At 54.5% G+C, this 50,410-nt stretch carries 46 protein-coding genes and 4 pseudogenes; 20 read left to right on the top strand and 30 right to left on the bottom strand.

Annotated elements, in window-relative coordinates; all coding sequences use genetic code 11:
- The first annotated feature begins 761 nt into the window (after window positions 1–761).
- The 9 genes from ACR3EJ_RS19315 (at window position 762) to ACR3EJ_RS19355 (ending at window position 13,399) form a co-directional block, all read left to right on the top strand.
- The gene (locus ACR3EJ_RS19315; protein WP_480423274.1) at window positions 762–3,962 is read left to right on the top strand and encodes an endonuclease/exonuclease/phosphatase family protein; all 3,201 of its coding nucleotides are present in this window, start codon (window positions 762–764) and stop codon (window positions 3,960–3,962) included.
- A 967-nt stretch (window positions 3,963–4,929) separates the two neighbouring features.
- Entirely contained in the window at window positions 4,930–6,012 is a 1,083-nt protein-coding gene (locus ACR3EJ_RS19320) for an MHYT domain-containing protein (RefSeq protein ID WP_170542725.1), read from the top strand.
- Window positions 6,013–6,151: 139 nt separating this feature from the next.
- Window positions 6,152–6,985 (top strand): FAD binding domain-containing protein, encoded by an 834-nt coding sequence (locus tag ACR3EJ_RS19325; protein ID WP_170542723.1) that lies wholly within the window; start codon window positions 6,152–6,154, stop codon window positions 6,983–6,985.
- Window positions 6,986–6,999: 14 nt separating this feature from the next.
- Window positions 7,000–7,494 carry a (2Fe-2S)-binding protein gene (locus ACR3EJ_RS19330; RefSeq protein WP_093963851.1) on the top strand — a complete coding sequence of 165 codons (495 nt, stop codon included), beginning with the start codon at window positions 7,000–7,002 and terminating at the stop codon, window positions 7,492–7,494.
- A complete protein-coding gene (locus tag ACR3EJ_RS19335) occupies window positions 7,491–9,908 on the top strand; it encodes an aerobic carbon-monoxide dehydrogenase large subunit (RefSeq protein ID WP_170542722.1) in 2,418 nt (805 codons plus the stop codon). Before ACR3EJ_RS19330 ends, ACR3EJ_RS19335 begins: the two co-directional genes overlap by 4 nt.
- A 53-nt stretch (window positions 9,909–9,961) precedes the next feature.
- Window positions 9,962–10,828 carry an AAA family ATPase gene (locus ACR3EJ_RS19340; protein WP_170542721.1) on the top strand — a complete coding sequence of 289 codons (867 nt, stop codon included), beginning with the start codon at window positions 9,962–9,964 and terminating at the stop codon, window positions 10,826–10,828.
- Window positions 10,828–12,015: a VWA domain-containing protein gene (locus ACR3EJ_RS19345; RefSeq protein WP_170542720.1), complete on the top strand. Its 1,188-nt coding sequence runs from the start codon at window positions 10,828–10,830 to the stop codon at window positions 12,013–12,015. The genes ACR3EJ_RS19340 and ACR3EJ_RS19345 overlap by 1 nt, the downstream gene beginning before the upstream one ends.
- A gap of 12 nt (window positions 12,016–12,027) precedes the next feature.
- Window positions 12,028–12,960: an XdhC family protein gene (locus tag ACR3EJ_RS19350; protein ID WP_480423277.1), complete on the top strand. Its 933-nt coding sequence runs from the start codon at window positions 12,028–12,030 to the stop codon at window positions 12,958–12,960.
- Complete coding sequence (locus ACR3EJ_RS19355) at window positions 12,947–13,399, top strand: SRPBCC family protein (RefSeq protein WP_170542719.1); 453 nt, start codon at window positions 12,947–12,949, stop codon at window positions 13,397–13,399. Before ACR3EJ_RS19350 ends, ACR3EJ_RS19355 begins: the two co-directional genes overlap by 14 nt.
- A 473-nt stretch (window positions 13,400–13,872) precedes the next feature.
- Here ACR3EJ_RS19355 and ACR3EJ_RS19360 read toward each other — a convergent pair whose 3' ends face one another.
- The 3 genes from ACR3EJ_RS19360 to ACR3EJ_RS19370 form a co-directional block, all read right to left on the bottom strand.
- Window positions 13,873–15,108, bottom strand: coding sequence for a metallophosphoesterase (locus ACR3EJ_RS19360; protein WP_170542718.1), 1,236 nt, complete (start codon window positions 15,106–15,108; stop codon window positions 13,873–13,875).
- A gap of 439 nt (window positions 15,109–15,547) precedes the next feature.
- Window positions 15,548–15,991, bottom strand: a complete 444-nt coding sequence (locus ACR3EJ_RS19365) for a hypothetical protein (RefSeq protein ID WP_170542717.1) — start codon at window positions 15,989–15,991, stop codon at window positions 15,548–15,550.
- A 72-nt stretch (window positions 15,992–16,063) separates the two neighbouring features.
- A complete protein-coding gene (locus tag ACR3EJ_RS19370; protein WP_170542716.1) occupies window positions 16,064–17,641 on the bottom strand; it encodes an AsmA family protein in 1,578 nt (525 codons plus the stop codon).
- A 1,138-nt stretch (window positions 17,642–18,779) separates the two neighbouring features.
- Between ACR3EJ_RS19370 and ACR3EJ_RS19375 the strand changes: the two genes are divergently transcribed.
- Window positions 18,780–19,529, top strand: a complete 750-nt coding sequence (locus tag ACR3EJ_RS19375; RefSeq protein WP_480423279.1) for a hypothetical protein — start codon at window positions 18,780–18,782, stop codon at window positions 19,527–19,529.
- Between the two features lie 236 nt (window positions 19,530–19,765).
- Here the strand turns inward: ACR3EJ_RS19375 and ACR3EJ_RS19380 are convergent, their stop codons facing one another.
- Complete coding sequence (locus ACR3EJ_RS19380) at window positions 19,766–19,891, bottom strand: hypothetical protein (protein WP_480422369.1); 126 nt, start codon at window positions 19,889–19,891, stop codon at window positions 19,766–19,768.
- A gap of 688 nt (window positions 19,892–20,579) precedes the next feature.
- On the opposite strand from ACR3EJ_RS19380, the pseudogene ACR3EJ_RS19385 reads away from it, so the two are divergent.
- Window positions 20,580–20,813: pseudogene (locus tag ACR3EJ_RS19385) on the top strand (GNAT family N-acetyltransferase); the annotation flags it as partial.
- 48 nt (window positions 20,814–20,861) lie between these two features.
- Here the strand turns inward: ACR3EJ_RS19385 and ACR3EJ_RS19390 are convergent.
- The 12 genes from ACR3EJ_RS19390 to ACR3EJ_RS19445 form a co-directional block, all read right to left on the bottom strand.
- Window positions 20,862–22,403: an ankyrin repeat domain-containing protein gene (locus ACR3EJ_RS19390; RefSeq protein WP_170542715.1), complete on the bottom strand. Its 1,542-nt coding sequence runs from the start codon at window positions 22,401–22,403 to the stop codon at window positions 20,862–20,864.
- 390 nt (window positions 22,404–22,793) lie between these two features.
- Window positions 22,794–23,714 (bottom strand): haloalkane dehalogenase, encoded by a 921-nt coding sequence (locus ACR3EJ_RS19395; protein ID WP_480423281.1) that lies wholly within the window; start codon window positions 23,712–23,714, stop codon window positions 22,794–22,796.
- Between the two features lie 597 nt (window positions 23,715–24,311).
- Window positions 24,312–25,427 (bottom strand): cytochrome c peroxidase, encoded by a 1,116-nt coding sequence (locus tag ACR3EJ_RS19400; protein WP_170542712.1) that lies wholly within the window; start codon window positions 25,425–25,427, stop codon window positions 24,312–24,314.
- 8 nt (window positions 25,428–25,435) lie between these two features.
- Entirely contained in the window at window positions 25,436–25,741 is a 306-nt protein-coding gene (locus ACR3EJ_RS19405) for a hypothetical protein (RefSeq protein WP_170542710.1), read from the bottom strand.
- Between the two features lie 68 nt (window positions 25,742–25,809).
- Window positions 25,810–26,409, bottom strand: a complete 600-nt coding sequence (locus tag ACR3EJ_RS19410; protein ID WP_480423283.1) for an amidohydrolase family protein — start codon at window positions 26,407–26,409, stop codon at window positions 25,810–25,812.
- Between the two features lie 227 nt (window positions 26,410–26,636).
- The gene (locus tag ACR3EJ_RS19415; protein ID WP_170475505.1) at window positions 26,637–27,503 is read right to left on the bottom strand and encodes a dioxygenase family protein; all 867 of its coding nucleotides are present in this window, start codon (window positions 27,501–27,503) and stop codon (window positions 26,637–26,639) included.
- 10 nt (window positions 27,504–27,513) lie between these two features.
- Complete coding sequence (locus ACR3EJ_RS19420; RefSeq protein WP_010437378.1) at window positions 27,514–28,818, bottom strand: TRAP transporter large permease; 1,305 nt, start codon at window positions 28,816–28,818, stop codon at window positions 27,514–27,516.
- Window positions 28,815–29,366, bottom strand: a complete 552-nt coding sequence (locus ACR3EJ_RS19425; protein WP_170542706.1) for a TRAP transporter small permease subunit — start codon at window positions 29,364–29,366, stop codon at window positions 28,815–28,817. The genes ACR3EJ_RS19420 and ACR3EJ_RS19425 overlap by 4 nt, the downstream gene beginning before the upstream one ends.
- Before the next feature lie 30 nt (window positions 29,367–29,396).
- Window positions 29,397–30,470 carry a C4-dicarboxylate TRAP transporter substrate-binding protein gene (locus ACR3EJ_RS19430; RefSeq protein WP_170542704.1) on the bottom strand — a complete coding sequence of 358 codons (1,074 nt, stop codon included), beginning with the start codon at window positions 30,468–30,470 and terminating at the stop codon, window positions 29,397–29,399.
- A 33-nt stretch (window positions 30,471–30,503) separates the two neighbouring features.
- Complete coding sequence (locus tag ACR3EJ_RS19435; protein ID WP_170542702.1) at window positions 30,504–30,959, bottom strand: OsmC family protein; 456 nt, start codon at window positions 30,957–30,959, stop codon at window positions 30,504–30,506.
- 18 nt (window positions 30,960–30,977) lie between these two features.
- Complete coding sequence (locus ACR3EJ_RS19440; RefSeq protein ID WP_170542700.1) at window positions 30,978–31,643, bottom strand: malonic semialdehyde reductase; 666 nt, start codon at window positions 31,641–31,643, stop codon at window positions 30,978–30,980.
- Window positions 31,640–32,536 carry a fumarylacetoacetate hydrolase family protein gene (locus tag ACR3EJ_RS19445; RefSeq protein WP_480423285.1) on the bottom strand — a complete coding sequence of 299 codons (897 nt, stop codon included), beginning with the start codon at window positions 32,534–32,536 and terminating at the stop codon, window positions 31,640–31,642. Before ACR3EJ_RS19445 ends, ACR3EJ_RS19440 begins: the two co-directional genes overlap by 4 nt.
- Window positions 32,537–32,607: 71 nt before the next feature.
- On the opposite strand from ACR3EJ_RS19445, the gene ACR3EJ_RS19450 reads away from it, so the two are divergent.
- The 5 genes and pseudogenes from ACR3EJ_RS19450 (at window position 32,608) to yghX (ending at window position 37,487) form a co-directional block, all read left to right on the top strand.
- Window positions 32,608–32,994, top strand: coding sequence for a YciI family protein (locus ACR3EJ_RS19450; RefSeq protein ID WP_170475494.1), 387 nt, complete (start codon window positions 32,608–32,610; stop codon window positions 32,992–32,994).
- A 229-nt stretch (window positions 32,995–33,223) separates the two neighbouring features.
- On the top strand, window positions 33,224–33,700 hold the full coding sequence (locus ACR3EJ_RS19455) for a GntR family transcriptional regulator (protein ID WP_480423364.1): 477 nt from the start codon (window positions 33,224–33,226) through the stop codon (window positions 33,698–33,700).
- A gap of 231 nt (window positions 33,701–33,931) precedes the next feature.
- A complete protein-coding gene (locus tag ACR3EJ_RS19460; RefSeq protein WP_480423366.1) occupies window positions 33,932–34,981 on the top strand; it encodes a malonyl-CoA decarboxylase domain-containing protein in 1,050 nt (349 codons plus the stop codon).
- 11 nt (window positions 34,982–34,992) lie between these two features.
- Window positions 34,993–36,510 (top strand): annotated as a pseudogene (locus ACR3EJ_RS19465) (malonate--CoA ligase).
- 89 nt (window positions 36,511–36,599) lie between these two features.
- A complete protein-coding gene (gene yghX / locus ACR3EJ_RS19470) occupies window positions 36,600–37,487 on the top strand; it encodes a YghX family hydrolase (RefSeq protein ID WP_170542692.1) in 888 nt (295 codons plus the stop codon).
- 742 nt (window positions 37,488–38,229) lie between these two features.
- Here the strand turns inward: yghX and ACR3EJ_RS19475 are convergent.
- Both ACR3EJ_RS19475 and ACR3EJ_RS19480 read right to left on the bottom strand, forming a co-directional pair.
- Window positions 38,230–38,649 (bottom strand): TniQ family protein, encoded by a 420-nt coding sequence (locus ACR3EJ_RS19475; protein WP_480423287.1) that lies wholly within the window; start codon window positions 38,647–38,649, stop codon window positions 38,230–38,232.
- Window positions 38,650–39,018: 369 nt separating this feature from the next.
- On the bottom strand, window positions 39,019–39,585 hold the full coding sequence (locus ACR3EJ_RS19480; protein ID WP_480423368.1) for a glutathione S-transferase: 567 nt from the start codon (window positions 39,583–39,585) through the stop codon (window positions 39,019–39,021).
- A 67-nt stretch (window positions 39,586–39,652) separates the two neighbouring features.
- On the opposite strand from ACR3EJ_RS19480, the gene ACR3EJ_RS19485 reads away from it, so the two are divergent.
- The 4 genes and pseudogenes from ACR3EJ_RS19485 (at window position 39,653) to ACR3EJ_RS19500 (ending at window position 43,017) form a co-directional block, all read left to right on the top strand.
- On the top strand, window positions 39,653–39,859 hold the full coding sequence (locus ACR3EJ_RS19485) for a transposase (protein WP_480423288.1): 207 nt from the start codon (window positions 39,653–39,655) through the stop codon (window positions 39,857–39,859).
- Window positions 39,768–40,775 carry an IS3 family transposase gene (locus ACR3EJ_RS19490; protein WP_480423289.1) on the top strand — a complete coding sequence of 336 codons (1,008 nt, stop codon included), beginning with the start codon at window positions 39,768–39,770 and terminating at the stop codon, window positions 40,773–40,775. The genes ACR3EJ_RS19485 and ACR3EJ_RS19490 overlap by 92 nt, the downstream gene beginning before the upstream one ends.
- A 3-nt stretch (window positions 40,776–40,778) precedes the next feature.
- A pseudogene (locus ACR3EJ_RS19495) lies at window positions 40,779–41,865 on the top strand (IS91 family transposase); the annotation flags it as partial.
- Window positions 41,866–42,300: 435 nt separating this feature from the next.
- A complete protein-coding gene (locus tag ACR3EJ_RS19500; protein ID WP_480423291.1) occupies window positions 42,301–43,017 on the top strand; it encodes a LysR family transcriptional regulator in 717 nt (238 codons plus the stop codon).
- A 202-nt stretch (window positions 43,018–43,219) separates the two neighbouring features.
- Here ACR3EJ_RS19500 and ACR3EJ_RS19505 read toward each other — a convergent pair whose 3' ends face one another.
- The 12 genes and pseudogenes from ACR3EJ_RS19505 to ACR3EJ_RS19560 form a co-directional block, all read right to left on the bottom strand.
- Window positions 43,220–43,456, bottom strand: a complete 237-nt coding sequence (locus ACR3EJ_RS19505) for a DUF2798 domain-containing protein (RefSeq protein WP_480423292.1) — start codon at window positions 43,454–43,456, stop codon at window positions 43,220–43,222.
- Between the two features lie 93 nt (window positions 43,457–43,549).
- The gene (locus tag ACR3EJ_RS19510; RefSeq protein WP_170547612.1) at window positions 43,550–44,158 is read right to left on the bottom strand and encodes a short chain dehydrogenase; all 609 of its coding nucleotides are present in this window, start codon (window positions 44,156–44,158) and stop codon (window positions 43,550–43,552) included.
- 500 nt (window positions 44,159–44,658) lie between these two features.
- Entirely contained in the window at window positions 44,659–45,294 is a 636-nt protein-coding gene (locus ACR3EJ_RS19515) for a hypothetical protein (RefSeq protein WP_170547598.1), read from the bottom strand.
- 31 nt (window positions 45,295–45,325) lie between these two features.
- Entirely contained in the window at window positions 45,326–45,853 is a 528-nt protein-coding gene (locus ACR3EJ_RS19520) for a helix-turn-helix domain-containing protein (RefSeq protein WP_170547596.1), read from the bottom strand.
- A gap of 517 nt (window positions 45,854–46,370) precedes the next feature.
- On the bottom strand, window positions 46,371–46,580 hold the full coding sequence (locus ACR3EJ_RS19525; RefSeq protein ID WP_170544215.1) for a MerR family transcriptional regulator: 210 nt from the start codon (window positions 46,578–46,580) through the stop codon (window positions 46,371–46,373).
- A gap of 68 nt (window positions 46,581–46,648) precedes the next feature.
- Window positions 46,649–47,656 (bottom strand): hypothetical protein, encoded by a 1,008-nt coding sequence (locus tag ACR3EJ_RS19530; protein ID WP_170544217.1) that lies wholly within the window; start codon window positions 47,654–47,656, stop codon window positions 46,649–46,651.
- Window positions 47,656–47,916, bottom strand: a complete 261-nt coding sequence (locus ACR3EJ_RS19535) for a hypothetical protein (RefSeq protein WP_480423294.1) — start codon at window positions 47,914–47,916, stop codon at window positions 47,656–47,658. The genes ACR3EJ_RS19530 and ACR3EJ_RS19535 overlap by 1 nt, the downstream gene beginning before the upstream one ends.
- On the bottom strand, window positions 47,904–48,605 hold the full coding sequence (locus tag ACR3EJ_RS19540) for a tyrosine-type recombinase/integrase (RefSeq protein ID WP_480423295.1): 702 nt from the start codon (window positions 48,603–48,605) through the stop codon (window positions 47,904–47,906). Before ACR3EJ_RS19540 ends, ACR3EJ_RS19535 begins: the two co-directional genes overlap by 13 nt.
- A 48-nt stretch (window positions 48,606–48,653) precedes the next feature.
- Window positions 48,654–48,845: an Arm DNA-binding domain-containing protein gene (locus ACR3EJ_RS19545; RefSeq protein WP_480423297.1), complete on the bottom strand. Its 192-nt coding sequence runs from the start codon at window positions 48,843–48,845 to the stop codon at window positions 48,654–48,656.
- Between the two features lie 349 nt (window positions 48,846–49,194).
- Window positions 49,195–49,649: pseudogene (locus ACR3EJ_RS19550) on the bottom strand (TRAP transporter large permease subunit).
- 29 nt (window positions 49,650–49,678) lie between these two features.
- A complete protein-coding gene (locus ACR3EJ_RS19555; RefSeq protein ID WP_480423299.1) occupies window positions 49,679–49,930 on the bottom strand; it encodes a TRAP transporter large permease subunit in 252 nt (83 codons plus the stop codon).
- Complete coding sequence (locus ACR3EJ_RS19560; protein WP_480423301.1) at window positions 49,927–50,250, bottom strand: TRAP transporter large permease subunit; 324 nt, start codon at window positions 50,248–50,250, stop codon at window positions 49,927–49,929. The genes ACR3EJ_RS19555 and ACR3EJ_RS19560 overlap by 4 nt, the downstream gene beginning before the upstream one ends.
- Window positions 50,251–50,410 lie beyond the last annotated feature (160 nt).

The raw sequence follows: 50,410 nt of genomic DNA on the forward strand, positions 1-50,410 counted from the left end.
GCAGCTCCCGCACCAACTAATGAAACACACACAACACCGGAGTTTACTGGGCATAAGATATAAGTCACAGAGTTTCTTTGCAGACAGTATTCAATGCGCTTCGGGCGATGCCGGTATGGTGTGGCCTTGGGAAGATCCTCAGAATCATAAAGACAGCCGCCCTATTTGCGAAAAAGGTATCCTAAATAGGAGCTGTGTTAAACTTCCCAGAATACTCAAACATCGCTGTTGTATATCATCTTTGGGCTGCGGGCGGCCCACCAGGCCAAAAATGCGGATGGCCGCAAGGTCCGCATGTCGAATGTTCAGGCAGCCTTTGATTTTGCGCTCGCAGCGAACGGTAGGTTCGACGGGCCGCGCCGCAGCATGGAGTCAACGGGCTGCGGGTCCGGTTGGGGCCGTTTGGCACATTTGAGTGTCTGGTTTGGGCTACTATTTTCATTTTTAAAGCAATCAATGCGCGAAACTTGGTTAAAAGCCGGCACTTAGGTTGCAGCCATGTTGATGGTCTATTCTTGGCGGATAAAAAATGAACTCCAACAAAATACTGACTGCACTTAGAACTGCTCAAACATTGCGATTTTCACCAGTTGCTTATGTGAGCAACGGCCTGACGAATATCTAGCGGCAAAGCTCCGCCGTATTGCTCGATTGTACACAACTTTTTAACTAATTTCTCTAGCTTACGCTACCTTGGGTTGTGTTGCGGTGAGTCTCTCGTAGGCCGCTGCCTTTTTTCTTATCTATAAAGAGGTACTGACATGACGACCGTTTTAGCTGCTGGCGATATTGCGTTTACCGGTTTCAATTCTGACAACCCTGATGAGTTCACTTTCGTTGCCCTGACTGACATCGAAGCCGGGACTGAGATCAGATTTGCTGACAATGGCTGGCTCGCAGCGGGCGGTTTTCGCAGTACTGAGGGTGTTTTTATCTGGACGGCACCTGCAAATATCGCGGCGGGAACCGTAATAAATCCAGCTTTCTCGGGGCCATCCTTCTCTGCAAGCGGGGATCAGATACATGCCTACCAGGGGAACGAGACCGCGCCGTCTTTTGTTGCGTCTGTTCATTTCAACGGCACTGGTTATGAAGCTGACGCAACTTCTTCAAACACTTCGGCTCTGCCCGCGGGTCTGACTGTGGGTACCAGCGCTGTGGCTATTCCCGAGACCGACAACGGAGTCTATAATGGTCCGCTTACAGGCAATAAGGCAGAGCTTCAGGCAGCCATCAACAACGCGGCAAACTGGGTGACTGATAATTCACGGATCGACGATATCGAACCGGCGAGTTTCACTGTCACTGATGCCACACCGTCGCCCTCAGTTATAATCAACGATTTGGACCTTGCCACCGATGAAGGTGGCATGGCGGATACATACGAAGTCACATTGTCTGTCGCACCTACGCAACCGGTCACAATCACCATCGCGGTGGGCACTGATCTGGATGTCGTACCGGCCGAGCTTGTATTTGATGTGACAAATTTTGATCAGCCGCAGCAAGTTGCAGTGACAGCGGTTGATGACGATTTGCCCGAGGCGGCCGAGATCGCGGAAATACAGCATTCTGTCACATCCGATGACCCGGCATATGACGGCATCCTCGCCCCTATCGTGGAAGTGTCTGTCTCGGCCAGCGACATCGAAATCGTTGCAATCTACGAGATCCAGGGCGCGGGTCATGTGTCTGATTTTGTTCTGGCCGAAGGGCAGACCGTTGCCGAGTTTTATGAGACCCTCCCCGCCGGCACATCGAACGTTTTTGGCGACTTGGTTTCGACCAGCGGTATTGTTACAGCGGTGGATTCCAACGGGTTTTACTTGCAGGACCCGGATGGTGACGGTGATGATACCACCTCAGACGCGATATTCGTGTTCACTGGTTCCAGCCCGACTGTTTCTGTCGGTGATGCAGTTTCAGTGGGTGGAACAGTTGCTGAGTTTTTCGCTGGCGGTACAGGCAGCGGAAACCTGTCGAGTACGCAGCTGACGAATGTGTTCGATCTTGAAGTCCAGTCTTCAGGCAATACCCTGCCAGATGCAGTTATGATCGGCAATGATCCGGGTGAACGGGCAGTTCCGAACCAGAGCATCGACGATGATGCTTTTGCCTCATTCGAACCCATTCAGGACGGCATCGACTTCTTCGAAAGCCTCGAAGGCATGCGCGTGACGGCGACCGATCTGCAAGCCGTCAGCGGAACCAGCCGGTTTGGCGAGATTTTTGCCGTTACCGATCAGGGCAGCGGTGCCACGGGTCTTTCCGAGCGCGGCACGCTGAATATCTCGCCAGATGACTTTAACCCCGAAAAAATCCAGATCGACGAAGACAGCGGGATTTTCGACTTTGACTTCCCGACGGTAAACGTTGGTGATCTTCTCGGCGACGTCACAGGCGTGGTTGGATACAGTTTCGGAAACTTCGAAATCCTGCCGACCAAGGATTTTACCCCGAACATTCAATCCGCCGGATTGGAACCGGAATCGACCGACATTGCCGGGTCGGCCAATGAACTGACAATTGCGACGTACAATGTGCTTAACCTTGATCCAAATGATGACGACGGTGATCAGGATGTGGCCGATGGGCGGTTCGACGCCATTGCCGCGCAGATCACCAACAACCTGGGCAGCCCCGACATCATTGGCCTGCAAGAGGTGCAGGACAATTCCGGCTCGGTCGATGACGGAACCGTTTCGGCAGCGGAGACCCTTGCGGAGCTGGCCGCGGCCATCGTTGCCGCAGGTGGTCCGGCCTATGAGGTGATCGACAATACCTTCATCGGCGACGGAACATCGGGCGGTCAGCCCGGCGGCAATATCCGCACGGCTTTCCTGTACAATCCCGAGCGTGTCACGCTGGTTGAAGGATCGGTACAAACCATTGGTGGGCAAGGTCCCGGCGAAGCGTTCGAAGGCGCGCGCCTGCCGCTGGTCGCTGATTTCGTCTTCAACGGCGAGACGGTGACGGTGGTCAACAACCACTTCTCCTCTAAAGGCGGATCCGCGCCCATTCTGGGGACCGAACAAGATTTTTCCGCACGTCAAGAGGATGTTACAGTGAATGGCAGTCTGGATGAACGTCAGGCTCAGAGTCAGGCGGTGCAGGACTTCGTCAATGGTCTTGGTGCTGAGGCCAATGCGGTTGTATTGGGTGACTTCAACGAATTCGAATTTGTCTCACCTGTGGCCGATCTTGAAAACAACACCAGCCTTGTAAACCTGACAAACGATATCCCGGAAGACGAGCGCTATACCTTCGAGTTTCAGGGAAACAGCCAATCGTTAGACCATATTCTGGTCTCCGAGGGATTGTATGCCGGCGCATTGGTGGACATTATTCATGTCAATTCGGAATTTGCTGCAACCAGCGCGCGAGCGTCGGATCATGACCCGATGCTGACCAGCTTGTTTCTGCCCGACACACAGACACTGGCGATCGAGTTCGAGGCAGATGGGTGGTTCAGAACCACAGCATTCGAGAGCATCGATGGCGAAGTTGTAGATGTCGACCGGCTTGGTCCCCTGCGCAAAAGTCTCAAATTTTCGGATGTTGGTGTTAAGGTGGATGCGATTGACCCGACCAATTTCGAGTTTGTCGCCACCAAGCATGGCGCGATAGGTGTCTATTCCTTCGACGATCCGATCTTCGGACGCGAAGCCAGGTCAGTCGACGGTGATGAAAGCTTGATGATCGCGTTGGAGGACGCGGATCTTGAGGCGGTGGAGTTCATGTTTAGCTTCGACGAAAGTCATGGAAACGGCGAAGTGGAGGTTGCGTTCTACGATGACGGAGAGCTTGTGGGCACGCTGATCGCGGATGCCGCCGAAGGTGATTTCCAAGGTTCGTTGGGCCGCACGAGTTTTGACGCGGTGGAGTTGGCCGCAAGCGGTGATACTATGTTTACGGTTGATGAATTTTCCTTTGATGTGATTGATCACAACCTGATCGCGTAGTTCTGAAGTCGCACAAGCTTCTTGTGCACTATGAGAACAGCGGCTTCGACGGCTGCATTGCTGTATCGCGATGCGGCTTAAACGGTGTGTTAATGGCTCCTGGAGAGCTAGAGAATTATGTCACTGCGATGGGCTGTGGGCGAAATCATGTGTTCGACCTGTTAGCGTCCGAGTTTCGAAGCGCAGGAAGGTACGCATTTTGTGAGTTTGCCTGTCTTGCGATTTCTCTCCCGCGGTGAATGGCAGGTTTAACGGGCCGCGCCGCAGCATTACCGGTAGCGGTTGAATGTCTCCTTTGGGCCGCGAGCTACCTCTTCCAGCCCGAAGCGGACTTCGCGAACTATCTTCTGCTTGAAAAGGAAAATTGGAAGCCGACGCGCAGCCGATTTGTCAGCACTATGCTTCAACAAGGAAAATCCCCTATCTGTTGGCAGGCTGAGGCACGGCCTGAGATCTGGACAACAAGGCAAGTGGCCGGTCGCAAGGCGATATAGTGATCCGAAGATGGACAGTTTATTCGCGAAGTGTTCAAACGCGTTAGCGCCTATTTGGTCACGTAGCCTTTAGGCCTATTGGATCTTTGCTCCGGTCTGGCCCGTACTCTACATCGTGATCGTCTGGATAGGTCGGTAGCCGTAGGAGGCAGGCAAAATGTCTTTAGCGGTGAAGCTTGCTTGGACGCAACTTGAATTGAATGTCCAGTAATCGCCACCTTTCATGCCTAGATCCGCAATCACTTTAACTAAGAGCGATCCCTCTCTAGCCAGGACATTTTCGTGCAGACACGTTCCGGCGCTGCTGCCGAATGGCGCGAACTCGGTGCCGGACACAAGACAGCTTTGCTAGCCTCGCTGAGACCGGTTCGAATTCCTCTGCGCGTGCTGCTGCAGTCCGGCCAGAGTAGATTGTGCCGGGAATTTCAGTTTGCTAACGTCAGACACGCGCTGGGGAGGGCGGGTACACCTATATGCTGGACTATTCGCACAACGCCTGGCTTGTGGCGGCCTCTTTGGCCGTGTCGCTGATGGCGGGATTTACCGGGCTGTATCTGACCCATGGTGCATCCCAGCTTGACAGTCAGCGGCGTAAGCTTGTGGTTGCTCTGGCGGCAGTCATTCTGGGTGGCGGCATCTGGTCGATGCATTTTGTCGCCATGCTGGGTCTGCAACTGCCGATCCTGTTTTACTATGACGCTCTGATCACGCTGATTTCTGCTCTGGTCGCGATCCTGATGGTTGGACTGGCGCTTTTGCTGCTGCATTTTCGCTCGCGAACGCCCCACATCATGATCGGGTCTGGGGTGATCGTGGGCCTGGGGATCGTGGTGATGCACTATATCGGAATGGCCGGAATGCAGCTGTGCCGTCCCGTCTATAATGCATTGGATGTGGTTTTGGCGACGTTGGCTTCGGTGATACTGTCGGTTGCGGCCATCTGGGTCGCCTATGGTAATCGCACGCAGCGCAATATTCTCTTGGGTACGGTCTGCTTTGGGCTGGCCGTGTTCACTATGCATTTTGTGGCTACCAGCCTGACTGATTTCGTGGCCAGCGATAGCGCCGGTGGCGCGGGACCTGCGCTGGACAATCAGGTTCTGGCGATGGGTGTCACCGTTTCGGTGTTTCTGATTTGCGGAGCGTTCCTGCTGACGGGAATCTCGTTCATCGAACCAAAGGAGGCGCCTACACCCGAACGCACTGTTGAACCAGCAGCCCTGCGTGCCGGTGTTCCATTCGAGCGCGAGGGTCAGACTTTTTTCGCCGATCCCAACCGCATCGCCGCCATTCGGGCCGAGGGGCATTATACCGTTCTCTATATGGGTGCTGAAAAACTGTTCTGCCCTTGGTCGATCACCGAGGCTGAATCGCACCTGAAACCTGACGGGTTTCTAAGGACCCATCGCAGCTATCTGGTGAACCCAAAGCACGTCTCAAGCTTTGAGCGTCACAAGGATAATGGGACCTGTTATTTCGACGGCGTCGACGCGTTGACAAAGGTACCGGTCAGCCGATCCCGTTTAACAGACATTCGCGAGGCGCTTGGCCTTTGATCGCATCTCGTGCAGCCAATTCGCATTTCGTGAAACAAGCTGCGCGCCCTGTTTCCGTTGGCTGGAACGCCTGAGCCAGCCACTCTTTTCTTACCCAAGGTGCCCCAAGGCATAACGCTCGGACCCAGGGAGGAAAAACATGATACCAGCCGGTTTTGAGTATCACCGGCCAGGCGACATCGCCTCGGCCATCGGCATTCTACAGGAACACGGAGACGAGGCGCGCGTGATCGCAGGCGGGCACAGCCTGATCCCTATGATGAAACTGCGCATGGCCGAGATGGGCCATCTGGTCGACCTGCAGGCGATTGAAGAGCTCAAAGGGATCGAGGTCGGGTCCGACACCGTGACATTGGGCGCGATGGTGACTCAGCACGAACTGATCACCCATGACGGTCTGGCCACGGCCATTCCGTTGATCCGCGAAGCCGCTTTGCAGATCGCTGATCCGCAAGTGCGTTATATGGGCACGGTTGGTGGCAACGTCGCCAATGGGGATCCAGGGAATGACATGCCGGGATTGATGCAGTGCCTGAACGCCACGTTTGAGTTGTCCGGTCCCGATGGTAACCGCAGCGTTGCGGCACGTGACTTCTACGAGGCTGCTTATTTCACCGCCCGTGAAGATGAGGAAATCCTGACACGCATCTCGATTCCGGTCCCCGAATCCGGCGTCGGGCAAGTCTACGAAAAGCAAAAACGCAAAATCGGCGACTACGCTACCGCTGCCGCTGCAGTGATGGTTGGAAATGGCACTGCGTCAGTTGCTATGACAAATCTGGCCGACACACCCATCTGGTCCGAAAGCGCGAGCAGTGCTTTGGCGGGTGGTGATGTCGAGGGCTGTGTGTCGGAAATGCTCGACGCGATCGACCCGGTCGCTGACAACCGCGGCCCCGTCGAATTCAAGAAACACGTGGCCGCTGTGATGCTGCGCCGCGCCATCGACCGTGCTCAAAGCCGTGCGGTCTGAGGGGAGAAACACTCATGTCGAAAATGCACGTCAAACTCACCGTGAACGGCAAGCAGGTCGAAGGTCTGGCTGAGCCGCGCACGCTGTTGATCCACTTCCTGCGGGAAGATCTGAAAATCACCGGTCCTCATATTGGGTGCGAGACCAGCCATTGCGGCGCCTGCACCGTGGATATCGACGGTAAATCCGTCAAATCCTGCACGACCTTTGTCGCGCAAGTTAACGGTGCTGATATTACCACTGTCGAAGGCCTGACCAATGACGATGGCAGCCTGGGTGTTCTGCAGGAAATGTTCCGCGAACATCACGGGCTACAATGCGGCTTCTGCACGCCGGGCATGATCACCCGCGCGCATCGCCTGCTGCAGGAAAACCCGAATCCGACTGAGGAAGAAATCCGCTTTGGCATGGCGGGGAACCTCTGCCGCTGTACCGGGTATCAGAACATCGTCAAGGCGATCTCAGCCTCGGCTGACATGCTCAATGCTCAGAAGGAGGCCGCGGAATGAACGATCAAACTATGACCCCCGAAGAGCGCGCCGCCAATCTCAAAGGGATGGGAAGCTCGCGCAAACGCGTCGAGGATGTGCGCTTTACCCAGGGCAAGGGCAACTATGTCGATGACATCAAGCTGGACGGGATGCTGTTTGGCGCGTTTGTCCGTTCGCCTTATGCCCACGCTCGCGTTGTCAGTGTGAACAAGGACGCCGCGTTGGCCGTGCCCGGTGTTGTTGCCGTTTTGACCGCCGAGGATCTGGCTCCACTGGGTCTGCATTGGATGCCGACGCTGGCCGGTGATAAGCAAATGGTTCTGGCCGATGGCAAGGTTCTGTTCCAGGGCCAGGAAGTCGCTTATGTCGTCGCTGAAAATCGCTACATTGCAGCGGACGCGGCAGAACTGGTCGAGGTTGACTACGAAGAACTGCCAGTCCTGACCGACCCTTTCGAGGCTCTGAAATCCGATGTTGTCCTGCGTGAAGACCTTGCGGGTCAGACCGAGGGTGCACACGGACCGCGCAAGCATCACAACCACATCTTCACCTGGGAACAGGGCGACAAAGACGCGACCGAGGCTGTTCTGGGAGAGGCTGATGTCGTGGCCGAAGAGATGGTCTATTACCATCGGACTCACCCGTGCCCGCTGGAGACGTGCGGCTGTGTTGCCTCGATGGACAAGGTGACCGGCAAGCTGACGCTCTACGGTACATTCCAAGCTCCGCACGCGATCCGGACTGTTGTGTCGCTAATCTCGGGATTGGCGGAGCACAACATCCGAGTGATAAGCCCTGATATCGGTGGTGGCTTTGGCAACAAGGTTGGCGCCTATGCGGGCTATGTCTGCTCGGTTGTCGCCTCGATCGTGACCGGCCAGCCGGTGAAATGGGTCGAGAATCGGATGGAAAACCTTATGTCCACCGCCTTTGCCCGCGATTACTGGATGCAGGGCAAGATCGCCGCGACCAAGGATGGCAAGATCACCGGTCTCTGGTGCCACACCACAGCGGATCATGGTGGATTTGACGCTTGTGCCGACCCGACCAAATTCCCGGCCGGTTTCATGAACATCTGCACCGGGTCCTACGACATTCCTACGGCTTATCTGGCTGTGGATGGGGTTTACACCAACAAGGCACCGGGCGGTGTCGCCTATCGTTGCTCGTTCCGGGTGACCGAGGCCGCCTATTTCATCGAGCGGATGATCGAGGTTCTGGCCATCAAGCTGAACATGGACGCGGCCGAGCTACGCCGGATCAACTTCATCAAGGCCGATCAGTTCCCTTATCAGTCCGCGCTGGGCTGGGAGTATGACTCGGGCGATTATCACACCGCTTGGGACAAGGCGCTGAAGGCTGTGGACTATGAAGGTCTGCGGGCGGAACAGGCGCAACGGATCGAGGACTTCAAAGCCGGAAAGACCCGCAAACTGCTGGGCATCGGCCTGACGCATTTCACCGAAATTGTCGGGGCTGGACCGGTCAAGAACTGCGATATCCTTGGGTTGGGAATGTTCGACTCATGCGAAATCCGGATTCACCCAACCGGTTCCGCCATCGCACGGCTGGGGACGATCAGTCAGGGTCAGGGTCATGCAACGACCTTCGCCCAGATTATCGCCAGCGAGATCGGCCTGCCTGCCGATGACATCACGCTGGAAGAAGGCGACACTGATACCGCGCCCTATGGGCTTGGCACCTATGGGTCTCGGTCGACACCTGTAGCCGGTGCGGCAACGGCGATGGCCGCCCGCAAAATCCGCGCCAAGGCACAGATGATCGCGGCTTACTTGCTTGAGGTCCACGACGACGATGTCGAATGGGACGTGGATCGGTTCTCGGTCAAAGGTGCGCCTGAGCGGTTCAAGACGATGAAAGAAATCGCCTTTGCCGCACATAATCAGGCGATTCCGGGGCTGGAACCCGGTCTGGAGGCCGTAAGCTACTATGACCCGCCGAACATGACCTACCCGTTCGGGGCCTATATCTGCGTCATGGAGATCGACGTCGATACCGGCGAATGGGAGGTCCGGCAGTTCTATGCGCTGGACGATTGCGGGACCCGGATCAACCCCATGATCATCGAAGGTCAGGTCCATGGCGGCGTGACCGAGGCTCTGGCAATCGCTATGGGTCAGGAAATCGCGTATGATGAGATGGGTAACGTCAAGACCGGTACGTTGATGGACTTCTTCTTGCCCACCGCGTGGGAGACGCCCAACTACACCACCGATCACACGGTGACGCCGTCTCCGCACCACCCGATCGGTGCAAAAGGCGTTGGCGAAAGCCCGAATGTCGGTGGCGTTCCTGCGTTCTCGAACGCGGTGCATGATGCCTTCCGTCCGTTTGGCCTAGTCCAAAGCCACATGCCGCATGACCACTGGCGTATCTGGAAGATCGCCAACGGTCTGGGAATGCACGGCTAACAGGAAAAGCTGCCGCGCTGGAATACGGCGCGGCGGCAATCCGGGAGAATTGCATGAGCTTGCAGCACATTCAGCAAGGCTTGGCCGAAGTGGGTTACGTTGCCGATGACCGATTGGCGATGGCGCTTCATCTGGCGCAGTTGCTTGGGCGTCCGCTGCTGTTGGAAGGGCCAGCAGGGGTCGGGAAAACCGAGGTCGCAAAGGCGTTGGCAGCACAGCGCGCGGCGCGGTTGATCCGGTTGCAATGCTACGAAGGGTTGGATGCCAGCCACGCGATATATGAATGGAATTACCAACGCCAGTTGCTGGCTATTCGTGCAAGCGAGGCACAGGGTGGCACCAGGGAGGCCCAGCTATTCACTGATGACTATTTGCTAAAGCGACCTTTACTAGAAGCGATCAGCGAAGAAGAACCACCTGTTCTTCTGATTGATGAAATCGACCGGGCGGATGAGGAGTTTGAGGCCTATCTGCTTGAGATTTTGTCGGACTTTCAGATCACGATCCCCGAGCTTGGCACCATCAAGGCGCGTTCGCGGCCCATCGTGATCCTGACGGCGAATGGGACGCGGGATCTTTCGGACGCGCTGCGGCGTCGTTGCCTGTATAGTTTCCTTGACTACCCATCGCGTGAAACGGAAATGGCGATCCTGAAAGCCCGCATGCCCGAAGTTGAAGGGCTGCTGGCGCGCCAGATTGTTGGCGTTGTGCAGGCGCTGCGCAAAGAAGACTTGGAGAAGACCCCCGGCATTGCCGAAATGTTGGACTGGGCGGCGGCCCTTTCTGGGCTGGGTGTAAACGACATGGCGCAGTCCCGCGAAGAGGTTCAGGCGACCCTTGTTTGCATTCTGAAAACCGCTGCCGACTACGACGCTGCTCCGCCCGAGGTGACGGATCGCCTGATCGGAAAGGTGGCGTAATGCAGGTCACCCGGTTCCCCGCGCGCGCATCTGGTTTGTCGGAACGAATGTCCGGTTTCATCGCGCATTTGCGTATGAACGGACTACGCGTCGGGCCGGCTGAAACGGGGGACGCATTGGCCGCGCTGGCGGCGGTTGAGGCGACGGATGTCAGACAGGCCCAGCAGGCACTTTGCGTGTTGCTGGCCGGCGACGCTGACGATTGGCGGCGGTTCGATGACCTGTTCGAAGCCTATTGGTTCAACACCGGCAAGCAACGCACGGGAACCGCACAAACGGCTCATGTGCGGGTCCAATCCGCCAAGCCGATGATCTGGCAGCAAGAGAGCCAGGATAGTCAGGAATCCGAGACCGGCACGGATCAGGCCGCCGCACCCGATCCCGGCGATGGGGAGGCCGTGGGGAGAGACGGGAAGCTGATTGCAACCCGTACGGCGAACCTGTCGCGCCGGGATTTGCGCGAGTTGATGGATGAAGACGCGCTGCGGCAGGCGGAACAGGCCGCAACCGCCATCGCGCGTGCGATCCGCGATCGGCGCTCACGTCGACAGAAACAAGCGTTACGTGGACCGGCTCTGGATATGCGTCGGATACAACGCGCCAGCCTCGCACGAGGAGGAGAGCCGATGGATCTGTATCGCCGGGCTCGCCCATCACGCCCAATGCGGATTGTGGCCTTGTGTGACGTCAGCGGATCGATGACTGTCTATTCGCGGGTTTTTCTGGCCTTCCTCAAGGGTCTGATCGGCAGTGGAACAGAGGCGGACGCCTATCTCTTCCATACCCGCCTGATGCGCGTCACGGATGCGCTGCGCGACCACGACTCGTTACGCGCGGCAGGGCGGTTATCGCTGATGGCCGAAGGGTTCGGCGGTGGGACCGACATCTCGGGAAGCCTTGAGAGGTTTCTGAACGGATATGGTGCTCGCGCATTGAACGGGCGGACGATCGTATTGATCCTCTCAGACGGGTATTGCAGCGAGTCGCCTGAGGCCCTGGGAGATGCTCTGGCTCGGATTCGGCGCAAGGCGCGGCGGATTGTTTGGCTGAATCCTCTTAAAGGATGGAAAGACTATCAGCCCATTGCCGCCGCTATGCAGGCAGCAGAACCTTATCTGGATGCGCACCGGCCGGCCAACACGCTCGACGCGCTGGCGGCGTTGGAACCCGAATTCCGCAAACTGTGAAAGGACACGTCGATGGCAGGTTTCGACATTTTCGACACGATTGAGGAGTTGCGCAAAAAGGGCGATGCCTTTTGCGTGGCAACGGTCCTTCGCACTGCCGACGCAACTTCGGCCAAGGCAGGTGGCAAGGCCGTGATCATGCGGGACGGCTGTATTTTGGGGCATCTGGGCGGAGCGTGCGTGCAGCGCGTTGTACGCGCATCGGCGCAGGAGGCACTTGCGGGTGGAACTCCGAAAATGATCCGCGTGAAACCTTCAGACAAGGTAGTGGCGATGACAGACCCGGATGGTGTTGAGACCTTCAAAAGCGGTTGTCCTTCGGGCGGAACGGTCGATTTGCTGATCGAACCCTATCAGCACGCCCCGCGCTTGATCATTTTCGGAGAGTCTACGATTGCACACGCGCTTGCCGCGCACGCGGCGCTGATCGGGTTGCGTGTTTGTTTGCCTGAAGGTTCCGAAAGCTCGGTGGAATTCATCGGTTTTGATCCAAATGACCTAAACGCATTGGGGGTTGAACCACGCGATTTCGCGGTGGTCGCCTCACAAGGGAAGGGCGATGGCGCAGCGCTGAAATCTGCGCTTGAATCACCAGCACGACGCGTTTCGATGGTCGCGAGCCACCGCAAGGCCAAGGTGTTATGCGAGAGGTTGGAAGCGCAGGGATTGACCGCTGAGCAAACCAGTCGGCTCAAGTCACCGGCCGGTCTGGATATCCATGGAATCGACCCGCACGAAATCGCCCTGTCGATCCTCGCCGAGATCATCCTCTGGCGGAATTCAGACAATTCCGAGGAGACGGCGCATGATGAAAAAATGGCGTGGATGGTTGCAATCCCTTCGGACTGTGAAGCCGGAACAGACCCCGGAAGAGGCGACCGAGACCGCACTTCGCGTTTTCCCAAGATGCTGTTGAGTAAAGGACTCTCAAATGGAACTAAATGACGAAATCCGTATCTCTGCTCCGCGTGACGTCGTGTACCGAGCGCTTAATGATCCGGATGTGTTGAGAGAGTGCATTCCTGGGTGTGAGGAACTGATCCAACATTCTCCCGAGCACTTGGAGGCCAAAGTCGTGCTCAAAATCGGCCCCGTCAAAGCTCGGTTCAGCGGCGAAGTGACGTTGGACAACTCCAAAGCTCCGGATGAGTTTTCCCTGACCGGTGAAGGAAAAGGTGGCGCTGCAGGCTTTGCCAAAGGGGGTGCGGATGTCAATCTTAGCACGGAGGGTGAGGAAACAGTTTTATCCTATACTGCCAAGGTCACAATCGGCGGAAAAATAGCGCAATTGGGCAGCCGGTTGATTGCTGGGACTGCAAAAAAACTTTCAGCCAAGTTTTTCGACAAGTTTGGGGAAATCGTCGCCGAGCAACACGTCGGCTAGGGTTTGGACTTCGGTAACGGGCCTTCCCAATCAAGCGGTTTTGCGCAAAATTGTTGATCCGCCGAAGCGGTGTTGTCAGGTCTGTACTTGTCAGCCTTCTATGGGTGTCGAACATGGATACTTTGAGCCAAAGCGGAGCCGTTCCTCACAACCTGCATTTGATCGACAGCACCGTGATCCGCGCCCATCATCCACTGCCCGGCAGGGGGGTTACGGCAGAAATTTCCCAAGAGGGAGGCACCGAGCGCCAAACCATGGCCGCGATGAGAAGTTACACCTTGGCACACACTTTTTGCTGATCAAGCGCTGACTGCATTGTTTGCAGTGCGTGAACGTGCACAATTACGAAAAATGCAGTTGCAGCGAATGTCAGTAATACGGGTTACAGGCGCAGCATCGCCATTATCGATTCAAGGGCCGCTTTGAGCCGCAAGTGACGGCAACGAAACCGTTCAAGCAACACTCAGTTTGCGTCATTCGCAAGAAAGCGTACGCCCTATAAGACGGCATCGATTCCGGGTTTTCCCCTCTGCATCTATTGCGTCCATCGACCAGCTGCCATCTGTTTCCAGGGTCAACATCAAGAAGCCGAAATCGCTGTTGCTGACTACTATACTTGCCAGGCTGCCAGCAACTTCAACGTTGGTAACAGTATCGGAGGGCATAGGATCAAGCTGCGTTCCTCCATTGCCGCTTATTCCCTGCACCGGCCCGTCCAGTAAATCGATCGCCTGAAAGGCGTGGATATGGCCTGACAAAACAAGGTTGACTGTTTCTGGAATAGCCCCGCTGAACGCCGCTCGCTGTGTGTCGTCACCATCAATCAGCTCTCCAAATGCGTGCATATTCACCCAAAGCGGTCGGTGCGTGAGAAACCAAGCTTCACCGCTGGATTTTTCAAACAGGCCACTGGCCATTCGTTCGTAGACGTTTGTCAAGTCGGGGCTGCTTTGCGGTGCCGGGCCGGCGGAGGAATCAAACGAAATCAGTTCAAGACCATCAACAGAAGCGATCCACGGCAGGGTTACTGCGGGACAACTCAAGGGAACGGACCCGGCTTCGAAATACCGGAACCATCCTTTGTCGCCGCGTCCACAGTTTTCGTGATTGCCCCTCAGGAAGAAAAAGGGGACGCGCCTGAATAGACTGTCCGCCGGGTCCAGCCAGTCTGCAGACCAGGATTTGAAGGTGTCACCAAAAGGAGATCCGCCGCATTTTTCGGCGTCCGGGCATTCCGAGGCCCGATACACGTAGTCACCTACATGGATAACCAGATCTGGCGATCTGGATGCGATTTCCTCAAGGATCGCATTCAACGGCCAGGTGGTTGGATCATTGCAGTTCTGTACTCTGGTGCCGCGAATTCGGCACCCGGTATCCCCGATCACGGCGATCCGTTGCACGCTTGGATTGAGCGTTGGCAACGGATTTCCTCCAAGCATTATCTTCTGAGCCAGTTTTACCGCGCGATATTCGCAAACCAGATGAGGAAACTGGTCCTGTGGCATCGCTCTCTTTTTCATCGCAACAATCTGACCATCGATTTGCAACAAAGGGCAGTCAGCTGAGGCAGAGATTGATCTTACAATGATTTGATCATCGGGTCCGAGTTGGACCCAACTATTCAACACGTCGGCTTTCGAAGACAAAACCGTGAAACACAGCCAAACCCATGCCGCGAAAACGAGTGAAGCGGTTCTGGTCAACATGTAGACCCCTCTTTCGGAAAATGCTACAAGCTTAGGTATGAGGCACGGTAAGTCCAGTTAATATCAAATCCTGCTGACGCTAGCGGGACAAAAGGAGCTCAATTCAGAACATCAGCTATGGTGCCTATTAGCTTCAGCGCCCGATCCCTCTGGCGGTTTACTTCGCTAAACAATCTCCGGAACGCACATGATATCGGTTGCGTCGCATGCCGAAACTGGCGACTTCCAAAATCACTGGCGATTTTGCGTGTCGTGCATTGAGTTAGAGGTAAGGTAGGTCGGCGTATTAATCGACCTTAGTGAAACTTCGCTTGTTTGAACGTAGAGGCTGCTCGGTCTAAAATGGAAAAGTGAATTCGAAAGAGCGTTCTGCCGCAGCACGCAATGTCCTGACGGGCCGCTCGGATCGATGCGAAATCGAAACGGCAAACTTACTTTATTATCTTAGCTGATTTATATCAGGAACGCAGGATTTTCGGTTTTCAGGTAACTCTGTGGTCCCGTCCGCGCGTTTTTGGAAAATGTTGTGATGAAGAAGCTTGACTTCCGGATGCGTCAGCGTCCCAACGACTTCGAATGGCCAGGCGCTCCGCGATAAGGGCTTGCCGAGCTTTCGAGCCTCGGCCTGAACTGAAATCGTGTTTTTTATCCAATCTAGATCGCCGTGGGCAACAAGCTGTACCTTTTCGGTTTCCGCGACGAACGAATTGAAAGAAACGTGACCCGCATCGATTTTGACTAGGACGACCAGGCAGGTGATCTTGCTATACCCTTTTCTCAGCTCTTCAGAAATTAACCAGGGAAAGATGCCCAGCCCGGACAATTCGAGAAGACTGGTTGATATACCGCCATTTGACATCAGGATAGAGGCAGAGCCTTTCATCGAGTTTATGTAGGCGCTTGGCGAGCGCCTGTTTCCGGTAAGTTCAAAATTTCCATGAAGCCGTCCGACTGCCTAATATTTGGTATTAAACTCACTAAACAGGGTTGCCAGATTCCAATCCATTATTGTGCCCTTAAGTGAAAGCAACTGCGGGCTCTTCACCATATTCATTTTTGCTGTAGCGGAGAAATGAACGCCATCATAGGCGACATCGACAGGCCCAAGCTGGGCATGGCCATTCATTGCCCTCAGATGGCTGGACAAACTGGTTATTGCCTGTTCGCCCTCGATTTTCTTGACATCAATGGACATATCGACATCCTGATCGAGCAGAAAATCTTCTAGCTCAATAAGATCGGTAGCTTTCCCTTTCGACGCATCGCGTTTTGCGCCCCTGGTACCGGGTTGGCGACAGCGTGGTGCAATGCTTGTAACAACGGCAACCGCGTTTTTGACGTCCTGAAGTGCGATGCGCTGGCTGGAAACCCTGCCTTGGATCAGAGGACGCGCACCAGCCGTGGATGCCTCTAGTTTGGCGCTCAGTTCAGACTTGCCGGACGTCAGCGCAATTTCACCTGAGAAGTCGTCTTGTTTTTCGTTCGCGGACACGCTGACCTTTAGCGGTCCGGTGTTGACTGATTTCTGGCCGATGGCTGCCAGAAATTGGGCGCTGTCTTTGACAGCCAGATTGAATTCGAAGGACAGGTTTCCCAAGTCATTTACATTGCCGAGTTTGGCCTTAGCCCTCAGTTCCCAAATTTCGGTATCAACTGTCTGCACATCGAATTCGTTGAGACTAAGTAACCCCTGTAAATCATCCACTAAAAAGCTACCTTCGACTCTGCCTAGAGACTTGGCACTAAGGTCTCGGAAGAACAGCGATGACGGTATCGACATCGCGCCGCTAAAGTCGATCTCTTTCAGGCGCAACAAGTCTTTGATGTTGCCTTTGGCAATAAAATAGGGTCGATCATGCGGTCCTGCCTGCAACGCGATGTTTTCCAGCATCAGGTTACCGTTGTCAGCACGAAACAAGCGGCCAAAACGAACCGGGCCGATCTGCTTTAGCTCGTTGTCAAACGCGTTTGTCGTGAGCGTTAGATCCTTAAATTCCAGCGCGTCGTCTGTACTGACGATGCGGGTCGAAAGGCCGGTCAGTTTTAAGTCCTTCAGATCCGTAGCGGTGTCAGGTGGGTCGCCCTGCGGATAAAAGCGCCCGTCGATATCAATATCGATGCCTTCGAAACCAATCAGGTCATCGATGGAGCCCGTCGCAGTTAGCAATTGACCCTTCGAAAGGTTCAATGCTGTGCTGAAATCCGAGACCTTCAGTATTGGGTTTTGGTTTTTTACATCGGCCACCAATGTTCCACGACCTTCAATATCGCGGTCGAGTTGGAGAAGCTCGAGTAGATCGCCGATTTCGCCAGTATCCAACGTCAGTTTGCCTTCGAAACCACCACCGTTTTGCGCGGTGATGGGGCTTCCGTTGAAACCGAGAGTCATCGCACCGAAGTGTGCATCTGTCGTAAAGGGTTGGCCTCGGGGATAGTCGCCTTTGATCTGAAAGCTCTGCCCGTTTACGGTTCCGCGGCTTGTGACCGTTACACCAGAACTATCGCCCAATTGATCCAACTGCAGGTTTGTCAACTTGAAATCGAATTCGAAACCTGTTGTCTCATTGTCCACGATGAGGTCAACCGAGGTGAAAGTCACAGTTTTGTCGCTCAAGAAATCCAGAATACCATCCGTGTCATTCTGTATCCCCAACGCGGTCGTACTGACCTCAGGCCGATTGTCCGCTACCCAGCTTTGCGTCCCAGTTGTGTCGGTCAGCAGCTGAACGTTAAGACCGTCGATGATCAAGTTGTCGATATCAATCTGGCCCGATATCAACGCTGGGAAGTTGAATTCCAGTTCTAGGACGTCCAAAGCCGCCAGGTTCACATTCTCTATAGCCTCGCTGGGAACTATCACTTTGGTTGCGCAAACGTGACCTGTTGCACCCAGAATGATACTGACATCCCCTTTGATATATACCGCCTGACCGATTTGTTCTGAAAGAATCTTCTCCAAAATCGGAGTTCGAAGTCCGGAGAAAACAGGCAAGGCCAAAGCAGACCATAAGAGCACAAAGAGCGCAACGACGAGCAAGGCAGCGCGTCCTGTTGTACGAAAAGTCGCCGCCATAGAATCCCACCAGATTTGTCGCACATCGCGAACGTTCTTGAATACTTTTGCACAAAGAGTACAGAACACCGTTGCGTGAAGAAACTAAATTGAACTGCGTTGGAAAATGTCCCAAATGATTGGCTAAATGGCCAGTGCAATCATCGCCAGAAAAACTATAGAGGACAGGCCTGCGCGCTCTTTAACAGATGGGCGACATTTGAATTGCAGTCTATCGTAGCCGACATTGATCAAATGAAGTTCAGATGCAGCTTCGTCCGCGGTCCAGACCTCGTTTGGCCTTCCGGCTTTGCACTTGCAGCGAATGTCTCCTCTGACGGGCCGCACTGCAGCATCGCTAATCCTAGAGCAATGGCAGCAACGGGCCGTCCTCGAAAGCTTCGGCACGACCCAATATCGCCAATGCTGCAATGTTCCCGCGGCAATAGAGAGCCCTTAGCCGCCGTTCCGCCTTGCCGAGAGTTTAAACCGAGGCAATACGTCGTGAAACGATTAAAAAATTCGAGCTCTGCTTTGAAAGCCTATTGTGCTTTTGATCTGATCTTACGGTCACTGCGTATCAAAAATGTATACGTCGAGTTATTGCTGGGATGGTATTTTGATTGGCAACAAGCGAAGCTTTGGTAGCAAAATGGGGGAAGAGTTAATCGCCCTTATTCTTGGCAGCGCTCCAGACGCAATGAGAGCGGTTACTTGGCCGAAACGAGACGAGTGCAAAATTGTCAGCATAAACAATGCATGGAGAATTCGGGATGACTGGGACTACAGTGTGTATCCTGATGACTTTCCCACACAGTATCGACCTGACCGGAAGAGTCACGCCCAGAGGCTGATTGACTCATCAATTTATGTCCCGGCAAACAATCAGTTTGGCGGCGTTGTATATGCTGGTGCGACAATGGCATTCACGGCTGGATATTGGGCTCTCAGCGCCCTGAAACCTACAGTCCTAGCCTACTTGGGCTGTGACATGGTCTACACGGGACGAAACACGCATTTCTATGGGCAAGGCAAACCTGATCCTCTTCGTGAAGACATTACTTTGTTATCTTTGGAAGCCAAATCGGCAAGGCTTATGACGATCGCTGCCCAACAGCACTGCGCGTGCGTCAATCTCTCGGAAGAATTGGAAAGTCGTCTGCTTTTCCCAAGAGTTAGCCACACGGCGCTAAGCGGTGATTTGCCGCTAACCAACTATAGCGCGGAACTTTCCCGCAAAGCCCTGAGCCTGGAAAACGAGGCTGGTTACTTGATCCAAGATGGTAAGTATTGGGAGCACTACGCCTCCATTAATCAAGACGTACTGGCGGAAATAGATCGACTGTGGCTGTCTGCTGTAGGAGTGTAATCGAGTCGTCAGTTGCCCTTTTGGCGAAGTGAATTTTGATTTTTCGATGTTAGCTTACCATTGCAACAAAACTGCACTGTTATCTAGTCACCTGATCTCCACCTCTGACACATAGCCGAAGTCGAAATAGATTTGCTGGCTGATAACTTTCTTTCATATTTAGGTGACCGCTTGGTCCGCAATGTGGACATCCGTTGCGATTTGCCGAATGACCACTTCGAGCCCGGAGCAGCGGTTCAATTGCCAGTTTCAGTGGCTGGTGCTTCTACCTCTTCGTCGCCGCTGGTGCCGGAAAGGTAAGATATGCCGACGACCACAACTACCAAGACTACAATTGCGGTTATGATATTTTTCGAGTTCATTTCCATTTCAATACTCCGAGGTTAAGGAGCGGCGGGCAGTCTTCTAGAGCCGCAGGGAAACGCCCTAACGAAACATATCGCAAAATGCCGAATTTGTCAGTGACCCGACACTTCGTAGGGGTGAGCGCGAGAGGCCACTTGCGGGTGGCTGCTGTCGGCTACGGAATGGGCAACTAGGCAGCCAGTCGGCGTCGCGCCCGCATTGGGCGGTTGTGCCCGCGAAATGTGAGTTTGAATAATCCCAAAGATGACGCTTGCAGCGAATGTCCGCAAAGCAGGCTGCTGGCGTAGCATTGAGAATGCAGGGCGAAGTTCGGCTATGGGCCGGAGCAACGCCAAAACAAACCATTGATCCTAAGAAGGGCATATCGCCACGTCCCAAGGGGCCGTCAGATGCTCTTAAACATTCGCCACATGTTTGCTATCTTTTGCCATGCTTACCCCTAACCGATATGCCTTATGCAAGATGACGTCGGCTGATCTTGCGATGATCTCGCAATTGCAATCGCACCCACATGTTCGCGAATGGTGGGATTCCAATGAGCCAAGCACGAACAAAGAACTGGAAGACGTGCGAGTCCGAAGATGGATCGCTTCGCTTGCGTAACGCCCGTTTGCATATATCCAGGATTAGACTGTTCACGGTTGGGAGGATCTCCATTTCTAGTCCCTTCCGCAGGGATCTCGGGGCATCGACCAGTTCATTGGTGAGCCAGATATGATCGGGCGCGGGCACGGCCCGGCCTTTATCTCTGAGCATCTTAAACGGGTGTTTTCCGCAGGAGGCCCGGTTGTCGCAACAGATCCGCACCCGGAAAATGCGCGGGCGATCGCGGCCTATCACAACGCGGGATTCTCTGCCTTTGGTGAAGCGCGGCAAACGCCCTGGGGGCCGATCCTGCCGATGAAGGTCAGCCGTTAAACAATCTGGCTACGGCAGCCTGTATGTCTGGCACAAGAACTTCGAACCTTAGACGACTCCGTGTTCCGAGACTTGCAGGGGATGCGCTTCCGCCCAGTCAGCAAGATAGGCGGACATCTCGGGAACCGTTGCAAATTGCGAGGCCTTTCGCGGAAGCGCCACACCGGTCTCCAGCGCCAGACGCGCGCATTCGATGTGATGGCGATGCGCCTTTTGTGGGCAGTTTTCGGACCCGTGAACAATCGTTGACAGCAGTGTCCCTCCGTAGGCATTTGTGTGGTTCAGGTCCGGGTTTTGGTTCAGGAAATACGACATGACGTCGGGCATTCCTTCCCAACCGGCAAGGTACAGGGGCGGCATTCCCATTTCGTCCGGCAGATTTGGGTCAAAGCCAATTTCGACCAGTCGATGCATGTGAGGCAGGGTTCCTTCGCGCCAGACGAGGCGGCAAAGAAGAAACCTCATCTCTTGCGACAGGCTATTCATGTCGATCTGGTCGTCCTCCTTAGACGTCGCGTCCGCTGCCCGCACGAGTTGCTCTTCGGTCGACGTCAACTGCGTGGATACACCAGCGCGTTCTAGAACCGACGCGACATCCCTGTTTCCGAAGACGCGGGCAAAGGCATAGGGAGAGTGACCGCGGCTAATAGCACTTGGGTTCGCGCCGTGCTCCAACAAAAGCCGAGCGATTTCGCCCGAAGCCAAACGCCGGGCCGCCTGATGCAAGGCTGGGATCACCAAGGAAGGTTCACCCGACGGATGAGGATTGATGCCTTCATTGGGATCAGCGTCGTGGTCCAGCAACAGCCGGACTGCATCGGTGCTGTTGAAGTCAATCGCCCTCGGCAACGCATTTGTTCCTTTCGGATTTGCCCCATGTTCCAGCAACAAACGAAGACCTTTGGTATGGCCCAGTTCAGTGGAATGGTAGAGGGATTCATTGTCGTCGGGATTTGCCCCATGCTCCAACAGCCACCTGGCCAAAGGCATGTTGTCTGCATGGCCGATGGCGCCATAGAGCGCGGACAGGCGGTGGTCTGTCTCGGAATCGAATGCAAAACTGTCATTTACGTCAGCGCCGTGTTCGACAAGCAATTCCGCCATGGCGAGCATCTCGGGTTCTTTCTCAGGCGCAGTCTTGATGTATTTCGAAAACGCCAGATGGCACATTGGCCGCCGTGACGGGTATTCGCGTGTCGCAACACTGGCATCCTGAACAAGGATCTTGCGCATCGCGGCTACGTCATAGAGAGCGACGAGAAGAGGCACCTGATCGTCTGCAAGATCCGGCTCATCTGCAAGCAGATGCACGATCGTCTCTTTTGAGCCGTTGTAAAGCGCCCAACGCAGCCGTCCCTGCTTTTGTGCGCGATCCATCCCTTGTGTTTCAACCGCGAGTTTCAATGCTGGCCACGAAGCGTATCCGGTCTCTCGCGCTATGACATGCAGACAATCCGCGTGTTTGTAGACCCCGTCTTTGGGCATGGTAACAATGCCATGGATGCGCAGCATTGCACCTTTGTCGCCCTCAGCAAGAGCATTACCCAAGGCCTTTGCGTCACGGCGCAGTTGGTCGAGCGATTTGGTCATCGGTCTTCCCTCCGTTGCCCGAAGGTCCGCTAAACCGGGCAGAGAAACCGATGTGGTTTTCACACATTCGTTGAGAGGTGCCGATGACAGCTTTCCGCGGACCGGGTGGCCGCCTCAAACGGCCTAGAGGTAGATTATCGCGTGCCATCGCGTGTCGCAAGCAGGATGCGATACTCCAGGCGCCCTAGCAGCTATAGCGCAGCGAATGGTTGTAATGTGGCTTGCGACCGCAGCAATTCGGTTAGCTAGTAGACGTCGGCATTGGGCTGTCCTGCGGGCAGTAGCAATGCTCCGAACTGAGTTGCTGCAACCAACCCCAGCGGCGGCAATGAGCCCCGAAGTAACTGATGCTGTGGTCTGCAGGAAGGTCCGATTTCTAAACCATTAAGGCTAACTGGGATGCCCTACATCTTCCCATGCAGACAAGCCCGCGCGAGCAACTTGTTCGCCGTTGGTCTCCTGAACGAAGTGTCCTGCGTCTGGCAACATCAGAGGTGGGCGAACTACGCCCAATATTTCGTGCATGCGTTTCATCAGCCTTGGCGGGATCAGAACATCTGCTTCTCCTATCGCCATGAAGCTGTCGCCAGACCAGTCAGTTTTCCACCATGCCGCTGCGCGTCGTGACACATCAACGCCCTCCATGTCGGGTTCGGTCATCACCAGCGACGGGAACTTCCGCACCCCGCCCCGATAACGCGCGTCCGGGAAAGGTGCGGCGTAAGCGGCCGCGACTTCATCGCTCATGCCGGGCACGTACTTTTGGAACAATGCAGCCACGTCATAGTCCGGGTGGGTTCGGTGGAAATCCCTCCATGCATCGAACCCTTCGCTGCTACCGCCACCCAAGCCAAGAACCGTGTTCATAACCAATAGCCTATTGAAGCGATCAGGCATGTTTGGTGGAATGGTAAGACCAAGAAGCCCACCCCAATCCTGTACAACGAGTGTAATTCCTTTGAGATCGAGCGTTTCAATCAACTCGATCAAGCTCTGTCTGTGAAATGTGAAAGTGTAGCAATTGTCTTGGATAGGTTTGTCAGACCGGCCGAAACCGAACAGGTCAGGAACGACAACTCGGGCGCCAGTCTCGAGAAAGACCGGGATCATATGCCGATACAAAAAACCCCATGAAGGCTGTCCATGAAGGCACAAGAACACCCGCTCTGCGTCCTGTGGACCTTCGTCTATTCTTGCCATCCGCAGGCCTTCATACCCGGCCAACTGATCTTCGAACAGAGGATGCCATGCGAAATCGGGCAGGTTCAGAAAACGGTCGTCAGGCGTACGTACAGCGTCAATAGGTGACAATCCTGCCCCCTGCATTTCTGTTTCTATTGGCTAAATTTGCATCTTTCAGAGTTTTCTCACAAGCGGACATTCGCAATTCACGACTGAATGGCAACTTCGTCTGCGAACTTCCGGTTCGCAGAGTGCTCTACTTCGCGCTTGCGGCGAATGTCTCCTCTGACGGGCCGCACCACAGCGACAGCTACCGTAGTCGGGAGACCGCTTCGGGCCGAGTTGTCACGACTGAGTTCTAGCTAAAAAAGAGGCACCAAATTCCTCTTTCAGCAACTGATTTGCAGCTCTGGGTCTACTTCGTGCTCAACGAGTTATTGATTTGGGGGTGCCATCCGATGTCGATCGTTCACCTCGTTTCTGGTCCAACTGTGACGGTTGGGTCAGGTTCGTGTGACGTTCAACAAGTAATGTGGAACTTCACTGATACTTGACTCAATCGACATCCAAAACCTCAACAAATCGGCCGATCACGTCATCCATTTCTGATCTAACGTCAAGCAATTCTGAACCAGAGCGAGCAGAACCCCCTCATCGGCACCGCTAACGATAGTCGCCGAACCAGCTTGCCAAATAGCCCATTCCCGGGCTTTAAACACAAACGCTTTAGTAAGGCGCCTTGGACAGCGTCCTCAAAAACGCAACTAAGTCTGCAATCTCTTGCTCAGACAAATTCAATTGCGAGAGAATGGCTTCGCCGTCGGCGTGCAGCCTTTCCGTATTGATTTTGCTGTAATGCCGGATCACAGCGTTCAGATCCCCTAGGCTGCCGTCATGCATGTACGGTGCGGTTTCAGCCACCCCGCGCAGGCTGGGCGTCCGGAAGGTTCCAAAATCAGAGTGGCTCCGGCGTACATTTCGAACGGCCCAAGCACCTTGCTTGTCCGGATCGTCATTCCAGACGCCGTCCAGTGTATAGGGGCTTGAGAGCAAAAAGTTCAATCCACCAAACCGACCTTCGTCAACCTCGGTTTCATTCAGAAAATATGGTACACCGGCATCGTGGAACTCATTGTTGGAAAACCTCGGGCCGTTGTGGCAAAACACGCAATTCCCGCGCCCTAAAAACAGCTGAAAACCTCGCTGGGCTGCTTCGGGGTAGTACGCGGCCGCTGCAAAATCTTGATCCTCCAAGGCATCGCGAAAATCGTCGAACTGAGTCCGGTCGGTAACTAAAGTTTCCAAGTAAGCCGAAAGGACTTTTGCAGTGTTTACCAGAACATGTTCTGGACCTTGATCCTGGATATCGCCAAATATTGCTTCAAAGTCATCAATGTAAGCACTTTCTGAGATTGCTGTTTTCAGACTTTCGGGACTATGCGCCATCTCATGCTCTTCGATGATCGGATGCAGGCTTGCCGCCCAAAAATTGTCGCTCTTTCCACCCCACCCATACCAACGGAGTCCGGCAAGATTCCGTAGTGATGGTGTGTTTCGATCTAACAGAACACGGCCGAGCGCTCGGGCTTCCGGCGTTGTAAAGGCCTGTTCAGGATCATGACAACTGGCGCACGAATATGCACCGTCGACCGACAACACCGGATCGTTGAAAAAAGCCTGTCCGAGCTGGATCGATCGGGTGTCTTTGGAAACCCTATTGCTTGGGTCCGACTGGAAGGATGGCGGCCACGGTCCAAAAGTCAGCGTTTGTTCAATTTCGTCAGCAGACAGCAAGACTTCGGCACGCACTGCGCCGGTCAGGACCATTAGCGCCGCTGTCATCCACAGCTTCATTTCAACGCAATTTTTGACGTGTAGAAAATTGATTGATCATTGATGTCGACATCAACCTGCAGCTCCCACAAACCCGGCATGTGAAACAGCATATCATCAACGCGGAACGTTCTACCGTCCAACGCGGTAACATTGGGGGTATAGTTCATACCGTGTTGATGAGCGGGCATGATTGCATCCACACGCAATTGGCCCACGGCAGTTTCACTACAAACTGAAACCAGCACGGAAAACGGTTGAGCCAACGGAATTTCATCGATGGACAGATAAACCTCGGGTGCGTTTTGAACTTCCGACTTCATACGTTGCCCAGTTACGTCACAAGCAAAAGCCGCGCTGGACCAAATCAGAAACCAGACAGCGCAGCGGATCATTCTGATGCCAGCAAACGTTCGGCATTGGCATAGGCGATGTTGTCCGCAATCTGGTCCGGCAGCAAATCCAACCATTCACGCGAAAAATCGGCATGAGGTCCTACGTAATACCAACGTTCCGGCGCAAATGTATCCGTACCGACCATGAAACGATCCGGATGGGCTTCGAAAGCCGCCTTCCAATCCGGGTCAATACGGCCTCGTGAGGCCATGTCCGAACGAAATGCCAAGTCGGCCCAAAGCCTTGGATAGGTGTCCAGCGCGTCAACAACACTCGCCGGATCATCAAAGCCAGAGTGCGCCCACAAGACCCGAGCCTCCGGCCAGGTTTCGAAGATCAGGTCAACTGCCTCTCGATCACCATGGTGATGCAGGATGAGGTTCCGCTCTTTGGCTAGTGCGATCATACGTTGGATGACCGGCGTTTTGATATCGTCGCCGTAAGCGTGAAACTCACCGATGGCTTCGTACTTGTTCATTGCCAGATTTGCTTCCAGATACTCGATTACGGTTTCATCGTGCATCCAGGTGTTGATTTCACCGCGACGCCGGTAAGGGCGCAGTGCCGGAACAACAATGTCCGGTGCCGCGGCCAACAACAGCTGAGTACCATTGTCATCAGAGCTGGAGACCGGGCTTTACGAACGCCCGCATCTCGAAGGATTTTGGCCACCTGTTCGGGAGGAACCAGTTTGACGGCATCGTGGCTGTAATGAATATGCGCGTCAAAGATCGGGCGCTCTTCTGCGATAGCACTACTGCAAATCAGCGCGGCACCTAATATGAAGATATGTTTCAGCACCTCAAGCCTCCTCAATATCGTTCAGACTTTGGCAAGCTTCACATCGAACTTCACGTGCAAGAAAGGTTCAGTGATCTTACCAGAAAGCTCCATGCCATCAGGAAATTCTGAAACTGGCCTTTCAACATAGGTCATCACCAGATCATCCCGAACACCAAACACTGTATCCTGATCCAAATAAGGATCGTCGTCGGGGAATATCTCAGTGACCAAAGAACGATAGCCAGGAGCTTTGACGATATAGTGCAGGTGCGAAGGTCGCCAGGGATGGCGGCCGCAGGCGCGCAGGATATCCCCGACAGGCCCATCTGACGGCACCGTGTATTCAACTGGCTTGACGGTCGTGAATGCATACTTACCGTCGTCGCCGGTAGTCATCAGGCCGTGAAAAGAATAGGTGTCCTGTTCTTCGTCCTGGCTTGCATACATTCCATTCGGTGCGGTTTGCCAGATATCCAGCTCTGCACCGGAAATCGGATTACCATCTGTATCCCGGATCACGCCTTCAGCAAGCAGCACAGGTCCACCGTAGTGGCGCTTCATATCCCCGCCGAATGGCAAAGGCGGCGCGCCAGAGACATGGAAAGGGCCAAGCACGGATGAGCTTGTTGCATCAGAACTTGAATGCAACATGTCCACCAATGACGAAAGGCCCAGCACATCCGAGGCGAGCACGAATTCATGCCTGTCCTCAGTTTCCACCGCAGCGCAGCCCTCCAGAAACGCAATCCCAGCGCGCCATTCGTCATGCGTCAGGTTGGTTTCTCGGGCGAAATCGTGGAGGTGTTTGACCAAAGACCCCATGATTTCTCTCATCCGCGGATCGGTGTCCTTGGACAGGTATCCCATGAACACGTCGGTGATATTGTCTTTGGTGACAGAGCGCATCTGGGCCTCCTTAAATCAGGGCAAGGCTGAGGATCGGGAATTCGATCAGAATGAACAGAACGATCAGCATCACGAACGCAAATGGAAGTGCGCCCATGAACACATCCTTGAGCGATATGCGGTCATCGTTGATCGTGGATTTGATGACGAAGCAAGATATGCCCAAAGGCGGGGTCAAAAGTCCAATTTCGGCGCCGACAACAGTGATAATGCCAAACCAGATCAACGACATATCCAGTGCTTCGGCCATGGGCAGAAACAGCGGGACAACGATCAGAATGATGGACGCTGTATCGAGTAATGTGCCCAGAAAAAGCATCAAGAGGACGTAGAGCAGCATGATCGACCAAAAGGACGCTGAATTCCCCGCAAGCAAGTCCTGCAACTGATTGGGCAGCCCGGCCAGTCCCAGCATGCGGCTGTAAATCGAAGCTGCCGTAATCAGGAACAAAATCGCCGCTGTAATGTGACCGGTTTCCAGCAACGCGTCCCAGAACGCTCTTGGTGTCATGGACTTGCGCACGACTGCTATCACGAGCGCAACCAGTGCCCCGGCGGCACCCGCCTCGACAGCGGTTAGCCATCCTGTGTAAATGCCCCCGAGCACTACCGTGATAATGAACAATGTGGGCAGGGTCTTGGATGCGATCTCGCGCCCGGACATCCATTCAGTGTCTTCGACGACCCGGCCACCCACAAATGCAGGTGTGAAGCGGCCCATCAACCAGATCGCGCCCACATAAGCTATCGCCAGCATGATACCGGGTATTACTCCCGCCAGAAACATGTCCCCTACGGACTGTTCGGCGACAAAGGAATAGATGATCAGCATCGCCGAGGGCGGAATAATCATCCCCAAAACCGACGACCCGGCCACAACCCCAACCGCAAACCGTGGATTATATGCCTGCGCCATCATCTGCGGGACCGAGACCTTGGTGAACACTGATGCGGACGCAATGGACGACCCGGTAACGGCCGCAAACACGGCATTGGCTCCGACGGTCGCCATTCCGATACCGCCTTTGACCTTGCGGAACCGCATGGTCATGACTTCGTAAATGTCCCTGCCTAGTCCCGCTTTTGAAACGATGAGCCCCATAAAGGTAAACAACGGGATGGTCGCGAAACTGTATTCCATCGCGCTGTCGCCCACCGCAACCTTCAGCAGATTGAGCGCAAGCGTGAAGTTATCCCGCATCAGCCAGATCGACACGAAGGAGACCACGCCCAAAGCAATCGGAATGTAGACGCCTGCGTAGATCAAAAAGACGATGGCAACGACCGAGATCAGGCCAATCTCAATCGGCGTCATTCTGCGGCCTCGTCATGTTCAGGGGTGCGGACAAGCTGCGGGCGGTCCTGCGCCGTGATGACCTTAAGCAGGAAGATCACGCAGGCAAGCGCAGTACCGCACGCGATGACCAGTTTGACCGGCCACCATGGCAATGTGAAAAGACCGGGTACTCCGAAGTAGTCCTGTGTCTCCCACATATGAAGAAATTCTGGGAAGGTTACATACGCAATCAAAGCCATAAAGATGGCAGATATGGCGTTGATGATGCGCCTCAGGCTGGCTGTCAGACCCGGGCGGCGATGGTGCAGCAGGTTCAGGAACCCGTCTGAGCGCGTCAGCCGATCCACTCTGACGACGTCGGCCAACTGCAAGAAAACGATCATCACGACCGAAAACTGGACCATCTCGTAGGTCCCGCGCAGAGGGGCTGAAAACAGGCCACGCGCGATGACGTCAATATTCAGAATGACCACCAACGCAAGGACAACGATAGTACCCAAAGCGTTGGCAGCGATTGCAAGCGAATTGGCGACCCGAGACAAGCCAGCAACTGCGGTCTTCAGCATGAAAGGCCCCTTTCGTGGATCGCCAGACAGTTATTCAGCCGTCCAGTCACGCACGCCGGTGAATCCGGCATCCTGAAGCTTGCCGAGATAAGCGGCCAGCATCTCTGTGCCCTGCTCGCCGTTATCGTTCAGCGTCGCGGCCCATTCCTGCGCGACATTCGGCATGGCGTTTGCCCAAGCGGCACGGTCTTCGTCCGAAACCTCAACGATTGTTCCACCCGCTTCTACATACGCATCCCGCGAAGCAGCGGCGCGGTCCATCGCGATGCCGGCGACATGGTCACGGTAGTCGATGGCGACGGCCTTTAACACTTCTTTGACTTCGTCCGGGAGGCTAGCCCAGTAGTCGGCATTGACGGTGATGGTCTTGGAATTCACTGCTCCCAGATCAGCCTTGAGCATGTACGGCGCTACTTCCGCGATCTTAAACGTCTTTGCGGCTTCGGGCCAAAGCATGCCGCAATCGACGAGGCCGGTTTGAAGCATGTTGTAGAAATCGGTTAGTCCCCCGCGTACACCGGCGGCATCCTTGATCCCTTCAAGATAACGCAGGTTCAGGCCTGCTCCCGCGATTTTGCGGCCTTCAAGATCGGCAACCGAAGAAACAGGTTCCGTACAGAAGATTTGATAGGTGTCGAGCACAACGCCGGTAGCAAGATAAACTTGGTTCTGTGCGGCGAACTCGTTTTGCATCGCCGGGTATTCACGAGCGATTTCATCAACAGCCTTGGCGACGGCGCGGGAATCCGATGCCACAAAAGGTGTCGAGCCCGATATTCCTTGGCTGGGGAGCTTCGAAGAATGGAAGATTGTGGTAACGATGCCAATGTCCCCTAAGCCCAGCTGAATACCTTCCAGAACGCCCTTGGGCTTGACGATCGAACCGCCGTAGTTCTCTTGCCAGCTCATCTTGTAGTTGCCGGAATCGGCCAACCGCTTGTCCACTTCTGGAATGAAGAAGTTGGTGAATTCTTTCACCCACAACGCGCGGTCGGGATAGCCATCAATTACGACAGCAGAGATGGTCTCTTCTGCCGCGAGGGGCATCGCCATGGCGCCCGCCAGAGCAGCGCCCACTAGGCTGCGTTTGGTCCAGTTTTTCATTTCTCTCCTCCCAGAAAGTTAGGTCTTTTGTCTTTATTTGTTTGTTTTGACCCAGTTGACGGTCAGGTCAGTGCCTGCCGCTTCGAACAGTTTTGCAATGGCGCAATACTTGGCTGTCTCCTCGCCCACGAGTGTCAACTCCTCCTGACTGGCGGGTGTCTCACAATTCACGGTGAGTTCGATTTCCGGAAACGGAACATCAATCTCCTCTTCCATCAGGACACCGCGCCGATCCAGCCTGCATTTCGCGTCGATTGTCACAGTGCCGAGGTCAACCCCCAACCGATGTGCGTTCTTGTGCCCGATGACATTCGTACAGGCGATCAGGGCTGCCATTGCGGTTTCGGTCGGAGACGGACCAAGATTTGTCCCGCCGCGTTCGACGGGTTCATCGACAACAATATCAAGATCGCGAATTGGTATCTCAGTCCGCGCATGAGTGGGGCATTGAGCTGTCGTGCGGTAAGTCACGACGGGTTTCACTTTCATAGCCACAGCGCCACCTTCTCATGCATAAGAGCAAACCTTTTCGAATGGAAAACGTGGAAGCTTCTGGAACAATCCGGTCTCGTCCGCGTAGCCCAGATTGCAAAGAAAATTGGACTTGAGCGTCGTGCCGGCGAAGAACTCCTCATCGACGATCTTGTTCGAAAAACCTGACATGGCGCCGACGTCCAACCCGACAGCCCGGGCCGCAATCATGAAGTAAGCGCCCTGAAGCGTGCCATTTCGAAAGGCCGTGTCTGCCACGTAGTCGGGCTTGTTTTCGAACAATGGCCGACGGTCTTCGTGCGGGAAAAGAAAGGGCAGTTCCTTCCAGAAGTCCATGTCATAGGCAATGATCGCCGTGACCGGCGCATCCATCATCTTTGGCACATTCTTCGGCTTCAAAGACTTTGCAAGCCGCTCTTTCCCTTCGGGACTTTTCACGAAAATGAAGCGCGCGGGCAACGTATTCATGCTGGTCGCGCCGTTGATCGTGATGTCATAGATCTCTTCAAGTATGTCGTCAGAAACAGGCTTGTTGGTCCACGCGTAGTGCGATCTGGATTCGCGCAGGATCAAGGCGATCGCGTCATCCGACAAGCGTGGAATGCGCTTGCGCAGATCGCGGTGATCTTGCTGCGCCTTGGCGCGAAGTGCCTCCAGCTCTACTCCGGTTGGTGCGCTCATGCTGCAGCCACCTTGGACTTGGCGTCTTTTTCGTCAATGATTGGGCTGGCGCAGATTCCGATGCCTTCAATCTCGACCTCAACGGTTTCGCCGGGCTTCAACCAACGGGGATTGGGCTTTTTGGCGTGTCCGACACCAGGCGGCGTACCTAGCGCAATCAGATCCCCCGGCTCCAGAGTGGTATATTCCGAAATCGTCGCGATGACCTGACGGACACCCCAGATCATATTGGCCGTGTTCGAGCTTTGCAGGATTTCGTCACCCACACGGCTTTCGATCTTCAGACCTGATGCCCCTTCGGGCAACTCATCCGGCGTTACGGTAAATGGACCAATCGCGCCCGTATCATCAAAGTTTTTGCCGGGCGTCCACTGAACGGTTTTACGCTGATAGTCCCGCAGCGAACCATCGTTGAATACAGTGTAGCCAAAGACATAGCCCAGTGCGTCCTGCTCCGAGATATGGCGGCCGCGTTTTCCAACGATCAGCATAAGTTCGGCTTCGTAGTCGAGCTTCTGGGAACAGGCAGGCCGTACCATAGGTTGCCCTGCCGCCATGATCGAATTCTTCCCGCGCATGAACAGCGTCGGATATTCCGGGATGTCATACCCGCCTTCCTTGATGTGGTCCGTGTAGTTCAACCCCATGCAAATGATCGTTCCGGGAGCAGCAACGGGCAATGCCGGAGTGATGGAAGACACGGGCACACTGTCTGCCGCGTCAATTTTGCTGGCAAGTGAGTCGGCCAGTTCAGGCTTGGCTATCAAACCCATCAAATCCGAACCGACGGCAGGGTCCAAAGCCGTTAGATTCACTGCGTTTTCACCGTCTACAGCAAAAACCGCTGTGCCTTCCGAAGTCTCTCCCACCAGTATTTCATTTTCACCATCCATGTCAGTTCGCTTGATTTTTGCCGACTATTTTGCCATATGTCAAATAATATCGATATTTTAGGAGGCAGCAAATGGTTGCTTGGGCAGACTACAAATCAGAAGCAAAAAGCCGCGGTGCGCTTGCTTTGGAGCTTTACGTCGCGCTGAGCACGCCAGCCAAAGCGCCGGGTGATGTAAAGGCGTCACTGCCTGATCACTTGGCGTATCAGACGCAGCTGGAACGTTTGGGGCAGCTGGCTTTTGCAGGCCCCATGTCGGATGAAACCGGCGAGCATATGCAGGGGATGGGACTGATCATCTATCGCGCCGACAGCCTTGAATCCGCCCGGAAGCTGGCCGAAGACGATCCGATGCACAAAAGTGGGGCACGTAGTTTTGTACTTCGGCGCTGGTTGATCAACGAAGGCTCGCTGAACCTTTCAGTTGGTCTATCGACTGGAACGAGTGCCTTCAGTTAAGTGCACTCAAGAGTATTTGCCGCGAAATAGGAACAGTCGGATATGGACGCCATGCTTGATACTGAGGGCAAAGAGACATCAGCCACTCATGGAGCGTATCGAAAGCTGCGCGAATTAATCCTGACCGGCGAATTACCCCGGGTCAAAACTCAAGATCGAACAGCTTCGCGGGCTTTTGGACACTGGCGCTAGTCCAGTTCGAGAAGCGCTTAGCCTTTTGACTTCGGACATGTTGGTCGAGCGGATTGATCAGCGCGGATTTCGGGCAGCGCCAGTCAGCAAGTGTAACTTTGAGGAAATACTTCTGTTGCGCTGCAACCTTGAGGAAACCGCATTGCGCGCTTCCATCGCCAATGCGGATGCGGCCTGGGAAGACCGGCTTGTCTTGCGTCACCATCATATGAAAAAGGCCAGCCAGAACGGGGCACAAGACTTTGAGGACGCTCACAAGGCGTTTCATATGGCCTTGTTGGACAATTCGAAACTGCCGTTGCTACTGCGGTATTGCTCGCAGCTTTACGACCTGAACATTCGCTACCGCTATCTGGCGGCCGGCGGAGCGAGTTACAAAAAACGAGACATCGCCGCCGAACATCAGCAAATCTTGGACGCCGCATTAAATCACGACGCAGACGGCGCAACTCGGCACCTAATCGATCACTACCGCCGAACAGGTGAGTACCTTAGCAGCCAGATGGAGCCCTGAAATGCAGCAGAATTGGTTTCTGGGTGATCTACTAAACCAATTGCTGGACCGTCCCGACAAAAGGCGTGGCAAGGATGACAAACGGTCCATTTCTGAACTATGTGAGGCGCTTTATCTGCGGAAGGTGAAGTTTCAGGATTCACGCTCGCGTCTACGATCCTTGAGCGCTACCACACTCTGAATGATGCGGAGAAACTAGACTTTTTTGTCTATTTGAATGACCAACTTGAGTTGGACCCAAATCAGCTTTCTGAAGCAGCCCGCCTCTACGCCAGCGACCAAAGTGTCAAACTTTATCAAAGGCTTAGTGAAGTTTCAGAGCCACGGCGGCAAGAGTTATTGCGACGGCTGAACCAGCCGTCTGGTGCGACACAGGAACTTGTAGCCATGCGCGTTGATCTGCTGCGCTTTCTCAAATCCAAACCGGAACTCAAGCGAACGGATATCGATTTCGTCCATTTATTGCGCAGCTGGTTCAACCGAGGCTTTCTTGTCCTCAAGCAAATCAGCTGGGACACCCCTGCCCGCGTTCTGGATAAGATCGTCGCCTATGAAGCGGTGCACCAGATCAACGATCTGGACGACTTACGGCGACGGCTCTTCCCACCGGACCGTCGATGTTTTGCGTTCTTCCACCCCTCGATGCCAGATGAGCCACTGATTTTTGTTGAGGTCGCTCTGACCGCTGAAATCCCGAATGCAATAGATACGCTTCTATCCGAAGCACGAGAACCGATCGAAACCGAGCAGGCAAAGGTCGCGGCGTTCTATTCCATTTCAAACTGCCAAAAGGGTTTGGCGGGCATCAGCTTTGGGAATCTATTGATAAAGCAGGTTGTGACCGAGCTTTCGCGGGAGCTTCCTGGGCTTGATACCTTTGTGACATTGTCGCCGATACCTGGGTTAAACCGGTGGCTGTCTGGTGAAACAAACAACCCGGAACACGGGCATGCCGCCGAGGCCGTGCTTGCAGAAACAGCAACACCGCAGGACGTGCGCGCGATGGCCGCCCGGTACTTGATGTTCGCCAAGCGCGAAGATGGAATGCCGCTTGACCCTGTGGCGCGCTTTCACTTGGGAAATGGTGCCGAGCTTCATGAACTGCATGCCCAGGCAGATCAGTCGCCAAACGGACGCGCCCAGTCCGGGTGCGATGGCCAACTACCTTTACGATTTGAACAAAACAGAACGTTACCACGAAGAATTCGCGACACGTGCCACGATCCAAGCCTCGCGTTCAATTCGCGCGGCTTCAACTGCGACGCTTGCGGTAAAGCCTAGGAAAATACAGCGTGACTAATACACTTTACGACAGTTTGTTTGCCCGCCACGAGGGCAACACGGCTCCATTCCTGCAACTCGATAATGGGTGGTCGCTTATGATGCGTTTCTGCAGCGCACCGCGCAAATCGCGCATGTCTTGCAGAACAGCGGAGTTTCCCCGGCGGTCGCATCGTTGTGCAAGCGCCCAAGCAGGCCGACACGATTGCGCTGTATGCCGCTTCGGTTCAGGCAGGTGCTGTCTACCTGCCACTAAACACTGCCTATACCAGGCAGAGTTGGACTATTTCATCTCTGATGCGCAACCTGCGTTAATCGTTTGCGACAGCCACGACAAAGTTGAATTCGAACAATTGGCGACCCGGTCTGGTGCAAAGCTGCTGACCTTGGGTGGCGAAAATCCAAGCTTGAGCCGCGAAGCGGACGCACAGCCTTGTGTATTCGAAACCGTAGATCGCGCGCCGGACGACCTCGCGGCGCTTCTTTACACATCAGGTACCACGGGCCGGTCCAAGGGCGCGATGCTCAGCCACCGAAACCTGCTGTCCAATGCCCAAGCGCTTGTGGATTTGTGGGGTATCACTGACGCTGATCGCTTGATTCACGCGTTGCCCATATTTCACACGCACGGGCTTTTCGTGGCGATGAACACATCACTACTCGCCGGTTCCAAAGTGCGGCTGATGAAAAAATTCGACACTGGTATGATCTTGGAGGAATTGCCCCACTCGACCCTTCTAATGGGAGTCCCCACTTTCTATACCCGATTGCTGGCGGATGACGGTTTCACCGATGAGATCACAGAGAACATGCGTCTGTTTGTTTCCGGCTCAGCCCCGTTGCTGGCAGAAACCCATGTGGCGTTCGAAACGCGCACCGGCCACCGCATCCTTGAGCGCTACGGTATGACCGAGACGAACATGAACACCTCTAACCCTTATAGCGGTGAGCGGCGCGCGGGAACTGTTGGTATGCCTCTACCCGGCACCGAGGTGATCGTAACCAACCCTGAAACTGGAGAACCTCTGCCCCAGGGCGAGGTCGGAATGATCGAAGTGCGTGGCCCCAATGTTTTTCAGGGCTATTGGCAAATGCCCAAAAAAACGGCTGAAGAGCTTCGAGAAAATGGATTTTTCATCACCGGAGATCTGGGCCAATACAGCGAGGATGGCTACCTGTCGATTGTAGGTCGGTCAAAAGACCTGATCATCACTGGTGGTTACAACGTCTACCCCAAAGAAATTGAAGACGTTTTGAACGATGTCGATGGCGTTCAGGAATCGGCGGTCTTCGGGGTTCCCGACAACGAATTTGGAGAAGCAATTATTGCTGCTTTGGTTGCCGAGCCTGGAGCACAGCTTCAGGTGGAACAGATCGAGTCGATCATCAGAAACAAACTGTCGCGATTCAAACATCCTCGCCGCTACGAACTCGTCCAGGAGTTGCCGCGCAACACTATGGGAAAAGTTCAAAAGAACGTGCTGCGCGAACGGTACGCGAACAAGGAACTTTCACCGGCGGTATCTTAGGAAGCCCATCCAGACGCTCAATCAAATCAAGACCTTCAGATCGGATACTACCCACCCTTCAGACTGCCAAACTCATCAGGAGATCCACAATGACTCGCATGACGGCAAAAGACTTCGACCAGGAACTTCTGGACCTGTATGACTTTTACGCGCACGGCAAGATCACCAAGCGCCAATTCCTGGACCGCGCAGGCAAGTTCACGGTCGGCGGCGTGACAGCGGTCGCGCTGCTAAACATGCTCAGCCCGAACTACGCGATGGCTCAGCAAGTGTCGTTCAACGATCCCGATATCCACGCGGACTACATCACCTACCCTTCACCGAATGGAACCGGTGATGTTCGCGGCTACCTTGTCCGACCCGCCGGCGTTGAAGAGCCCCTGCCCGCGGTATTGGTAATCCACGAAAACCGCGGCCTTAACCCCTACATCGAAGATGTGGCGCGCCGATTGGCGAAGGCCGGGTTTATGGCACTGGCCCCCGACGGTCTGACGTCAGTGGGAGGGTACCCAGGCAACGACGCGGATGGGCGCGAGCTGCAAAAGACAGTGGACCGGGTCGAATTGATGAACGATTTCTTCAATGGATTTGAATATCTATTGAACCGAGATGATTGCACTGGAAAGGTCGGCGCTGTTGGTTTCTGCTACGGCGGCGGTGTGGTCAGCGCAATTGCTGTGGCCTATCCCGAACTGGCCGCTGGTGTCCCGTTCTACGGGCGCCAGCCAGCAGTTGAGGATGTGGCCAAAATTCAGGCGCCGTTGCTTGTTCAGATGGGTGAGCTTGACGATCGCATCAACGCGGGCTGGCCAGATTTTGAGGCCGCCCTGCAGGCCAACGACAAGGTTTACGAGGCCTACATCTACGAAAACGCCAACCACGGTTTTCATAATGACAGCACGCCACGCTATGACGAGGAGATGGCAAACCTGGCCTGGGACCGCACAATTGAATGGTTCAAAACCTATCTCGAGTAATTGGGGTGTGCTGCGAAGCTATTCTTGCGTTGATATCGCTTTGCCGACGCACACAATGCTCCGAGAGTATTTCCCGGGAAGTCCAAGCATTCTAACTTACTTATTAAGATAGACCGCTATGAGCCCTTGGCCCTTAGAAGGCGCAGCGCCAATGAAGGCATCCAGTACCCATAGATGCATTCTTTGGCAGTTTCACAACCATTGAGTGTTTGTCGGCGTCGCAAAAAAACCGCGAACGTCGCAGTAAGGGTTTTATATTAGCGCTCGAGAATGAAGCTGCGCAATATTGTTCGAAACACTTCCAAGCCTTCACAATAGTCAAGATTGCGATGAAGTAGATCCTGAAGTTCTCCGAAATGCGGCCACAACACGTAAGCGCTTCTGCGAGCAGGTGTCTGGACTGCCTGAGCCAATGCTTCGAATATTGCGTCTTCGCCAATCTGTAGTAGTTCAAATCCTTTCAGAACCGCTTTACGCTTTTCTATGAAGCTAAGATTAGATCGCCTTTGCGACCTCCCATAGACTGCAGTAATACCGAGCGCCTCAGATATTCTCCAAAGCAATGGAATACTGAACTGATCACTCAAGGAATTCACTTTGCTTCCAAGAAATCTATTGGAAAGTTAGTTGTCGAAACTATCAGCTGTTAGTGGACTGTCTGCATTTCTGATTTCATTCCAAGCACTTCTAATTGCCGAACTCGAATCAAAGCGCAGGATGTGATGGCTTTTGGCTGTTATCGTTAGCAGTTTTCGTTGTGTAGATAGCAAGAATGGATCTGGGGAACTTGCCAGTGCATTTTATGGACTTTAGCCCATAGATCCGACGACAACTGATGCTGCTCCAACTGACACTTTGGACAGACTCGAATTTCTACACGATTCAGCGTTAGGTTCTCGAAAAGCTCTTGGCCAACGCGGCAACTCATCTTCGTCGTTTTGATTACAGCCGTTTTGGCAAACGCATCGTTCGGCAGACCCGCGAAGTGACAAAGGTCCTCTATGGCACTCCGTTCTCCATTTGAGATTGCGATGAGATCCAACCCGAGATCGTAACAAAAGGAAACCTTATCCGGACATCCGTTGCGCGCGGCCAATCGTGACAGAAAGGATGTGGGAGTTTCCAGCGCGGCCGGGCGCAAAGTGAGTGCCAGCCTGTTCATTTGCCATCTCCCTGCGCCTGGTAATCAGTGGCGGATTTGGAATGCCAATTTCCATCCGGCAATACGGCCTCCCTGTCATAGACACGCACCAGACTGCCATCACAAAAAATGGGCGAAACCTCCGCGCGATCGAGTTGCCGTGCCAAGTGGATCGGGGCGACATTGCGATGCACCGCTATCTGGCCCAACGTGGCATACTGAGCCTGGAATGCGCGAATGCTTGCTTAAGCGCTGAATGTCCGCTTTGCGTGCCGCAACCGCAGCATCAAGAAGTAAGGCCGAGTGTCTGCAATGGGCCGCACGCGCCATGCTGGGCTCAGCTGTTGAACCAAGTCGGAGCATCGCCTTCTGACCACGGTGAGTACTTGTTCATAACCTGCAAAAGGCTTCGCATTCTAAAAAGCGATTTAGCCACGATGTTAAATTCAGCCACTCCTGCCCGTCAAACCACATCCGATCTATATGGGCAAATTGCCGAACAAATGGCAGAAGCGCCAGATCGGCAATGGTGGGACGACTTCCGAACAGCCATGACCGTCCGGCTAACCGTTCGTCGAGGTTGTGTAAGTAGCTTGCAGCTTTATTTCGCTCCACTTTGGGGTCCAGATCTGGGTATCTCGTAGCGTATTTTGTGTGATCCAATGCTGCCTTGAATGGTCCATCATTTACCTCGATCAGGTGCCAACCTGCCTGAGGCATTTCCAATAGCCGCTGCGGATCATTTTGTTGGAGCGCCCAGATCATGATTTCCAGGCTTTCGTCTAAAACTCGGTCTGGCAGGCGAAGCGCCGGCACTGTTCCGGAAGGGGAAGTCTGCAAGAAAGTCGCTGGTTTGTCCCGTAAGAGAATTTCACGCAATTCGACTCTGACACCTGAACTCAACAGCGCAAGGCGAGCCCTTATCGCATAAGGGCAGCGGCGGAACGTCCAAAAAATCGGGTGGTGAGCCTGTCTTTGCCCCCTAAACTTGGGCCACTACTTTGGCCGAGAAGGGGAACAAGGGATGGCTCGGAAGCGATACTCGGACGAAGATATTCTGAAGCTGCTGCGTGAGATTGAACTGAAGCTGGCAGATGGCGACGATGTTCGGACAGCCTGTCGTGGTGTCGGTGTCAGCGATGCGACCTACTACAATTGGCGGCGTCGGTTCGGTGGCATGGGCAAGTCGCAACTGTCGGAGTTGCGCAGCCTGGAGAAAATACCCGGCTGAAGAAGATCGTGGCCGAACTGGAACTGGACAAGCTGATCCTCAAAGAAAGTCTGAACTACCTAAAACCGAGGGCCTGACGACGAGCCAACTTCGTCAGGCCGTCATTCATGCTCGCCAGAAGCTCGGCACATCAGAGCGTCGCACCTGCAAGGTGGTCGGCCTTGCACGCAGCTCCATGCAATACCGGGCCGTAGAGAAGAACGATGATGCTCTTCGACTGGCCATGATCCGTCTGGCCAAGAGCTATGGCCGGTATGGCTACCGTAAGGTGGCGCAGCTACTTCGGGTCGAGGGCTGGCGTGTCAATCACAAGAAGGTAGAACGGCTGTGGCGGGAGGAAGGTCTGCAACTCCCGCAGCGGCACAAGAAGAAGCGTCGCCTGTACCACAAGGACAGCTCGATCATTCGACTCCGACCGACGCATCCTAACCATGTCTGGAGCGTCGATTTCGTTCACGACAAGCTGAGCAATGGGCGGAGCTACAAGATGCTCACGGTTTTGGATGAATACACCCGCCAGGCGCTCGCAGTGGAAGTTCGGACCCGCATGGGTTCTGAAGATGTGCTGGAGGTTCTCTACGGGCTGTTCCTGCGCCACAGAAAGCCTGATTTCGTTCGAAGCGATAACGGCCCAGAGTTCTCTTCACGGGCAACCCAGAGTTGGCTCGAGAAGGTCGGTGTGAACCCGATCCGGATCTACCCGGGCTCTCCGGAGAACGGATACAACGAGAGGTTCAATGGAACGCTCCGCCGCGAGGTTCTCAATTCCGAATGGTTCACAACGACCAAGCAGGCACAGATCGTGATCAATTGCTGGCTCAGGCAATACAACCACACCCGACCGCATCAGGCCCTCAACATGCGCCCACCAGTCCCCGAAACTCTAGTCCGAGATGGCCCAGAACACGGGGGCTAGACAATGTCTGCCATCGAGAATTGCCGGACCGCCGCGCTCGGCGGGCACGTTGCGGCCTGCACAAAGTGTGATCATCACCACATCGCCTATAACTCCTGTCGCAATCGACACTGTCCGAAGTGTCAGGGCAACGCAGCACAGGACTGGATGCAGGCACGGATGGAAGATCTGCTACCGGCCGAGTACTTCCACGTGGTCTTCACCTGCCATCCCAGATCGCCGACATCGCATATCAGAACAAGGCAGCGGTCTACGGTCTGCTGTTCAAGACATCCGCGCAGACGCTCCTGACCATCGCTGCTGACACCAAACATCTGGGCGCTCGGATCGGCATGACATCGGTGCTGCACACATGGGGATCAGCGATGACCCATCATCCGCACGTGCATGTCATCGTGCCGGGGCGGGCTGTCGCCGGATGGCACCTCCTGGATCGGTTGCCGTCCGGGGTTCTTTCTGCCGGTGAATGTCCTGTCGAGGCTGTTTCGGCGCTTGTTCCTCGATGGGCTGGTCAGATTGCATAAGGCAGGTAAGCTGCGCTTCTTCGGTAATCTGGTGGGATTGGCAGACCCGGATACCTTCGCTGCCCATCTCGCGCCGCTGCGCAAAACCGATTGGGTCGTCGCCCTTCGGCGGGCCGGAAGCGGTGCTGGCCTATCTAAGCCGTTATACCCACCGCGTGGCGATCTCCAACCATCGTCTGGTCAGTGCCGACGCGGGCACCGTGGTCTTCCGGTGGAACGACTATCGCATCAAACGCGGAGACAGGATGAAGGTCATGCGCTTGCCAACGGACGAGTTCATCCGCCGCTTCCTGATCCACGTTCTGCCATTCGGCTTCCACCGCATCAGAAACTCGGGCTTTCTGGCTAACGGCATTCGTCGCAACAGGATCGCGAAGATCAGGCGTTTGCTGAATGCAGAGCCAAAGCCCGATCAAACACCGGATGAGGTAACCAGCGCCGAATGCGATGATCGACCCGCGCACCAGTCTTGCCCAAAATGCGGCAGTACCATGATCGTTATCGAGGTCTTCCTGCGCGGCCAAGCACCCAAATCCCGGGCACCACCATGGGAGGATGCCGCATGAACAGCCCAACCCAATCGGCCTCGCAACGAAAAGGCACCGGACCATTCAGTGCGGCCACCTCTCCAAATCATGCGCGCCATCAGGCCCGCAACCTCATGGCGAGAGGCCATCCAATCAGGCAGTATCGGGAAAAAAGGCTCTCATACACCGCCCGTCGTCAAGCAGCCGTTCACTCTAAACATTCGGCATCCCAGCTGTAGCCCACAATCCCCATAGCTCCAAAACAGCCCGCGCTTTCCTCCTTGTCGGATTTGTCGCCGCTGCAGCTCGCGCTGACAGCAGCCACAAACCATAGACTAAGCGGTCGTTATCAGAGTCCATTGCAATGTCGGCTTTCGTTCTGCCTGTTAACGAGGACGAGTTGATTTGTGGTATGCCGTGTGATGGCCTTTCCTAGCACATGCAAATAGTATCATCGGAGTTAGGGAGTTCGCCTTGCGTAGCCAAGACCTCAGTCTTCTCGTAATTTTTGATGCCATAATGACTGAGGGCTCCATTACGCGCGCGGCGGATAGGCTGAACATTACCCAACCGGCAGTCTCAAATGCCGTAGGGCGGATGCGCACGATCTGGAAGGACGATCTCTTCATCAAGGATGGCCGAAACATCAGGCCCACTCTCTTTGCCCAGAACCTCTGGGCAAAGGTGCAACAGCCATTGGAAGAGATCGACGACGCCATCAATCCAAAGGGATTTGATCCTGCCACATCACATCGGGTGTTCCGCATCGCTGCGACAGACCTGATGGTAGATATGGCTTGGGCTGACCTGCGCCAGCGTCTCGAACAAGATGCGCCGGGGGTCGCTGTGCAAACAGTGCCGTACACTATTGCCAATGGCGAAAGCGTACTTGCCAGTGCGACGGTGGACGTCCTGATTGGCGCGAACGATCTTATGCCGCCGATGGACACAAGTGAGTTCTTGCTTGAGCTCGACTATGTTTGCGTCATGCACCCCGACCATGTTCTTGCGAAAGGCGCGCTCACGCTTGAGCGTTTTGTAGGGGCAGATCACTTGCTGGTATCGCTTTCAGGAGACGCACTTGGCTATACCGATATGGTCCTTGCCGAGCATGGTTTGCAACGCAAGGTCGCCATGACAATCAACAATTTCGCGAGTGCCACGAAGTGCTGTCGCAAAGCAATCTCGTAGGTGTTCTGCCTTCGGTAAACGTGAAGTCTTTGGTTGAGTCAGGCGCGCTCGTGGCGCGCCCGACTCCAATTCCTGTCCCGGGTCCGATACTCAGCATGTTCTGGCACAAACGGGTTGACCGGGATCAAGGAAACATTTGGCTGCGGAGCGTTCTCAAGAGCCTGATGGCACCGTCGTGAACGGCTGAACTTGGTGAGGTTGTTTAATCGCTCTCCAAAACAAGCTGGCCCACGATCTTCTTTACGGCTGGCGTAACGATCATGATCGCGGGAAGGGCCGCCACAAAGCCAACAATCCAGGCATTCAGCCAGGCCTGGAGCAGCCCGGGAACCAAGCCAAGGTTGATGGTTGTGACAATCAGCGACATCAAACCTGACATGAGCAGCGCCATGAAGAAGTAGAAGGTGTATTGGGTGTATTTGACGGGTATGAAATGCATGGGGAATACTCCATCATTTGGTTTGGATCCGAGCCCGATAGAGGCCCGGATTTGGCAGTCTGGTTTCGATTGGGATATGCGCATGACCAGACCTCAGGTCCGTCCTTGCACATAAAGGGTTTCACCGTTCTTTGCGCCTTCCACGCTTTTGCGGAATGCTTTGGCCGCAACGGCTGCGGGAACAGGTTCGAAACCGGCGAAGGCGGCACCGAATAGATGGACCGATTCTTCGAGGATTGTTGGGCTTACGACGTTGACGCGAATGCCGCGCGGCAACTCCAACGCCGCCGAAGCTGCAAATCCTTCCAGCGCACTGCACACAGTCGTGGCCGCTGCGCCATAACGGATCGGATCCTTGCTGATGATACCTGCGGTGAGGGTGAATGACCCACCATCACTGATGTGTTTAGCGCCCTCCATCACCAGGTTGATTTGGCCCATGAGCTTGTTGTTGAGCCCAAGCTGCCATTCATCCTGCGTGATATCTCCTAGCGGGCCGAAATGAACTGCGCCGGTGGCTGAAACCAAAGCGTCGAACGGGCCAATCTGTTCGAACATCGCCCTGATCGATGCGATATCGGCGATGTCCACCTGAACGTCGCCTTCCGAGAAGCCCACTTTCACGACCTCATGATCTTTCTCGAGATCATCGGTGACGGCGGTGCCAAGTGTTCCGGTTGAACCTACGACGATGATTTTCATGATCTGTCTCCGATGTGTTGTTTCGTGCGAACCGATTTGGTCCGGCTGAGACAGATATGACGGCCCACAATCAATAAAAAAAATAATGAATATATATAAATAACATTTCAAAAAATGATGTATTTGCGTAAGCAGTAGTTCGGATGATCTACGGGACAGCCCGCTTTGGGCTCGAAGCGGCCATCCAAACACTTTGCTCGAACGACTCCTTTGCCTGATGCGGATCGGTGCCGTGTCAGAGGACCACTTTCTGCAATTCCCTATTGGCGCGGATAAGTTCATTGATCGTCTTGCGCATTTCCTCGGTTTCTCTCGACCGCCCCCCATGCTTCCAAGACGGATGGCTTGATCCCGCAGCATGCCCACCTCTAGCCCCATGCATGCGGCACACACTCCAACCTTGAACTGCAGGCGCGTTGCAGCGTTGGCCGGTAGACTTCGCCGTGGCGGTGCATCTGGGCGCATTCCTGAGCCGTTCGGTGGGGTCCATGAGGTTGTCGTCACTTTTTATCATTGGACCGCCCCCCGTTTTGAACGTTGCCGACAATGGCCTGGCCACCTTCTTTGACCTCGACGCGTTCGACGCGGACGGTCTGATCTGCCTTGGAGCGATACCGTTTCAGGGTTTCAACCTGGCTCGTGAAAGTCCGCGCAAGTTTGTTGAGCGCCCGCTCCGCTGAATCTTGCTGTGGAAGAGATTTTACGTGATTGAGCCTACGCGCCATCGTCATCGTCGCCTGATGAATTGCACCCATTTGGATCGCAAGCATGGCTTCGATCTCGTCTTGCGGCCCAACCCCGGCAACAACCGACATCACGAAGTTCGATGCGGTCTCGGAAACAGAGCTATCCTGTTTCCCGAGGGTTGCGACTTGATCCATGACGCCTTCGAAGAACCGGTAGTCTGCTGTGCCTAGCTCATGCATTGCCAAAGCACAGGCTGCGTTTGGGTCTTTCTCTTTGTGGCCGACTGTGAGCCTTCGCGTTTCCTCCTCGAGGTCCAGCTTGATATCCGGCGCTCGGACACGTGATCTCTTTCGTGCCCTTAGGTCAGCAATCGCATTGACTTCTGCCTCAGTAAGTTCGGAGTTCTTTGTCTGCAGATCGTTGCCACTGTCATTCTGTGTCTTGCTCATGCCCGCCTCGCGTAACAGGGAGTGGTTAGTATTAGTGTTCCGTTTCAGAACCGAAGGACCGACGCGAAATCGGCCTGACGGGTTCTGATTTGGAACCATGGGAGGTCTTTGGGTTTTCAAACGGAACCACTGAGGATGCTGACGGGTCCGTCTCAGAACCGCGTTTTGTTTTTTGGGGCTGCCGGAACCGCCAGTCGTTGGTGGCGGTTTTCATGCCGGACCGGGTCTGCGTCGCCTTGGTCGTCAACCGCCATTCGTGGGCACGACGGTGATACCAGTTGCCTTCCCGCTCCAGCACAAGGAAGCCTTTGTCCTGCAGATCCTCGAAAGCCCGCTGAACCGTGGCCTTGCCTAATCCCAGTATCTCTGCCGCTTCGTTCATCGACAAAAACACCTTGCCGTTGTTGCTGCCATTGAAGCGGGTGTGAAGCTCCAGCCAGAGCTTCACTGCAGGTCCGGACAACGCACGCCATGCCGGGGATTTGATCATTGCGTAGGGCATAGGGACATATTGGCCCTCATCCGACCGTTTGCCCTTGGGAGACCGCCGCCTACTCATCGCAACACCTCCGCTGGAAATGCTCGGGCAAACAATCCAGTTCATATATATCACAGCCAATATGCGCCCGGACGAGCCGGGTTAGGCCAGATTTGGACACACAGTACCCGAGCGTGTCCCAGGCCGCTCCCCCGGCCTGAAATTGGGGCCTCTGACGCTGAAACAGCCATTGGATGCCATCCCGACATTCGGCGACGCGGTAGATATCATGGCGAAAGAGTTCGCCGCTGTAGTTCTCAGCAGTTTCCCGATAATCAGTTTGGGAAAGAGGGCCAGTGTCTGGCCCCCTGTCGTGACTCGTACTGTTCGGCTCGGAAAAGCACATATCAGCCATGCTCGATCCGTCCTTTCCGCACGATCACCCGTTCAACCGAATGGCTCAGGGGCGACCAGTAGTACCGGCGCTCGTTTTGTCTTGTCGGCGCGGGGCATCCTGTGGCATCAACTGGACTTGCTAGGGTGGCAGTTGATGTCACTGGAAAAGCCCCATCTCCGCGCTTGGAGTTGGGGTTTTTCATTATGCAGCCTCGTTGTTGGGGTCGGTGCGCCGAGCCGCAAGCCAAGTGTTCAGATCGGCACCATGATAGGCGATCCGCCGACCGATGCGGATAAAGGCCGGACCGCACATGCGGTGACGCCATTGAGCCAGCTTTTCCCGGTTTCCCAGCAATTGCATTTCAGGGTCTTCTGGGAAATAGACCCGGTCGTCATTGAAGACGTTTGCCATCGTTGAAATCCTCTTGGATCAGTTGCGATGGCATCTGTTTGAATTATGCCGCAGTAGTTAAATAGGCGTCACGAATTATTTGCTGTATCGAAACGGCGTTGAGATTTTGATCGGCGCCCGGGTCGCGATAACTCTGGATATGTCTGACGCAGCCTATCCCATACCCTCTCAAATGCTCGCTCACCTAGCTTGATCGGGCAAACTTGCCTTAACTCAGATTTTGTTTCAGATTTTTCTTTATCGTCCAAATACTCAATCAAAAATTTGTATGCTTTGGTTTCATCGGCGACAGTAGACTTAATCCCGGAAAGGACTTGAGCGTCCTTTATTCCTAAAAACTTCTGCCATTTTTCGGGTTGGTTCTCGAAAATTTCGTTGACTGCTTCCTCGCCAAAAGCTGCATCGCAGATAATTCGCGCAGCCTTTTCCCTAAATGCAATCGACAGTGTCTCCACTGGTTCCGTTGGATCCTTAAAGGCCAATGCCCAGCCCTCGAATGGTACTAGTTCGGTAACACTGAATGGATAGCCATGGCTCTCCAGCTCAAACTCGAATTGCAAAGTCGATTGGAGCAATTGGAGCTCCGATAAGTCAATGACATAAGTATGCGGATTATAAAACAGATCGGGCGACGTTCTCGAGAGCGTACAAAATGTTCCCGCCCATGGATCTTGTCCATCCTCAACGCAATTCGAAATTTGCGTTACGTAGGAAGGCCAGTCTAGACCACGCTCAAAAAAGTCACCCAAGAATTCGCCGTAATTGGCCAAGTGCCAATACGTTACAAACCTATCGAAAAAATTTGGAAAATCGAACTTCCACACTCCGGCCGACGGGTGACATGCATATAGGCTTCGTTCTTGGATGACTTCACCTAGGGCCATCCTTTTGACTTCTTCGAAGGAGTAAACTCTTGCCCTGAAAGCCCGATGCTCAATTAAATCTGGATCGCAATCTGCAACTTCAGACCACGAACCTTCGACCAGGTTCTTCAACCAATTTTTGGTGTCTTGAATCTCTTCGAACAGCGAATCCACTACCTGAGATACTGGGGTATAGCCTTCGGGTGAAAACATTATCTTTCCTCGTCAATCTCTGTTCCGCAATCGAGCAAAAAGTAAGACCAACCCAACATCAATTCTCGCCGCCGCTCCAACAAATCCGTGCGCGCATAAGCCCGCTCCACATCAGACCCAACCTGATGGGCCAGTGCCGCCTCTGCCAGTTCGCGCGGTGCGTTTGCAGCTTCCGCCGCCCAATCCCGAAACGAACTGCGGAAACCGTGCACGGTGACGCCATCCTGCCGCATCCGACGTAGCAGCATCAGCATGGACATGTTTGACAAAGGCTGATGCCGCTTTTGCCCTCGAACACATAGTCAGAGGCCAGCGCACGCAGCGGCTTCAGAATGGCCAACATTCCGTCGGTGAGAGGAACACGATGGACCTGCCCGCCCTTCATGCGCTCCGCAGGTATCGTCCACAGGCGCGCATCGACATCGACCTCGGGCCATTTCATCTCTAGCACTTCAGAGGTTCGGCAGGCGGTCAGAATGGTGAACTGCAACGCCTTGGCGGCCATGGCTGAGCGGGTCTTCAACTCGGCATAGAACGCTGGCACCTCCTGCCAAGGCATCGCGTCATGGTGCTGGACCTTGGCTTTGACGGTGGGCAGCACCTTTCCTTCGCGGATCGCAATCACCGGATTCTCGCCCGAGCGGAAGCCCTTGGACTTCGCCACATCAAGCACCGTCTTGATCCGCTGAGACAGTCGCTTTGCGGTTTCGTGTTTCTCGGTCCAGATGGGAGACAAGCACATCAGCACTTCGGGCTGATCGATGCTGTCCACTGGCATACGGCCGATCTTGGGGAACGCATAGTCGCGCAAGGTGTTAAGCCATTGCTGGCCATGCTTTGCATTCTTCCATGTGGGCAGGCGGTCAATGTGAACCTGTCGGCTGAGCTCTTCGAAGGTTGGGATTTCGCGCTGGGCGTTGAAGCGAGGGTTCAGTCCGGACTTTGCCATGCGTCGATATTCGAGAGCTCTTTCGCGGGCTTGGTTCAGGTGACGACATCAACGCCACCCAAAATCCGTGCGCAGCGGAGCACCCTTGCGGTTCTTCTGACCTTTGACCGTTACGCGCACAATCCAGCGCCGTGCGCCCGAGGGATCGACAACGAGATACAGGCCAGAACCGTCGCCATGCCGACCCGGGCCGAGATTCTCTACCAGCTTCTTTGTCAGCTTCCCGCTGAGCGCAGCCATGAAAAATACCACAAAATATACCACTCAATGAAAGTATAGTAATGTAATCGGATAAAATCCAATGAAACACACTAGTGAGACTACAGCCATAAAACACAAAGGTTTTAGCAGCCTAGTGTGGTTCATCAAAATTCGAGGAAATTACTGTGGAACGTCACTGATCTTTGACTCAATCGACGGCCAAAACCTCAATAAATCGGTGAATCGCGTCATTCAATTCCGACCCAAACATCAAGCATTTCTGACCCAGAACGTATACGGTTAGTGTCTCAAATAAGCCCTAGCCACAGGGTCCTATTCTGTTGAGTCGTGGGAGGGTAGTGCCCAAGGGGTTTCCAAAACGCGTTTCTTAGCCGCCGAACCCCGCCGCCTCGGGAAGCCACGTGGACAAAGGTGGGATTGCAAAGACGAGGATCAGGCCCAGTAGCATTAGCGCAGCATAGGGCAAGGCTCCGCGAATGACCTCCGACAAAGGGGCTTTCGCAATACCTTTGATAACGAAGAGGTTCATCCCGACAGGAGGTGTGATCAGCGCGAGTTCGAGGTTGATCATTAGCAGGATGCCGTACCATATCGGGTCGATCCCCAGTGCCAGCATGACAGGAAAAACGATTGGCGTCGTGATCAGGATGATCGAGATGGTCTCAAGAACATGCCCAGCAGAATGAGCAGCATTACGGCTACGACAAACATGGCGGGGCTGAGACCGATTGCCGTTACTTGTTCAACGATCTCGATGGGCAGGCGAATGATGGTTACGGCGTGACCAAACAGCGCCGCAGCAGCGAGGATCATGAACAGCATCGCCGTTGTGCGCACTGTCTCAAACGCGGTCACCCAAGGTCGTGCAGGCCAAAGTGGTAAACCACTACGCTGATGAACAGAGCATATAGGCAGCCAATAGAAGCGGCTTCAGTGGCCGTAAATATTCCGGTAGATCCGCCCAATACCACCGGTGGCATCAACAAGGCCCAGATCGATTGCCTCATACCCAGATGACGCCCATGCCTGCAAATGGTTGGGAAACTACTGCGCCCAAACCCGGCGCTGACCATCGCCCAAATCGCGAAAATGATAGCCATCATGATACCGGGCACCAAGCCGGTAGGAAAGAGCTCCGATCGAGGCCTCGGTTACGATGGCATAGAGAATAAGAGGTCAGAGGAGGGATTAAAATCCCGAGCGTACCGCCCGCTGCAATCACACCGTAGGAATAACTCGAGCTGTAGTTGAAGCGCTTCATCTGCGGGATGGCCGTCAGACCAATAGTAAGCGCCGTGGCAACAGACGAACCGGAAATGGCTGCGAAAATGGTGCAGGAGGGATCGTGGCGACCCCAAGACCACCACGCAAATGGCCGACTATCGCATTTGCTGCATCGTAAAGATCCTAACCACGCCAGCACGGATCATCACGTGCGCCATGAAGGCAAACATCGGTATGGCCGTCAAAAGGCCGTTGTTCAGTTTGGCAAAACCGTATCGGCCGCGCTGTTCACGTTGCCTTCTGTCAGCATCATTATGATCAGCGACGTCAGCCCTAGCCCGGCAAAGATTGGCATCCCG

This window comes from Ruegeria sp. AB11, from assembly GCF_056536325.1.

Bases quoted from the DNA above. Each gene is read 5' to 3' on its own strand.
- ACR3EJ_RS19420 (WP_010437378.1), bottom strand. From the start codon at position 28,818: ATGACGCCGATTGAGATTGGCCTGATCTCGGTCGTTGCCATCGTCTTT.
- ACR3EJ_RS19520 (WP_170547596.1), bottom strand. From the start codon at position 45,853: ATGAGTAGGCGGCGGTCTCCCAAGGGCAAACGGTCGGATGAGGGCCAA.
- ACR3EJ_RS19475 (WP_480423287.1), bottom strand. From the start codon at position 38,649: ATGAACAGGCTGGCACTCACTTTGCGCCCGGCCGCGCTGGAAACTCCC.
- ACR3EJ_RS19555 (WP_480423299.1), bottom strand. From the start codon at position 49,930: ATGATGGCTATCATTTTCGCGATTTGGGCGATGGTCAGCGCCGGGTTT.
- ACR3EJ_RS19365 (WP_170542717.1), bottom strand. From the start codon at position 15,991: ATGAAAGGCTCTGCCTCTATCCTGATGTCAAATGGCGGTATATCAACC.
- ACR3EJ_RS19315 (WP_480423274.1), top strand. From the start codon at position 762: ATGACGACCGTTTTAGCTGCTGGCGATATTGCGTTTACCGGTTTCAAT.
- ACR3EJ_RS19450 (WP_170475494.1), top strand. From the start codon at position 32,608: ATGGTTGCTTGGGCAGACTACAAATCAGAAGCAAAAAGCCGCGGTGCG.
- ACR3EJ_RS19345 (WP_170542720.1), top strand. From the start codon at position 10,828: ATGCAGGTCACCCGGTTCCCCGCGCGCGCATCTGGTTTGTCGGAACGA.
- ACR3EJ_RS19330 (WP_093963851.1), top strand. From the start codon at position 7,000: ATGTCGAAAATGCACGTCAAACTCACCGTGAACGGCAAGCAGGTCGAA.
- ACR3EJ_RS19320 (WP_170542725.1), top strand. From the start codon at position 4,930: ATGCTGGACTATTCGCACAACGCCTGGCTTGTGGCGGCCTCTTTGGCC.
- ACR3EJ_RS19360 (WP_170542718.1), bottom strand. From the start codon at position 15,108: ATGTTGACCAGAACCGCTTCACTCGTTTTCGCGGCATGGGTTTGGCTG.
- ACR3EJ_RS19510 (WP_170547612.1), bottom strand. From the start codon at position 44,158: ATGAAAATCATCGTCGTAGGTTCAACCGGAACACTTGGCACCGCCGTC.
- ACR3EJ_RS19540 (WP_480423295.1), bottom strand. From the start codon at position 48,605: ATGGCAAAGTCCGGACTGAACCCTCGCTTCAACGCCCAGCGCGAAATC.
- ACR3EJ_RS19525 (WP_170544215.1), bottom strand. From the start codon at position 46,580: ATGGCAAACGTCTTCAATGACGACCGGGTCTATTTCCCAGAAGACCCT.
- ACR3EJ_RS19355 (WP_170542719.1), top strand. From the start codon at position 12,947: ATGGAACTAAATGACGAAATCCGTATCTCTGCTCCGCGTGACGTCGTG.
- ACR3EJ_RS19350 (WP_480423277.1), top strand. From the start codon at position 12,028: ATGGCAGGTTTCGACATTTTCGACACGATTGAGGAGTTGCGCAAAAAG.
- ACR3EJ_RS19425 (WP_170542706.1), bottom strand. From the start codon at position 29,366: ATGCTGAAGACCGCAGTTGCTGGCTTGTCTCGGGTCGCCAATTCGCTT.
- ACR3EJ_RS19435 (WP_170542702.1), bottom strand. From the start codon at position 30,959: ATGAAAGTGAAACCCGTCGTGACTTACCGCACGACAGCTCAATGCCCC.
- ACR3EJ_RS19390 (WP_170542715.1), bottom strand. From the start codon at position 22,403: ATGACCAAATCGCTCGACCAACTGCGCCGTGACGCAAAGGCCTTGGGT.
- ACR3EJ_RS19405 (WP_170542710.1), bottom strand. From the start codon at position 25,741: ATGAAGTCGGAAGTTCAAAACGCACCCGAGGTTTATCTGTCCATCGAT.
- ACR3EJ_RS19455 (WP_480423364.1), top strand. From the start codon at position 33,224: ATGTTGGTCGAGCGGATTGATCAGCGCGGATTTCGGGCAGCGCCAGTC.
- ACR3EJ_RS19430 (WP_170542704.1), bottom strand. From the start codon at position 30,470: ATGAAAAACTGGACCAAACGCAGCCTAGTGGGCGCTGCTCTGGCGGGC.
- ACR3EJ_RS19445 (WP_480423285.1), bottom strand. From the start codon at position 32,536: ATGGATGGTGAAAATGAAATACTGGTGGGAGAGACTTCGGAAGGCACA.
- yghX (WP_170542692.1), top strand. From the start codon at position 36,600: ATGACTCGCATGACGGCAAAAGACTTCGACCAGGAACTTCTGGACCTG.
- ACR3EJ_RS19335 (WP_170542722.1), top strand. From the start codon at position 7,491: ATGAACGATCAAACTATGACCCCCGAAGAGCGCGCCGCCAATCTCAAA.
- ACR3EJ_RS19505 (WP_480423292.1), bottom strand. From the start codon at position 43,456: ATGCATTTCATACCCGTCAAATACACCCAATACACCTTCTACTTCTTC.
- ACR3EJ_RS19340 (WP_170542721.1), top strand. From the start codon at position 9,962: ATGAGCTTGCAGCACATTCAGCAAGGCTTGGCCGAAGTGGGTTACGTT.
- ACR3EJ_RS19485 (WP_480423288.1), top strand. From the start codon at position 39,653: ATGGCTCGGAAGCGATACTCGGACGAAGATATTCTGAAGCTGCTGCGT.
- ACR3EJ_RS19515 (WP_170547598.1), bottom strand. From the start codon at position 45,294: ATGAGCAAGACACAGAATGACAGTGGCAACGATCTGCAGACAAAGAAC.
- ACR3EJ_RS19380 (WP_480422369.1), bottom strand. From the start codon at position 19,891: ATGAACTCGAAAAATATCATAACCGCAATTGTAGTCTTGGTAGTTGTG.
- ACR3EJ_RS19530 (WP_170544217.1), bottom strand. From the start codon at position 47,656: ATGTTTTCACCCGAAGGCTATACCCCAGTATCTCAGGTAGTGGATTCG.
- ACR3EJ_RS19325 (WP_170542723.1), top strand. From the start codon at position 6,152: ATGATACCAGCCGGTTTTGAGTATCACCGGCCAGGCGACATCGCCTCG.
- ACR3EJ_RS19400 (WP_170542712.1), bottom strand. From the start codon at position 25,427: ATGACAGCGGCGCTAATGGTCCTGACCGGCGCAGTGCGTGCCGAAGTC.
- ACR3EJ_RS19545 (WP_480423297.1), bottom strand. From the start codon at position 48,845: ATGGCTGCGCTCAGCGGGAAGCTGACAAAGAAGCTGGTAGAGAATCTC.
- ACR3EJ_RS19490 (WP_480423289.1), top strand. From the start codon at position 39,768: ATGCGACCTACTACAATTGGCGGCGTCGGTTCGGTGGCATGGGCAAGT.
- ACR3EJ_RS19415 (WP_170475505.1), bottom strand. From the start codon at position 27,503: ATGCGCTCTGTCACCAAAGACAATATCACCGACGTGTTCATGGGATAC.
- ACR3EJ_RS19440 (WP_170542700.1), bottom strand. From the start codon at position 31,643: ATGAGCGCACCAACCGGAGTAGAGCTGGAGGCACTTCGCGCCAAGGCG.
- ACR3EJ_RS19535 (WP_480423294.1), bottom strand. From the start codon at position 47,916: ATGTCCATGCTGATGCTGCTACGTCGGATGCGGCAGGATGGCGTCACC.